General features: G+C 40.7%; 59 protein-coding genes. 39 read left to right on the plus strand and 20 right to left on the minus strand.

From position 1 onward, the window contains the following. On the minus strand, positions 1–905 hold a 905-nt coding region (locus tag CL181_RS14375; RefSeq protein WP_141398926.1), incomplete at its 3' end, for a hypothetical protein. A 102-nt stretch (positions 906–1007) separates the two neighbouring features. Between CL181_RS14375 and CL181_RS14380 the strand changes: the two genes are divergently transcribed. From CL181_RS14380 to CL181_RS14400, 5 genes are all read left to right on the plus strand, one after another. Next, positions 1008–1961, plus strand: coding sequence for a tRNA-dihydrouridine synthase (locus tag CL181_RS14380; protein ID WP_097300013.1), 954 nt, complete (start codon positions 1008–1010; stop codon positions 1959–1961). A 107-nt stretch (positions 1962–2068) separates the two neighbouring features. Continuing rightward, on the plus strand, positions 2069–2857 hold the full coding sequence (gene minD, locus CL181_RS14385) for a cell division ATPase MinD (RefSeq protein WP_097300014.1): 789 nt from the start codon (positions 2069–2071) through the stop codon (positions 2855–2857). A 1-nt stretch (position 2858) separates the two neighbouring features. Next, positions 2859–3047, plus strand: coding sequence for a hypothetical protein (locus tag CL181_RS14390; protein ID WP_217993181.1), 189 nt, complete (start codon positions 2859–2861; stop codon positions 3045–3047). Between the two features lie 64 nt (positions 3048–3111). After that, on the plus strand, positions 3112–5499 hold the full coding sequence (locus CL181_RS14395; protein WP_255251589.1) for an ATPase, T2SS/T4P/T4SS family: 2388 nt from the start codon (positions 3112–3114) through the stop codon (positions 5497–5499). Between the two features lie 5 nt (positions 5500–5504). Further along, positions 5505–7463 carry a type II secretion system F family protein gene (locus CL181_RS14400; protein ID WP_176505240.1) on the plus strand — a complete coding sequence of 653 codons (1959 nt, stop codon included), beginning with the start codon at positions 5505–5507 and terminating at the stop codon, positions 7461–7463. Here the strand turns inward: CL181_RS14400 and CL181_RS14405 are convergent. The 4 genes from CL181_RS14405 to CL181_RS14420 form a co-directional block, all read right to left on the minus strand. Further along, complete coding sequence (locus tag CL181_RS14405; protein ID WP_097300017.1) at positions 7449–8774, minus strand: AIR synthase-related protein; 1326 nt, start codon at positions 8772–8774, stop codon at positions 7449–7451. The two genes, CL181_RS14400 and CL181_RS14405, sit on opposite strands and share 15 nt — an antisense overlap. After that, a complete protein-coding gene (gene hisH, locus CL181_RS14410; RefSeq protein ID WP_097300018.1) occupies positions 8764–9375 on the minus strand; it encodes an imidazole glycerol phosphate synthase subunit HisH in 612 nt (203 codons plus the stop codon). Before hisH ends, CL181_RS14405 begins: the two co-directional genes overlap by 11 nt. A 256-nt stretch (positions 9376–9631) precedes the next feature. Next, on the minus strand, positions 9632–10327 hold the full coding sequence (locus CL181_RS14415; RefSeq protein WP_097300019.1) for a CDGSH iron-sulfur domain-containing protein: 696 nt from the start codon (positions 10325–10327) through the stop codon (positions 9632–9634). Between the two features lies 1 nt (position 10328). Continuing rightward, positions 10329–11474 carry a pyridoxal phosphate-dependent aminotransferase gene (locus CL181_RS14420; protein ID WP_097300020.1) on the minus strand — a complete coding sequence of 382 codons (1146 nt, stop codon included), beginning with the start codon at positions 11472–11474 and terminating at the stop codon, positions 10329–10331. A 147-nt stretch (positions 11475–11621) separates the two neighbouring features. Here CL181_RS14420 and CL181_RS14425 point away from each other — a divergent pair, with 147 nt between their 5' ends. The 8 genes from CL181_RS14425 (at position 11622) to CL181_RS14460 (ending at position 18751) form a co-directional block, all read left to right on the plus strand. Continuing rightward, complete coding sequence (locus tag CL181_RS14425) at positions 11622–11795, plus strand: 4Fe-4S binding protein (protein WP_097300021.1); 174 nt, start codon at positions 11622–11624, stop codon at positions 11793–11795. 1 nt (position 11796) lies between these two features. Then, positions 11797–12825 carry an aspartate-semialdehyde dehydrogenase gene (gene asd / locus CL181_RS14430; protein WP_097300022.1) on the plus strand — a complete coding sequence of 343 codons (1029 nt, stop codon included), beginning with the start codon at positions 11797–11799 and terminating at the stop codon, positions 12823–12825. A gap of 124 nt (positions 12826–12949) precedes the next feature. Beyond that, positions 12950–13930 (plus strand): cytochrome c3 family protein, encoded by a 981-nt coding sequence (locus CL181_RS14435; protein WP_141398927.1) that lies wholly within the window; start codon positions 12950–12952, stop codon positions 13928–13930. A gap of 54 nt (positions 13931–13984) precedes the next feature. Beyond that, entirely contained in the window at positions 13985–14434 is a 450-nt protein-coding gene (locus CL181_RS14440) for a cytochrome c3 family protein (RefSeq protein ID WP_097300024.1), read from the plus strand. Positions 14435–14447: 13 nt separating this feature from the next. Further along, positions 14448–15239, plus strand: coding sequence for a 4Fe-4S dicluster domain-containing protein (locus CL181_RS14445; protein ID WP_097300025.1), 792 nt, complete (start codon positions 14448–14450; stop codon positions 15237–15239). Beyond that, positions 15239–16417 carry an NrfD/PsrC family molybdoenzyme membrane anchor subunit gene (nrfD, locus tag CL181_RS14450; RefSeq protein WP_097300026.1) on the plus strand — a complete coding sequence of 393 codons (1179 nt, stop codon included), beginning with the start codon at positions 15239–15241 and terminating at the stop codon, positions 16415–16417. Before CL181_RS14445 ends, nrfD begins: the two co-directional genes overlap by 1 nt. A gap of 254 nt (positions 16418–16671) precedes the next feature. Next, positions 16672–17646, plus strand: a complete 975-nt coding sequence (locus CL181_RS14455; protein WP_097300027.1) for a cytochrome c3 family protein — start codon at positions 16672–16674, stop codon at positions 17644–17646. A 10-nt stretch (positions 17647–17656) separates the two neighbouring features. Then, on the plus strand, positions 17657–18751 hold the full coding sequence (locus CL181_RS14460) for a cytochrome c3 family protein (RefSeq protein WP_097300028.1): 1095 nt from the start codon (positions 17657–17659) through the stop codon (positions 18749–18751). 57 nt (positions 18752–18808) lie between these two features. On the opposite strand, the gene CL181_RS14465 is transcribed toward CL181_RS14460, so the two are convergent. Continuing rightward, entirely contained in the window at positions 18809–20053 is a 1245-nt protein-coding gene (locus tag CL181_RS14465) for an S-layer protein domain-containing protein (RefSeq protein WP_097300029.1), read from the minus strand. A 188-nt stretch (positions 20054–20241) separates the two neighbouring features. Continuing rightward, positions 20242–20460, minus strand: coding sequence for a sulfurtransferase TusA family protein (locus CL181_RS14470; protein ID WP_097300030.1), 219 nt, complete (start codon positions 20458–20460; stop codon positions 20242–20244). Positions 20461–20715: 255 nt separating this feature from the next. Between CL181_RS14470 and CL181_RS14475 the strand changes: the two genes are divergently transcribed. Together CL181_RS14475 and CL181_RS14480 are read left to right on the plus strand one after the other, a co-directional pair. Then, positions 20716–21843, plus strand: a complete 1128-nt coding sequence (locus tag CL181_RS14475) for a poly(R)-hydroxyalkanoic acid synthase subunit PhaE (protein WP_097300031.1) — start codon at positions 20716–20718, stop codon at positions 21841–21843. 392 nt (positions 21844–22235) lie between these two features. After that, positions 22236–22451 carry a hypothetical protein gene (locus CL181_RS14480; RefSeq protein ID WP_097300032.1) on the plus strand — a complete coding sequence of 72 codons (216 nt, stop codon included), beginning with the start codon at positions 22236–22238 and terminating at the stop codon, positions 22449–22451. A gap of 134 nt (positions 22452–22585) precedes the next feature. Here the strand turns inward: CL181_RS14480 and CL181_RS14485 are convergent, their stop codons facing one another. The 6 genes from CL181_RS14485 to bioB all read right to left on the minus strand — a co-directional run bounded on the left by CL181_RS14485 (position 22586) and on the right by bioB (position 28057). Further along, positions 22586–23347: a GTPase gene (locus CL181_RS14485; protein WP_097300033.1), complete on the minus strand. Its 762-nt coding sequence runs from the start codon at positions 23345–23347 to the stop codon at positions 22586–22588. Between the two features lie 63 nt (positions 23348–23410). Next, complete coding sequence (gene bioD / locus CL181_RS14490; protein ID WP_097300034.1) at positions 23411–24121, minus strand: dethiobiotin synthase; 711 nt, start codon at positions 24119–24121, stop codon at positions 23411–23413. A 7-nt stretch (positions 24122–24128) separates the two neighbouring features. Continuing rightward, a complete protein-coding gene (bioF, locus tag CL181_RS14495) occupies positions 24129–25283 on the minus strand; it encodes an 8-amino-7-oxononanoate synthase (protein WP_217993182.1) in 1155 nt (384 codons plus the stop codon). Next, on the minus strand, positions 25280–26284 hold the full coding sequence (locus CL181_RS14500) for a saccharopine dehydrogenase-like oxidoreductase (protein ID WP_141398928.1): 1005 nt from the start codon (positions 26282–26284) through the stop codon (positions 25280–25282). Before CL181_RS14500 ends, bioF begins: the two co-directional genes overlap by 4 nt. A gap of 29 nt (positions 26285–26313) precedes the next feature. Continuing rightward, on the minus strand, positions 26314–27090 hold the full coding sequence (locus CL181_RS14505; RefSeq protein ID WP_097300035.1) for a 6-carboxyhexanoate--CoA ligase: 777 nt from the start codon (positions 27088–27090) through the stop codon (positions 26314–26316). Beyond that, complete coding sequence (bioB, locus tag CL181_RS14510) at positions 27083–28057, minus strand: biotin synthase BioB (protein ID WP_176505242.1); 975 nt, start codon at positions 28055–28057, stop codon at positions 27083–27085. Before bioB ends, CL181_RS14505 begins: the two co-directional genes overlap by 8 nt. A gap of 129 nt (positions 28058–28186) precedes the next feature. On the opposite strand from bioB, the gene CL181_RS14515 reads away from it, so the two are divergent. The 5 genes from CL181_RS14515 to CL181_RS14535 all read left to right on the plus strand — a co-directional run bounded on the left by CL181_RS14515 (position 28187) and on the right by CL181_RS14535 (position 32913). Next, entirely contained in the window at positions 28187–29077 is an 891-nt protein-coding gene (locus tag CL181_RS14515; protein ID WP_097300037.1) for a M28 family metallopeptidase, read from the plus strand. A 51-nt stretch (positions 29078–29128) separates the two neighbouring features. Next, positions 29129–29593: an NOB1 family endonuclease gene (locus CL181_RS14520; RefSeq protein WP_097300038.1), complete on the plus strand. Its 465-nt coding sequence runs from the start codon at positions 29129–29131 to the stop codon at positions 29591–29593. A gap of 69 nt (positions 29594–29662) precedes the next feature. Continuing rightward, positions 29663–30691, plus strand: a complete 1029-nt coding sequence (locus tag CL181_RS14525) for a DUF362 domain-containing protein (protein WP_176505243.1) — start codon at positions 29663–29665, stop codon at positions 30689–30691. Between the two features lie 173 nt (positions 30692–30864). Next, on the plus strand, positions 30865–32094 hold the full coding sequence (locus CL181_RS14530) for a HEAT repeat domain-containing protein (RefSeq protein ID WP_097300039.1): 1230 nt from the start codon (positions 30865–30867) through the stop codon (positions 32092–32094). Positions 32095–32250: 156 nt separating this feature from the next. Beyond that, on the plus strand, positions 32251–32913 hold the full coding sequence (locus CL181_RS14535; RefSeq protein ID WP_097300040.1) for a response regulator: 663 nt from the start codon (positions 32251–32253) through the stop codon (positions 32911–32913). 51 nt (positions 32914–32964) lie between these two features. On the opposite strand, the gene CL181_RS14540 is transcribed toward CL181_RS14535, so the two are convergent. The 3 genes from CL181_RS14540 to pyrB are packed head-to-tail and all read right to left on the minus strand — an operon-like array spanning position 32965 to position 34654. Next, positions 32965–33204 carry a hypothetical protein gene (locus tag CL181_RS14540; RefSeq protein ID WP_097300041.1) on the minus strand — a complete coding sequence of 80 codons (240 nt, stop codon included), beginning with the start codon at positions 33202–33204 and terminating at the stop codon, positions 32965–32967. Between the two features lie 38 nt (positions 33205–33242). After that, positions 33243–33743, minus strand: a complete 501-nt coding sequence (gene pyrI, locus CL181_RS14545) for an aspartate carbamoyltransferase regulatory subunit (protein ID WP_097300042.1) — start codon at positions 33741–33743, stop codon at positions 33243–33245. Next, on the minus strand, positions 33740–34654 hold the full coding sequence (gene pyrB, locus CL181_RS14550; protein WP_255251590.1) for an aspartate carbamoyltransferase: 915 nt from the start codon (positions 34652–34654) through the stop codon (positions 33740–33742). The genes pyrI and pyrB overlap by 4 nt, the downstream gene beginning before the upstream one ends. Positions 34655–34724: 70 nt before the next feature. Here pyrB and CL181_RS14555 point away from each other — a divergent pair, with 70 nt between their 5' ends. From CL181_RS14555 to CL181_RS14565, 3 genes are all read left to right on the plus strand, one after another. Next, on the plus strand, positions 34725–35438 hold the full coding sequence (locus CL181_RS14555; protein ID WP_097300043.1) for a hypothetical protein: 714 nt from the start codon (positions 34725–34727) through the stop codon (positions 35436–35438). Positions 35439–35537: 99 nt separating this feature from the next. Then, positions 35538–36014, plus strand: a complete 477-nt coding sequence (locus CL181_RS14560; protein WP_097300044.1) for a hypothetical protein — start codon at positions 35538–35540, stop codon at positions 36012–36014. A gap of 42 nt (positions 36015–36056) precedes the next feature. Further along, positions 36057–36473, plus strand: coding sequence for a hypothetical protein (locus CL181_RS14565; protein ID WP_097300045.1), 417 nt, complete (start codon positions 36057–36059; stop codon positions 36471–36473). A gap of 6 nt (positions 36474–36479) precedes the next feature. Here the strand turns inward: CL181_RS14565 and CL181_RS14570 are convergent, their stop codons facing one another. Further along, positions 36480–37022, minus strand: coding sequence for a hypothetical protein (locus CL181_RS14570; RefSeq protein ID WP_097300046.1), 543 nt, complete (start codon positions 37020–37022; stop codon positions 36480–36482). Positions 37023–37176: 154 nt separating this feature from the next. Between CL181_RS14570 and CL181_RS14575 the strand changes: the two genes are divergently transcribed. The 3 genes from CL181_RS14575 (at position 37177) to CL181_RS14585 (ending at position 39617) form a co-directional block, all read left to right on the plus strand. Beyond that, on the plus strand, positions 37177–38439 hold the full coding sequence (locus tag CL181_RS14575) for an Ig-like domain-containing protein (protein WP_097300047.1): 1263 nt from the start codon (positions 37177–37179) through the stop codon (positions 38437–38439). A gap of 53 nt (positions 38440–38492) precedes the next feature. Next, positions 38493–39278: a sugar phosphate isomerase/epimerase gene (locus CL181_RS14580; RefSeq protein WP_097300048.1), complete on the plus strand. Its 786-nt coding sequence runs from the start codon at positions 38493–38495 to the stop codon at positions 39276–39278. A gap of 84 nt (positions 39279–39362) precedes the next feature. Continuing rightward, positions 39363–39617, plus strand: coding sequence for a hypothetical protein (locus CL181_RS14585; protein WP_097300049.1), 255 nt, complete (start codon positions 39363–39365; stop codon positions 39615–39617). Between the two features lie 564 nt (positions 39618–40181). Here CL181_RS14585 and CL181_RS20535 read toward each other — a convergent pair. Next, entirely contained in the window at positions 40182–40346 is a 165-nt protein-coding gene (locus tag CL181_RS20535; protein ID WP_176505244.1) for a hypothetical protein, read from the minus strand. Between the two features lie 217 nt (positions 40347–40563). Between CL181_RS20535 and CL181_RS14590 the strand changes: the two genes are divergently transcribed. After that, on the plus strand, positions 40564–40782 hold the full coding sequence (locus CL181_RS14590) for a hypothetical protein (RefSeq protein ID WP_097300050.1): 219 nt from the start codon (positions 40564–40566) through the stop codon (positions 40780–40782). Between the two features lie 56 nt (positions 40783–40838). Here the strand turns inward: CL181_RS14590 and CL181_RS14595 are convergent, their stop codons facing one another. Beyond that, entirely contained in the window at positions 40839–41477 is a 639-nt protein-coding gene (locus CL181_RS14595; RefSeq protein ID WP_097300051.1) for an HAD family phosphatase, read from the minus strand. A gap of 225 nt (positions 41478–41702) precedes the next feature. On the opposite strand from CL181_RS14595, the gene CL181_RS14600 reads away from it, so the two are divergent. From CL181_RS14600 to CL181_RS14655, 12 genes are all read left to right on the plus strand, one after another. Then, the gene (locus CL181_RS14600) at positions 41703–42515 is read left to right on the plus strand and encodes an electron transfer flavoprotein subunit beta/FixA family protein (protein ID WP_097300052.1); all 813 of its coding nucleotides are present in this window, start codon (positions 41703–41705) and stop codon (positions 42513–42515) included. A 35-nt stretch (positions 42516–42550) separates the two neighbouring features. Further along, a complete protein-coding gene (locus tag CL181_RS14605) occupies positions 42551–43912 on the plus strand; it encodes an electron transfer flavoprotein subunit alpha (RefSeq protein WP_097300053.1) in 1362 nt (453 codons plus the stop codon). Between the two features lie 3 nt (positions 43913–43915). Then, positions 43916–45904, plus strand: coding sequence for a heterodisulfide reductase-related iron-sulfur binding cluster (locus tag CL181_RS14610; RefSeq protein ID WP_097300054.1), 1989 nt, complete (start codon positions 43916–43918; stop codon positions 45902–45904). Between the two features lie 25 nt (positions 45905–45929). Continuing rightward, positions 45930–47306 (plus strand): F0F1 ATP synthase subunit beta, encoded by a 1377-nt coding sequence (atpD, locus tag CL181_RS14615; RefSeq protein ID WP_097300055.1) that lies wholly within the window; start codon positions 45930–45932, stop codon positions 47304–47306. Continuing rightward, entirely contained in the window at positions 47303–47680 is a 378-nt protein-coding gene (locus CL181_RS14620; RefSeq protein ID WP_097300056.1) for a F0F1 ATP synthase subunit epsilon, read from the plus strand. Before atpD ends, CL181_RS14620 begins: the two co-directional genes overlap by 4 nt. 1 nt (position 47681) lies before the next feature. Next, positions 47682–48017, plus strand: coding sequence for an AtpZ/AtpI family protein (locus CL181_RS14625; protein WP_097300057.1), 336 nt, complete (start codon positions 47682–47684; stop codon positions 48015–48017). Further along, positions 48010–48309: an ATP synthase subunit I gene (locus CL181_RS14630; RefSeq protein ID WP_097300058.1), complete on the plus strand. Its 300-nt coding sequence runs from the start codon at positions 48010–48012 to the stop codon at positions 48307–48309. The genes CL181_RS14625 and CL181_RS14630 overlap by 8 nt, the downstream gene beginning before the upstream one ends. Before the next feature lie 2 nt (positions 48310–48311). Further along, on the plus strand, positions 48312–49004 hold the full coding sequence (locus CL181_RS14635) for a F0F1 ATP synthase subunit A (RefSeq protein WP_217993183.1): 693 nt from the start codon (positions 48312–48314) through the stop codon (positions 49002–49004). A gap of 89 nt (positions 49005–49093) precedes the next feature. Then, on the plus strand, positions 49094–49369 hold the full coding sequence (locus CL181_RS14640; protein ID WP_097300060.1) for a F0F1 ATP synthase subunit C: 276 nt from the start codon (positions 49094–49096) through the stop codon (positions 49367–49369). 5 nt (positions 49370–49374) lie between these two features. Beyond that, positions 49375–50151, plus strand: a complete 777-nt coding sequence (locus tag CL181_RS14645; RefSeq protein ID WP_176505245.1) for a F0F1 ATP synthase subunit B — start codon at positions 49375–49377, stop codon at positions 50149–50151. Next, positions 50148–51674, plus strand: coding sequence for an alternate F1F0 ATPase, F1 subunit alpha (locus tag CL181_RS14650; RefSeq protein WP_097300062.1), 1527 nt, complete (start codon positions 50148–50150; stop codon positions 51672–51674). The genes CL181_RS14645 and CL181_RS14650 overlap by 4 nt, the downstream gene beginning before the upstream one ends. 14 nt (positions 51675–51688) lie before the next feature. Continuing rightward, complete coding sequence (locus CL181_RS14655) at positions 51689–52585, plus strand: F0F1 ATP synthase subunit gamma (RefSeq protein ID WP_097300063.1); 897 nt, start codon at positions 51689–51691, stop codon at positions 52583–52585. On the opposite strand, the gene CL181_RS14660 is transcribed toward CL181_RS14655, so the two are convergent. Next, positions 52572–52908 (minus strand): zinc ribbon domain-containing protein (locus CL181_RS14660; RefSeq protein WP_141398929.1); only part of this gene is annotated, 337 nt, incomplete at its 5' end. The genes CL181_RS14655 and CL181_RS14660 overlap by 14 nt on opposite strands.

The raw sequence follows: 52908 nt of genomic DNA on the forward strand, positions 1-52908 counted from the left end.
GCAAGTAGTATTGAACCTTCAGGTAGAAAAGGAATGATATCAACTATTTTATTTGAATGGTAGTTTACACATCTTATTGTATTTGTAAAAATTCTAATAGTAGCCTGATACTCAAAATAATCTCTCATAAGTCTTACTTTAGTTAACACTTCACGTTCCACCAAAATTTCTCCAGTTAATGCTGAACCATCTATTACAAAAATATCCAATGGTTCATTAAATTTGGAAAGTTCCTCGGTAGATAATTCATCAAGTCTCAACAATGCTGCATCTAACCATTCTTTGGGTATTTTCTGAAAGAAGGTATGTAGTTCCGACGAACATGGATATTCCTTGCTGCCACAGACTGTCATATCATATTGTATATTCTCTAAATCTGTGGGAAGATCGGCGAATGATCCCATTCCTTTAACCAGTAACGCCGCAGCCAGTTTCACCCTATCATATACTGGCGGTCTGCCTCTGTTTGATATCTCAATAGGTGAACCTAACTCACTGGCCACCTTTTCTGCCAACTCTATGCTTTTTCTGAAAGTTATCTGGACCTTGTCGATTTTACCCCTGACTGGCCTTCTCGTTTTTATTGACCATGGCCGCTTTTTCTCACTCCTTGGCGAGTATCTTTCTTCTCTGACTATTTCTTGTATCAAAGAATCTGTTACTTTTTCAACAATTAATTCGGCAGCATCTTTGATCGATAGATCTTCTTTTATAGCAGCTATTATATTTCCAGGTATGAGCGTAGCCGGAATTGTAATACCCATCAACGGGAGCCATTCCTTCACTGATAATGGCTTTTTTACTTGAAATAATGGGAATTTCTTCGGTTCAACAAAAGTTATGCTTTTATACTCTGCAAGATTATATATCTGTGGGGTTTTACCCCACCCCACCTCGGTTGTCATAAATAAGAGGATGGGGTTTATAATTATGATTTATTGGATGGGCTCGAATTATGATAGGTATGTATTTATGTGGAAATTCCTGTATGATGGATTGAAAAACGCATGAGCTCTTTGACTATTGGAAAATTGAAACTTGATGGAAATCTTGTTCTTGCGCCGATGTCTGGTGTTACAAACCTCCCATCCAGGCTCCTTTGCAGGAAGTATGGTGCATCTCTTGTGTATTCCGAGATGACCTCTTCTGAGGCAGTAGTGCGGCAAAGCCTGAAAAGCATAGAAAGGGGTTTTACCTGCAAAGACGAAAGACCGATGGGAATACAATTAATGGGTTCTGTCCCAGAAAACCTTGCTGAATCTGCAATATTTTTGCAGGAAAAATTCAGACCTGAACTCATTGATATAAATTTTGGCTGTCCTGCACAGGGTGTTATAAAAAATGGGTGCGGATCAGAACTATTAAAAAAACCCGGACTTATAGGGGAGATCATAAGAATGCTTTCGGATTCCCTGGATATACCGCTCACAGCTAAAATAAGAATATCAGATAACTTTGATGAAACATTAAAAATAGCGGAAATTATTGAAAAATCAGGCGCTGATGCGATCACAATCCACGGAAGAACGCAAAAACAGGGTTATTCAGGGAAATCTGATCTTGATTTCATAAAAGGCATTAAAAGTAAGCTTACTATCCCTGTTATAGCTAACGGTGATATCTTTGATGAAAAAACCTCACAGAACGTGCTTGAATATACCCGGTGCGATGGGCTTATGATAGGGCGTGCCGCGATTGGCAATCCGTTTATTTTTAAGAAGATCTCTTATTTTCTAAAAACCGGGGAAATATTGCCATCCCGGAATACGGAAGAAAGATTGGGTGATTTTTTCGATTACGTAAAACTATGCCGCAATTATGACATGCTTACGTTTAATGATCTGAAGCGCAATGCCCAGTGGTTTACAAAAGGCATGGAAAACGTGAAACAGGTTCGTATGAAAATAAACAAGACCCATGATATTGATTCAATTATGGCGATCATGAATGGGTTAGTCTAAATAATCATGTATTTTTTAATAAATCTAGGTTAGGTTTATTAACCCCTTATGAGCATTATAATCTACATCATACAAATGGTCATATTATTACTATAGAAGGAATCATCATGACAGCACACGTATATACGATAGCTTCAGGAAAAGGTGGTACAGGCAAAACCACTACCACACTCAATCTTGGAACGGCTCTGGCTCTTTTGGGCAAGAAGACAGTGGTTCTCGATGCAGATATCGGTATGGCAAACCTGGGTCTTTTGATCGGTCTTGAAAGAAGCAAAATAACGCTGCATGAAGTAATGAGCGGCAGCGCTAATATAAAAGAGGCCATTTACGATGGTCCTGGCGGCCTTAAAGTAGTACCCAGCGGCTTATCATTGAAAGGATTCCAGAAATCAAATCCTGATATATTGAAAGATGTTATGTCCACTCTTGTTGATGGAATGGATTTTCTATTAATAGACGCTCCTGCCGGCATTAGCAGGGACGGGGTTATTCCACTCGCTGTTGCCGACGAGGTTATTCTGGTTGTGAATCCCGAACTTGCATCAATGGCAGATGCATTGAAAACCAAAGCACTGACTGAAATGCTGGGGAGGACTGTGGAAGGTGCTATTTTGAATCGTGCAACTCTTGAGAAAACGGAAATAAACCGCAATAAAGTATCCGAACTTCTGGGTGTAAAGATACTTGAAATGATACCAGAGGATTCAAATGTGAGGCTCTCAGCAGCGTTCAAGACGCCAATAGTCGTGAAATACCCGAATTCTCATGCGTCCGTAGCCTACAAGAGGCTTGCTGCCCAGCTTGCAGGAGAGAAATACATAGAACCAAAAGTGGAAAAAGATAAAGAAGGTTTCGTTGATCGTCTTGTAAAATCTGTTTTTGGAGGAAAATAGAATGGAAATTCTAAACATAATTTTAATTGTTATACTTTTTTTTGCATTTGTTTTTATTTATTTGATGTCTGTCAGGATGAGACAATTGGAAAATGAACTTCGTGAAGTGAAGAGCAGGATTTCCATTACGGATGAAGAGCTTACGCGCTTATCAAAAGATATAGAGGACTTCAAGAAGATAAATATATAATAATACATAAATTATTAAATAAGCTCATAAAGTTGAAAAAAAAATCTGAAAAGGCAATGTAAAAATGGTTCAAATGGAAAATACATCGAAATCAGAAGAAAATGTGAAGTTAAGCGGAGAGCTATCAGGATCCAGAAAGAGAAGAAAGCGAAAGGGAATTAGAAAAGATAAGGTATTATCCGATAAAAACCAAACTTCAGGAATTGTTTTAAAACCTGATAAACCGATTGAAAGGCCGGAACATGATGAGAATAAAAATAAAATAAATGCTGCCGAAAAAGAATCTTCCAGGGAAAAACATCAGGATCTGAAATCGGATAAAGAACCCAAAGAAGAGCTTAAAGAAGAACCTAAAGAAGAGCTTAAAGAAGAACCTAAAGAAGAGCTTAAAGAAGAGTCTATAAAAAGATCGGATGAAACAACTATTGAAAAAGAAACAAAACCTCCCACAGGAAGTCCAGATATTGGGAATCCGAAAGAATTGCCGGGTGTGGATGAACCTGAGACCGAAATAAAAAATATATCTGAACCAGATAAAGTATCAGGACAAGATATAGAAAAAAAATCTTCATCAATTGACAGAAAGGTTATAGAAGAGAAAAAACCCGAAAAACCTTCCGAAAATAAAACCGGAAATAAAAAGCCTGAAAGAGGGAAAAAACAGGGTAAATCAGCACGTGAAGAAAAACGGCCTTCTGAAGAAGCGGACGCCATTATGCAGCGCCTTGGTGTTGATAAAACAAGAAATCTCATAGAAGAGAAGATGACCCCTGAGAAGCAGGCTGTTTATGAGATTCTGGAAGATAAATTAGTTTCAGATATCGAGACCCGGGTAAAGAAACTAACGGAAATGCAATCCCTGGATAATGTGGAAAAACCTAAAACCCTGGTGGGAAAAATTAAACTATTACTGGCAAAGGAAGAAAGTGATAAGGAATTATATGATCCTTCTGTCCATGGGCCGCTTGTAATGTATGAGGGTATTAGCGGGTACAATGAACTGGAACGTTACTGGGTTAATGAACCATATGCTTTAGTGGTAATTTTGTTTAATCCTGAAAAGAATTCAAACCTGTATTACGTAGTTGAACCAAAACTTTCTGATTTTGAGGAGCTATTCCTCAAGGAAATAAAAGACAGGTTAAAAGATGTCCTTCTTTTTGAAGATATTAAAAATGATGAAGATAAAAATAAAACCCTTACTGATAAAGTTAAAAAGCTAGTTAAAGAATATTCAATAGATGTAAGCCCTTTAACAACTGAAAAAATATTATATTATACGCGCAGGGATTTTATAAAATTTGGTAAAATCGATCCTCTCATGCATGATGACAGGATTGAAGATGTTTCAGCGAATGGTTTTGGTGTTCCTATTTATTTATATCATAAGAAATACACCAATCTGGCGACAAACGTAGTTTACAGGGAAGACGAATTGGATTCTTATGTTATACGGCTTGCCCAGCGATGCGGAAAGCATATTTCAGTCGCAGAACCGATGATCGACGCAACTATGCCTGACGGCTCACGCATCCAGATGACACTCGGAAAAAATATAACAACTCATGGAGCTACTTTTACTATCCGAAAGTTCAGTGAAGTCCCGATAACACCAGTCGACCTGATAAACTGGAATACATTCTCAGCCGAGGAAATGGCCTATCTGTGGCTTTGCATCGAAAACAATAAGAGTCTTATTTATGCTGGCGGTACAGCTTCAGGAAAGACTTCTTCTCTGAATGCGGTTTCATTATTCATCCCATGGCAGGCCAAGATCATCACGCTTGAGGATACACGGGAATTAAAGCTGCCCCATCCTAACTGGATACCCGGAGTAACAAGAGATTCCTTTACTGCTGATGGAAAAGGAACTATCGATATGTACGACCTGCTAAAAGCTGCACTCAGGCAGAGGCCGGAATTCCTTCTGGTGGGTGAAGTCAGGGGTAAGGAAGCACTGACACTTTTCCAGGCAATGAGTACAGGTCATACAACATTTTCAACTATGCACGCAGATTCGGTTTCAAGCGCCATTCACAGGCTTGAGAATCCGCCTATCAGTGTTCCCAGGACAATGATACAGGCACTCAATATCATTAGCATTCAGTCGCAGACATTCGTAAAAGGAAAAAGGGCGCGGCGAAATATGAAACTTGTTGAGATCACTGATATTGACCCGACAACCAGAAACATCAGGACAAATGATATCTTTGCATGGGATGCGCTGACTGATAAATTCAACCGGGTTGGGGAATCAAAAGCACTCAACGAGATAATGATCAGAAGAGGCTGGAATATTGCAGATTTGAAAAAAGAATTAATGAACAGACAAAAAATTCTCGAGTTCATGGTAAATAATAAAATATCTGATTTTAATGCGATAGCCACTATTATTCATGATTACCAGGTCACTCCAGACAAGGTGCTTAAGAAATTATTGATATCCGGATGAAGACAATGGAAAATATTAATAGATCTGCTGAATTGATTTTCTCAAAAATAAAGAAACTGCCATTTGTCTTGCTTGGCGACAAGATAAAAGCGAAAAAAGAGCAGTTCCGGGATATGCGAATGTCATTAAGGCAGGCGCGCATCCCTATTTCGTATGAAATGTATTTATCAAACGCAGTATTTTATTCGGTAGTGACGGGTATTTTCGGAGCTATCCTGGGTTTGATAATCGCATATGTTATTGTAGCCATTGTGGGTCTCCCCGACAGGATCACGCATCTGACATTCTCTCAGGAAACAGCATGGATGTTGAAATATAAAACAATATCGATATCAATTTTTATCGTTCTATTCATGGGCGGGTTGTTTGGGATGATCACATATTTGCTCTTTCTTGTGTATCCGGGTTTCAGGGCCGGAGAACGAAAGGGAGATATTGACAAAAACCTGCCTTATGCTGTTACTTATTTGTATGCATTAAGCAGGGGAGGGATGAATTTAATAGAAATATTTCGTTCCCTGAGCAGGTGCGCAAGCACATATGGTGAGGTATCAAAGGAAATGGATGTCATTATCCGGGATATGGATTATTTTGGAAATGACCTGCGAACCGCTCTCCAGAACATTTGTGACGCCACGCCATCGTCAAATTTCAGGGATCTTATGCATAATCTTCTGACAGTTATTGACAGTGGCGGAGATATTCCTACTTATTTCAGGGATAAATCGGAACAGTACCTGGTTAAGGCAAAGGTTGATCAGAAGGGATTCCTTGAAACCCTGGGATTGGTAGCTGAATCCTATGTAACAGCTTTTGTTGCAGGACCTTTATTTATGATCATTCTTGGCGTCATGATGTCGGTCATGGGTTCTGGCAGCGATATGATGATCTATGCGATAATATACGCAGTAATACCCGTAGGTTCGATGATATTTGTGGTAATGGTCAATATTATTACTCCAGGCTCTACAGGTGAGGCGCCCCTTCTTCCTACCCAGAGTAATGTTGGTGAAATAATCGTTCCTGATACTGAAGAAAAGCCGACATATCTTGGATTTATCAAGTCAAGAAATTCCCTGAAATTTAATGAAATGATCCGCGATCCGCTGAAACCACTGAGGGAAAAACCGATATATGCTTTGGTCGTGAGTTTTCCAATTACATTTATATATTTAATTATTAACATATATTATGGGATGAGATCACCCAACTTTATGGATTATATTGATGATAAAATCGTTTTCTCAATTTATATTCTTATTATCCCGTTGATGTTATTCCATGAATATAAGAAAAGAAAGGAAGATAAGATACAGGAACAAATTCCTGATTTCTTAAAAAAACTGGCAAGTACGAATGAGACGGGTATGACCCTTCGTGATTCAATAAAATTAATGACGCGTTCTGACATTGGATTAAGTAAAGAGATAAAGAAGATCAATAATGATGTCGAATGGGGACTTTCTGTTAATGAATCGCTCATCCGGTTCGCCAACCGTTTCAGGACTCATTTCATATCCCGGTCTGTCAATTTATTGACAAAAGCAAATGAGTCAAGCGGAGATATCGGGGAAGTATTGAATGTGGCTGCAAGAGACGTTGCAGCAGAACAGGATTTGAAGACTGAACGTAAAACCAATATGTTCATTTATGTTGTAATTATTTATATATCGTTCATGGTTTTCGTAGGTATCATTTATATTATTTCTACAACTTTCCTTACCGAGATGGTAAAAGCAGGAGAAAAGATGGCAACCGGAGGCAGCGGGGCTGTCCCTCTTAGCCTTAACCGTGAGAAGCTGAATATGTACAACCGTATTTTCTTCCATGGCGCTCTTATCCAGGGTCTTTCATCAGGTTTGATTGCAGGTGTCATGGGCGAAGGAAATGCCCTTTCAGGCTTGAAGCATTCGGTCATTATGATGACTATTGGTTATCTGCTGTTCACATTATTCGTGATGTAGCTGACCCAATATTTCCACTACACGCTTCTTCTTCGCAATGGCCTGCGCCGCGGCCCTGTCGACTGCTGTTTTCATCACATCAAAATTCTTCGGGGTCTTCTCACCCACAAGCTTCTTTATTGGCGTATATGCAGATTCCCGGAAGCGCGGTGTAAAATCCCGGATTTTACCATTTACTATCAATTCTGCGCCTTTGCCATCAACCACTTTTCCGACAATATCAACAGCAACACCTTTTCTTCGCACACATTCCAGGATATCATCAGCATACTCAGGCGGCGCTATTATTAAAAGCGCATCAAGCGAAACCCCGAGATAATCTATCTCAAGCTTATCAAGCATCGTAAGGACTTTTTTATTCACAAGTGCACGCAATTTCTCTTCTTCAAAAACAAGTTTAACCTGTGCTGTTCTTGCTATTTCCTTTGCATCCCCGCGCACTCCGCCGTTTGTCACATCAGTCATTGCATGTATTTTTTCAACCAATCCTGCATCAAAAAGCGCCTCGCAGGCATCTATGAACTTCAGGTTTATGGTCTCGTCCACAAGCTCATGCATCCCGTAATAAAGCGCAGTCGTAGAAACTGTGCCCCCTCCCGCTCCTTCGGTCATGATTATGACATCTGTGGGCTTTGCCTGAATGCGTGCGGTGAGGTTCTCTGCTGTACCAACCGCGCCAACGCCCCCGGTCATCCGTTCACCGATCACCATGTCCCCTCCTATCCGCAGAGTGCTGCCTGTAATAAGTGGAATGCCTGTCAGGTCTGAAACAGTAGTAATTCCGGCGATATGGTCGAAGATCTTTGCCACGTCCCCGTCATCTGCCACATGTATGTCTGAAAGCATCGCCACAGGCCGCGCGCCCATAACATATACATCACGAAGCGCCGCACGGGCGACATGGAATCCTGCGAGGAAAGGAAAATCCGAAAGGCGCGAATGCATCCCGTCGATCGTAACCACAAGATACTGCCCCCCGGCCCTCACAACCCCGGAATCATCAAGATGCGATGAATCCACAACAGCCGAGGTCTTTCCTATCACTTCGGCTATCTTCTCATGGGTATAGAAATCCCCCATGCCGCGTGAGCCCACGCCAAAATCTCCCATTGTTACACCGGAGCATATGGGTTTCAGGATTTCAGATTTGGGGTCAAGTGTAGCTCTGGCCTCGACGATAACTGCACTTGCAATTTTCTCGGCATGCTTTTGTGAGATATTTTTTATTTCAAGGATCCTTTGTGCAAGCTTCTCTTTTAACGACTTATCTCCACGTACAAGACCGCGTTTTGCATATCCTTCAATGTCCATAATTCTCCACAAAATTACGAAGCATCCGAAGTCCTGTTAAACCGCTTTTTTCCGGGTGGAACTGGGTTCCGATCACATTTCCTGCTTCATTGGCAATAATTGCCGGAAATTGAAGCCCATAGTCACACATGGCAACTTCATACTTTGTATCAGTACTCACATGGAAGGAATGCACAAAATAAACAAATGAACCATTTTCTATTCCTTTTAACAGGGGGATGTCCTTCTTTTTAATAAGAGAATTCCACCCCATGTGCGGGACCTTTAATTCAGAAGCGGGAAAGCGAGTTACGCGCCCGGGGATTATATCAATGCCCTTATGCAAGCCACCCTCCTCACTTTCCGATGCCAGCATCTGCATTCCCAGGCAAATCCCAAGAAGCGGTTTTCCCTCATCAACTGCATCTTTTACCACGCGTTCAAGCGTTGAAAAATGCATCATAGCATCACGAAATGCCCCCACACCGGGGAGTATAAGCGCATCGGCTGTATCTATTACGTGTGCTTCTTTTGATATTTCAACCTCTGCGCCAACGTATTGAAGGGCTTTCTCGATGCTTCGAAGGTTACCAAGTCCGTAATCGATGATAATGGTTTTCATTGTATTAAATAGATAAGTTGAGTAATTTTTATATCCTTAAATGGATAAACGCACGGGGATATCTACATGATTTATCATGCAGACACGATTTATTCTAATATACCCCTCTGTTTAAAAGTATTGCGTTTAGTTCGGTTCAACCTTCAGTAAGTTCCTTGAGTTGTTCTTTGTTCAGACCAATTCCTGGCTGCGCATCAAGCCGTTTATGCACTTTCCCTTTCCTGAACAAAATCATTGAGGTTTTTTTTAGCATTTCTCATTTTAATGATTCATCGCCGTCATCAAAGCCTGCCTCTATGTGGGAACCGTCGCAAAAGGGCTTGTTTTCGGATTTGCCGCATCGGCACAATGTGACGCGATTGCGAACTTCATAAGTCTTGCCATCAGACGATTCGATAGGTATCTCGCCCTTTAGCCATATCGGACCGCTCACCCTGTTCTGGGGGTCCTCGATAAGGCTTATTGACTTTTCAAACTCTTTTTCTATCACCTTTCCGGTCTTCTTGTCATACTCAACTAATCTTCCTGAAGGGCAGTTGCAGGCTTCTTCAATGGCTAATTCTCTGGCCTCCTGGTTATCAGAATGATGGGTAAGTTCCCATGTTCCCCCACCTCTGTGGCAAAATCTTGCAGCAGCACACAACGGAGTTACGTCTTTTAGCTTCAATGTCGGCCCATCCATAACCTGTGCCTGTTTATCAAATGACTCTCTGCTTGCGGTTTCCATACCATCGAAGCCGATTTTTGCATGCGTGCCATCGCAAAAAGGTTTGTTCTTAGATTCACCGCAACGACACAGTGAGCATTGACCATCAGATATTTTTTCACCTTTAATCCACTTTTCAGGTTCATCATCCTTTCCTATTCCAATTATCTGCTTGTCGATAGGCAAGCCTCCCAGAACCAGAATAGGTCCGTCTTTAGTGATCATTATCTTGGTTTCTTTCTTCATATTAAATTCTCAACTTCTCAAGCCTCTCTGCCGCTTCCATGAGCGTCTCATCCTTTTTGGAAAAAGTAAAGCGCAGTTTATGTTTTCCTGCTTCGCTCTTGTAGAAACTGCTTCCGGGAACTGCAGCTACACCAATTTCACTTACCATATGTTTTGCAAATTCCATGTCATCCATATTTACGCCTTCGGGGATGTCAGCTAATATGTAATATGCACCTTCGGGCATATTGCACTTGAATCCTGCTTTTATTAAAGCGCTATGGAGGAACTTTCGTTTTTCGTCATACATACTTGCAAGCTCCTTATAATAAGAACCGGGATATCTCAATGCTGTTACGCATGCATGCTGGAGCGGTGCAGGCGCGCCGACTGTGAGGAAATCATGCACCTTTCTTATTGCAGATGTCAGGTTCTTTTCCGCAAGGGCATAGCCGATACGCCATCCTGTGACGCTGTAGGTTTTTGAGAATCCGCTTATTGTTATTGTCCTGTCTTTCATATCATCAAGGGAAGCGATACTGATATGCTTTCTATTGTCGTACAGGATGTATTCATATATTTCATCAGTAACCGCAATGACATCATTGTCAACACAAAGGTCAGCGATCATTTTCAGTTCGCCTTTTGTGAAAACCTTTCCGCATGGATTGTTGGGCGTATTGAGGATTATAACACGTGTTTTTCTATTGAATGCAGATTCAAGGGCATCTTCATCTATGCTGTTATCGTCATTAAGGGGGACAAATCTTGGAACAGCCCCCGAAACAGCGGCATCCGGCCCATAGTTCTCGTAGAATGGCTCAAATATTATAGCTTCGTCACCTTCATTTATCAGGGCAAGCATGGATGCCATCATCGCTTCGGTCGAGCCGCAAGTCATGGTGATCTCACTTTCAGGATCCGCTTCGATATGATTATATTCCCGTGCTTTTTGTGATATCTCATCCCTCAGGTCTTTTGCACCCCAGGTGATAGAATACTGGTTGTAATCTCCCATGATTGCAGCGGCTGCTGCTTGCTTTAGCGTAAGCGGTGCAGGAAAGTCAGGAAACCCCTGCGCAAGATTAATTGCATTATGTTTTAATGAAAGGCGTGTCATATCTCGAATGACAGACTCTACAAAATAACCTGTTCTACGGGCTAACATAAATCTCTTAAAAAGACTTTGGTGTATATTTAACTTTCATTTTGGTCAAATATCTGAAAACTGTTATAAAAGTAAACCCTATCAAATTTGAGTCAAACCGTTATGTTTATATTTCACGTATTCAATGGTAGGCAAAAGGTGATATAAATGGCAGCAAAAGTAAACAATGAAGAATGTACCGGTTGTGGAATATGCGTTGATGAATGCCCTGCAACTGCGATAGAATTGAAAAATGATAAGGCAAAAGTAGATCCGGAAGAGTGCACTGAATGCGGCACCTGTGTTGATGCCTGCCCGAATAGCGCTATTTCAATGGAATGATATGCAAAAAATAAAAGCAGGGGTTTTAGGAGCTACAGGCAATGTAGGCCAGCGATTTATAGAACTGTTGAGCAAACATCCATGGTTTGAGTTAACATCTCTGGCAGCCTCCGACAAAAGCGCTGGAAAAAAATATGGTGACGCCGCCAGCTGGAGGCTTGAAAGTAAAATCCCCGAAAATGTCGGCGATATGACGGTTGTGCCTGTTGATCCGAAGAAGGTTGATGCAGATATTGTTTTTTCTGCTCTTCCCACTGACCTTGCCAAAACTGTTGAACCTGAATTTGCAAAAGCGGGTTTTGTTGTTGCAAGTAATGCAAGCGCTTTACGTATGGTGAAAGATATTCCTCTTGTCATTCCGGAAGTTAATCCGGAACATCTTGGCCTGATAGATATTCAGCAGGATAAGCGCAAATGGGACGGATATGTTGTCACAAATCCCAATTGTACGACTATAATGATGGCCGTTACGCTGAAGCCGCTTGCGAAATTCAATATTGAAAAAATATATCTTGCATCCATGCAGGCGATCTCGGGCGCAGGTTATGATGGAGTTCCATCAATGGCAATCCTTGATAATGTTATTCCTTATATCGGCCAGGAAGAAGAAAAGGTCGAAACTGAAACAAAGAAACTACTGGGGGAATTTAACGGCAGCGAAATAATTGATGCACCTTTCAAGGTAAGCGCAAGTTGCAATCGTGTTATGGTTATAGATGGCCATACTGAGGCTGTATGGGTGGAAATGGCAGATGACCCTTCAATTGATGAAGTTAAACAGGCTTTCCTTGATTTTGATCCCGGCTTATCAGAATTGCCAACAGAACCCACACCAGTGATCGAAGTGAAGGAAGAAAAAGACAGGCCACAGCCGCGCATGGACAGGAATATCGGAGGGGGCATGACAGTTTCTGTTGGACGCATACGGCCAGGTATACGATATATCTGTATGGGCCATAATACCATAAGAGGTGCAGCGGGTGCCAGTGTCTTGAATGCTGAGCTTCTCAGGAAGAAAGGAAAACTTTAAAAATTTATCGGATTTGGCAGAAAGTTAAAATCAAAAGATATAAATATCGAAATAACTGGTTAGTTGAAATTAGAAAAACGATAGATAGATTTAAAAAGATCTAAACGTATAAATTAAAAACAACTTGAAAACGGAAGGTACGAAAAAAATGCGAATGGTATTATTTAATAAAATCTTAATTGTATTACTAATTTTAGCAGGAACTTCGGTATTTCTCTCTGGAGCAAATGCATCTGAAAATTCATGTATCGATTGTCATAAAACCTTAACTCCTTTTATCGAAGAGCAAAAGCGCTTCAACCAGATAAGGATCCAGCATCTTGAACGGGATGCCTCATGTTCCCTTGAGTGCCATGAAGACAGGATCAGGCAGCTTGCGACCGCTAATTACCAGCAATGGCAGGAATCGCTTCATGCTGTAAAAGGAGTTACATGTGAAGCATGTCACGGAGGAGATCCAAAACAGGCTACCAAAGAAAAAGCACACGTTAATTTCAAGAACAATACAGATCCGCAAAGCCCTGTTTATTATACCAATGTTCCGAAGACCTGTGGTAAATGCCATCCAAAAGAACTGGATAATTTTGAAAATAGTACACATTTCAAGAAGCTTGAATCATTGGAGCTTGCCCCGACATGCACAACATGCCATCATCCACATACTTTCACGGTACTTAACCCTGAAGATTTCAGGAACTCCTGTGGTAACTGTCATTCCGTTTATAAGAAAGTAGCACCTTACGACATACCGCTCAAGGCAGAAGATATGCTAAGAAAAGTAAACAAGTTAAAATTCAATATAGAAAATGCGAGGGAGGATATTTTCTGGGCAAAGAAGAACGGAACAGATGTAGGACAGGCAGAAAAATATACTGATAATGCCCTGAAAACATACCAGGATCTTGCTCCAATGTGGCATGAATTCAATCTCACGCATTTCGAGGATGTAATAGATTCAGCCAATGCGGAAATAAAAAAGGCTGAAGATATAGTGAAACCCAAACCTTTGCCAACCAGAACTGAATCAGCCCAGGTGCCTGGATTCATAGGTTTGACTGGATTAATTTCGTTGATAGCTGTATTCTATATTCTGAGAAAAAAATAAAGGCCAAAAAACGATGAAACAATATAATATTCAGTTATAGAAAGGTGATAAGTAATGCAGCCACATTTAAAAAGAGCTTTCACATTATTAGCTCTTGTAATAATTGCTTTTATTCTTGTAAGGTCTGTGCTTGTCCCTGAATCATTTGGACAATACGGATGGTACAGGGGAGATTCTGTAGATGAAATCAGGAACCTTAATGTAAATTATGCAGGTTCGACAAGTTGCGGTGAAGAGGATTGTCATAAAATAATATATTCGGTCTGGGTAAAGGACAGGCATAAAACCGTAAATTGTGAAACATGTCATGGGCCAGCGGAAAAGCATGTTCTTAATGCCAGGGAACCATTGGAAAAAGCGGATGAGTCAAGAGAATATTGCGGTAAATGCCACTTTAAGGGAATAGCAAGACCAGAAGAGTTCCCGCAGGTCGATCCGGAGACACACGGCGAGGATCTAAGATGCGTATATTGTCATAATCCGCATAAGCCGTGGTTTGTATAAAAGGAGGCATAATATGGATATATCAAGGCGGGAATTTACTAAGATCGGATGCAAGATTATTATAGGCGCAACTGCCGGGACTACGATTGTAGAGTCCCTTATTACAAATAGCATTGCAGCTGAAAACTCACCTGTAAAAGGTGGGTATAATTGGGAGGAGCACTTCTGGGGCTATGTCGTGGACACACGCAAATGTATCGGCTGTGGAAGGTGCGCCAACGCATGTAAATTGGAAAATCATGTACCATTTGATGAAGAAGTGTACAGGACATGGATTGAAAGATACAGGGTGAAAAAAACATCATTGGAAACAAGAGAAGAAGAAGTTGTAATCGATTCGCCAGACGGGGGAATAGAAGGATTCGTAGACGACATACCAGCGGAAGAAATCAAAAAAGCTTTTTTTGTACCAAAGATATGCAATCACTGCGACAACCCACCATGCGTCCAGGTTTGTCCTGTGGGTGCAACATATACAACAAAAGATGGTGTTGTTCTTGTGGATTACGAGTATTGTATCGGGTGCAGATATTGTATACAGGGATGTCCTTATGGCGCAAGGTACTTTAATACCGAGAAGGGGACTGCTGACAAATGCACATGGTGTTATCACAGGATAACCAAAGGTTTATTACCGGCATGTGTCCAGGCCTGTCCTACAGGGGCACGAAAATTCGGAGATATGTTGGATAAAGATAGTGAAGTGAATAAAATAATCGACGAAGAAAGGATCAATCTTCTTAAACCCGATCTTGGTACAAAACCCAAGGTGTTCTATATCGGTTTAGACCGGGAAGTGAAATAATGTTAGATAATCTGATATGGGGTTATGTTTATCCCAATGAATCTGAAATACAATGGAGTATATTGATCGTCTTGTATCCTTATATTACAGGTCTTGTAGCCGGTGCTTTCATTGCTTCATCATTATACCATGTTTTTGGAAAGAACGAGATCAAGCCTGTTGCAAGATTCGCCCTTCTTACGGCATTGTCATTCCTGCTTGTCGCAATGTTGCCTTTACTTGTTCATCTTGGACGTCCTGAGCGTGGTATTGAGATCATGTTCACTCCACATCTTACATCTGCGATGTCGGGCTTTGGTTACATATTTTCATTCTATCTGATCATAGTAGTCCTTGAGATATGGCTTTCTTTCAGGGAAGATATCGTTAAAAAGGCTCTAAGTTCACATGGATGGAAAGAATTGTTATATTCAAGTCTTGCACTGTTTTCATTTGATATTTCTGAAAAAGCATTGCATGATGATGAGAAATTTGCGAGGAAACTTGCAATAATCGGTATTCCGTCAGCAGCGTTCCTGCACGGGTATGTTGGCTTTATATTTGGTGGTATCAAGGCAAACCCATGGTGGTCAACTCCACTTATGCCAATCATATTTCTTATGTCAGCTATAGTATCAGGGATAGCCCTGTTGATCTTACTCTATATTGCCGCAATGAAAATAAGGAAACATGCTATTGACCATAAATGTCTCCAATCACTTGCACATTACCTGTGGATTTTCCTGATCCTTGATGTAACACTGGAATTGCTTGAGATAATAAGCATGAAATACGCATCGCGTGAAGATATCGATATTATTAACAGGCTCCTTTCGGATAAAATTGGCTTTACTTTCTGGGGTGTGCAGCTGACACTTGGCATATTAATACCATTTATTCTATTGCTCATGGTCAACTTCATCAAGAAACGAGATACGCTGAAAATGATAATGATTTCTATTTCATGCATTTTTGTCGTAATAGGCGTATTTGCCATGAGATGGAATGTAGTGATCGGAGGGCAGGAAATATCAAAGAGCCTTGTAGGAACGCTTACTTATGTTCCTGTATTCTTTAGCCAGGAAGGAGTTTTACCTGCAATAATAATATTTATGCTTCCATTCATTATACTGCGGGTTGTAACGGCTATCCTGCCGCCATGGAAAGATATGGAAGAAGAAACACAAAAGCTTAAATAATATATCAAAGCCCTGGAACATTAACATTGACACAGAGATTCGAAAAAGGACTCTGTGCCCTTTTTTCATAAAATATTGTTAAAAAATCTATTTCTTATACAGTTGCATTAGTGAATAATTAGTGAATATTATCGCAAACTTTTTATTGTAGGGAATCATCACATCATTAACAGATAAACAGAATAAAAAAACGGGTACATAGTTCTGGCATTAAAAATAGGATAGTGAATCATAAATAACGGTGAAAAGGAAAAATGTCTTCAAAATTTAAAAGCCCAAATTCTTACGTGTATAGTTTTAGATTTGCTTGTTTAATATTAATCGTCTTTATTTTCTTGATTGCTCCTGCCGGAGCAGTACATTTAGAGGCCTTTAATAATTCGTGTATAGATTGTCATAAGAGTTTATCACCCTTTACGGATGAGCAAATAAGATTTAACGATATCAGATCCAATCATACCGACAGAAACATATCCTGCTCGCTTGAATGCCACGAAGATATAATAAGGAAAAAAGCTTCAGACAATTTCCAGCAGTGGTCTGATTCGGGTCATTCAAGTTATTTTGTGACCTGTGATACATGCCATGGAGGCAATCCGGATGTAAATACTGAAATAGAAGCTCATTCTCCCATGAAGAATATTACTGATCCGGAAAGTCCGATTTATTATAAAAATATTCCTGAAACATGTGGAAAATGCCATTCAACGGAATTAGAGCATTTTAAAAATACTATGCATTATCAAAGATTAAGCGCGGAAAAACGTGCTCCATCTTGTGTTAATTGCCATCAGCCTCATAGCTTTAAAGTATTGAAAGCATCTGAAATTACTACACTTTGCAGTGTTTGTCACAATCAAAAAGACCAGATTGCATCTGCGAATGTTCCCGGTGATGCAAAATTTGCGCTTGAAAAAGCGGATGAATTAAAAGAAGATATTCGTTTGGCAGAAAATTCCATATATGAAGCAAAGGCACAAGGAAAAGATATAACATCAGCTCGAAATGATCTTGATAAAGCAAAATCTGTGTTGAATGATGTTCCATCATTATGGCATAGTTTTGATCTTAAAGATTTCGACAATCAAATTCAAATAGGGATAGATTCGGCCGACAGAGCGCAAGGTAAATTAGGTGATATTGAACAAACTGTTCCTTCTGTTCCTGGAATAGGAATAGTGCTTGTCATGGGAATATTCACAGTATTGTATCTTATCAGGAAACGGTGAAGGGATATCAATGGATAAAATATCACTTATAGATGTTATTAAGCATAGGATTTCAAAATATAAACTTCCTATAATAATTGTGTTGATCGTTTTACTTTCATTCACATTGGTAATTTCAGTGAAAATGCTGGAGATCACTGAAAATCCGGCTTTCTGCGGTAAGAATTGCCATATAATGAGACCATATTACGACTCATGGAGAACCTCATCCCACACTACAGTAAAATGTGTGGAATGTCATTATGAACCGGGCGTAATAGGCCATGTAAAAGGTAAAATAAACGGGCTGATGCAATTCTATAGCTATGAGACCACGGTGGAAGAATACAATGGCAATTTATATGCTAAAGTAATGGATAAAAACTGTCTCATATGTCATCAAGATCGTATTTTTTCAACTGATGTTCCATTCACAGGAGTTAACTTCAGTCATAAGAACCATTTGTTAAAACAAAATAGAGGTATAGGATTAACATGTACAAGTTGCCATTCCATGCTTGTTATCGGAATGAAAGAACACCAATCGGTATCAGATCCATCATGTGCCCAATGTCATCCAAATATGGAACAGAAAGAAAAAGGGCACATAGTGGTAACAACATCTACATGTTTTACCTGCCACTTCAGAGATGTTCCAGGCAATAATTCGATATCTGGCTGTCCATCATGCCACGGTCCTCCAAAAGGTACGCCCAGGAATTATACAAACTTTGATCACACAAGCCATTTGAGCCGGGGGGCTGATTGCCTGACATGCCATACTGGTATATCAAAGGGCGCAAATGACATTGTTTCCAAGGACAAATGCAATTCGTGCCATTATAGTTCGGAAAGGTTAGAAAAATATGATGATTTTAATTTTGTACATAAGAATCATGTAACAAATAATAAGATCGCCTGTTACAACTGTCATTCTGAAGTACAACATGTACCAGGGATAAAGGAAAACCTATGTGCCACCTGTCATAAGAGCGAGCATCCAGCCAATTGGTTGAATACTCATAAGTCACAGGTATTAATAGGTAAAGTTTGCAGCGATTGCCACCAACCAAAGTTCTGTTCGGATTGCCACGCCACAGGAAAGGCTGTCAAAACGGCAAAATAATTAGAACCAGAGTCATATTATAGAAAAAATAATTCTATGGTATGGCTTTCTCATTTTTTAACCCTTCCTCAGAACCAGATATCCTGTCGCTACAAGACCTGCCGCAGCAAAAAATATCCAGTTCCATTGCCGGGATTTGGCCGTAACAGGTTTTGTTACTGGCGAACTGACCTGGGCTGCGCCGGCTTCCTGTGACGATGTGGATGGGGTTGTTGCTGCCGATGATAAGGTGGACGCAGTGGATGTGGTAGTTGTAGTGGTTGCATTGGCTATTGTAGCTTTAAAATCTACTTTTGGGCTGTCCTTTATAACCTGTTCAAAATATGGATAAAATCGCAGTGCAGTTGAACTATCAGCTACCTTGAACTTTAACTCTCCATACAACGGCTGCACTGAATTCTGGCCAAGTTTTATGGGATTATCCTTATTGTGAAGAAGCACATAATTTTCATTTGCTTCCTTTGCCTCAAATACACCGAATTTATCGCCTGCTTTTATTTCGAGCACATTTTGGGATATCAGCCATGTGTACCTGAGCTGGACAAAGGTGGACATGCCTTCTGCACCTGTAAATATACTATCCACATAAGTCACGAATACGGGCACATCAGACTCACCGTTTACGTTTTTCTCAATATAAGTATATACTTCTCCTTCGTTCACAACTCTCTGGTCAAGATTTTTGCCGTCCTTATTGAAAGAAAGCCATGCCTGTCTTGGATTTGTTTCTGTATCAAGAGATTCAACTGTAAGATTGTAACCTTCCCCAAGGTTCCATGAGGTTCCCAATTTCAATGTCTGCTTTTCCTCTGCCTTCTGTTCTTTTATCAGCTTAGCTAACTTATTTGCTTTCCCGTTCACAGCAACATAAAGATCACCGAACCAGCCAAGCCGTGCATAATAACCACCTGTGGCGTTCAGTTTGAAGGTTTTAGTGCTACTGTTATACTCAAGACCATTCTCTACCTTCTTGCTTTTCTCACTGAATACCTTGAATTTCTGGTCTGAGCGTAATGTATTGTACTGAAGATTTTCTTTCTCGATAACCCTGTTGTTAGCTGTTAAACTTGATGCAGGCTGGTTAATGATCTTGAGAGTCTCACTTGATTTTCCCGGGCCAAGGGCATACCAGAAACCAGGGAATTTCACAGCATCCCACTGCAAAGTAGTGTTATATGTACTTGAACCGGAATCAAAAACTATTCCGCGAATCTCTACTGTTGTCACATTAGCGGCTGTTACCGGAGCTGCTAATAATAGCATAATTGCAAACACGATTAATATTTTTACCATTTTTATCATTTTATCACATCATGTACCTGACAATTTTCAAAGTTATATAACTATAGAGAAATCAGCAACAATTAACCCAATTATCCCAAAAAACGAATAATTAAGGCAAAAAAATCAAACAGTTCAAAGTATGACGAAGGACGCAAAGTACAAGTAATTATATTCAAGTATTAAGATAATAAAAATAATAAAAAAAATCAGTGTTTTCTGATAGTTATTTTTAAATCAATGCCTGAATCCTCAATCCTGACAATTTCATGTCCATGTTCTTTTATCCATTGAGGAATTGCATTTCTTGCAGTAATGTCATCTGTTAACACTTCAAATTCTTCCCCGATTTTTAACCCGTCGATCTGTTTCTTGGTATAGAACAATGGCAGCGGGCATACTTTACCTCTTGCATCTATTTTGTGCATGGGTGTTAGTATGGGTCATGGTATATTTTAGGTTTGTATAAAGGCAAAAAATCAGCAATAATTGATAGGGTTGATCCGAGATTGTAAGGATAGCGGCAAAATTATATAGCAAAACAACGCAATTAATATAGTGGAGGAAATTTGCAAATATTTCAGTCAATGGGGAAAAATAATTGCAAATTTATCTTATATTTTTATAATTAAATTCTAATTATAAAATATCAATGAAATGAATTAAACCTGGAGAAGATAATAATGGTCAAGAAAAGTAATGTTATGGAAGAAGAGAGCGAAGAAAAGAGAGAAGAAAAGCAAAATATTTTCAATACATGGGCTAACAGTTATACAGAAATTTCCAAAACGTGGGTAGATTCATACGAAAAACTATACAGGCCATGGCTTGAAGCCACTAAAGAAATGATTGATAAAACAGTTCTTCTTTCAAAAGAAGCGACGCCACAGAAATACATGGAATTTTATGATGAATGGATCAAAACATATCAGAATACCTTCGGTATATTTTATCCGATCCCTGCGCCACAACCCAATAAAGAGATACTTGAGAAGTTCATATCAAGAGCCGATGAATCAAATAAACTATTCAGTTCCTGGATTGCCGAGCTTGAAAAAAATTCCCGGATGACAAAAGAAATACTTCAAGGAGAACAGGACCCTGCAAAATATAAGGAATATTATGATGTGTGGACGAAGTCTTATGAAAAAATATTCGATAAGATCCTTTCACTACCCTCTGAAGAAAGTACAAAGGAGTTATTTGGGGAATATGGCGGCATGCCTGATTTCTATCTGGAAGGCTTTTTGCAGATGTCAAAATTATGGAGGAGATCATATACGCAGATCTGCGGGCCGATGAATGAATCCATGATGAAACTTTCTAAGAAAATGGCAGAAATCTCACGGGGAAAGGCAAGTCCTGAAAGCTATAAGGAATTTTATACCTTATGGGTGGATACATATAAAGAAATATATGAAAAATATGGAAAGTCCACCGAGCTTTCCAGGGAAATGTTTGGGAATTTTATAAAGGCCACCGAAATTTACCTGAGTATGTATAAGTCATGGATAACAGCACTGGAAGAAATGTCAGAGAAAGCGCAGGAGTTGTCAAAACAATCTGATCCGGAAACATATAATAAATTTTATAATCTCTGGGTTAAAACCTATGAAAAGGCTTTTGAGAGCTTTTTTGAGGATATGCCAGCAGTAGGGTCTATGAAAGAGATCATGGAGCCTTTAAAGATCATGACCAGGATGTATACGGATACATTTACAAGGATGTCAAATATGTGGTTGAAACCGAGAGTTCGTTCAGCACCAGCATATCCCGGAAAGAATAAAAAAAGAGGGATTCAGACGGCTTAAGCCGGAAAATCCCTCTTTTTTTATCAAAAATGTTATTTTTGATAATAACATTTTTGATATACTAACCCCCCACTTCCCCAACCTGCCTTATTCTAACCCCGACTCTGCAATTTAAGTAAAACAAATTATCGTTTTACTCTATTACTATCAGGGTAGTAGCACTGATATATAGTATAGTGTGAATATAGTAGTACTATCATTTTTGCACTGGAAATAAAGGGATACAATCTGTATTTCAAACTTTATCAAGTAAATTATTTTGGAGAGTGATAATTATTGTAGTAAAAGAATAGCACTAATTCTTAAAAACAGCAAAACGTTTTTATAATCCTATGAAGTATTAGACGTTGTGGATCAGAAAATTTCCACATATGAATTGGAGGAGTGAATATATGAATTACACAGCGGAGATAATTACAGATCCAAACATGAATCATGTAAAAAAAAGACTGGTTGATACTAAAGGCGGCAAACGTTATAAATGCCCTAATTGCAAAAATACAATACCACTAAGAACTGCGGATTTTATCAAGGGAATTGCTATGGTATCATGCATGGACTGCGGCAGGGATGCTTTTGCTATTGAGGAAACCCTATTGGGGTTATGAAATGAAAACTGATACAGAAGAAACACTCCGGGATCTGGAAATAGATGAAGAAGAAGATCTCCAGAGATTCATCCGTGGTGGATTTGGGGCAAAGTAAATAGTAAGATTATTAATTGTAAATACATTATAAGGTACTAAACCAAAAGCCCTTTTTGCCAGTCATTGATTATTTTCATAGCCGCTCTTTCTTCATCGATTTCACCTTTCTTCTTCAGGAAGTTGCATTCTTTTCCTATGAGGAGGATTGCATCATAAGAATCCTGTCCTTCTATTGTGACATGGTATAAGGATTCCAGGACAGTTTTATTCTCCGCGCATAACTTCCCTATAATCCTCATAGCTACTCCGATTTTATCCTGCAGGTGTGTTGCATCCTTTACTCCAAGAAGGCCCTGGATATACTCGTCGTTCTCACCAAATGGTATCACACCCGGTGTATCGATGAACATGATCCGTGAACCTGCATCCACAAGCTGAACCCCTCTTGTATAACCTGATATCGGGGACGTCCTTGCTGAATGCCTTCCAGACACGCCATTTATCACAGATGATTTACCCGTATTGGGATAACCAATGGAACCCACCAGTATTTCACGCCCTTTTATGCCTGCGATTTCAAGGATTTTGTGTCTTAACAGGGTTGTTCCGAACTTTTCCTTATTGGACACAAAGATCGTGGGTGCGATCTTTGATAATCGGGATTTGGTTTTCTCAAGTGTTTCCTTTGATACAAGATCGCATTTGTTGATGACTATTATGAAAGGCTTATTTGCACGCGTTATGTCTCTTTCAACCTCGCTGTTCCGTGTTTCGTCCGGAAACCTGGCATCAATTACTTCAAGAAGGACATCAGCTTTTTTTATAACATCCTTTACCATCAACTTGTAGCTTGCCATGTATGTGCTATTAGGCAGGATGATATAAGGATGTATTGTGGATAAGAAATCCGGAAAAAAGACCTAATAAGGGAAACTAATAATTCTATCCAGATCAACATTTTTCTCAATAAGGGATACAATATTCCCAGGTATTCCTCTTTCCGAGCATATAGAAGGATCATTGGGAATAACTCCTGATATGGGGATCCCGGTAAGTTCATTTATGATTCCAGGATTTTTGTCTTCAACGCTACCGCCCCTGTAATTGTTTATTATTACCCCTATTATTTTAATCCCTGATCTCTTTGCATATTCTATTGTGAGAACTGTATGGTTTATAGTTCCAAGACCTGCTCTGGCAACGATTATGGCAGGAATATCCATATATTTTATTAAATCAGAAATCAGGAACTTTTTCTTTACAGGAACAGCAATACCCCCTGCTCCTTCAACAATTACAATATCATATCTTTTTTCAAGTTCCATGTAAATATTTTTAATAATATCAATGTCTATGCTTATTCCTTCAATTTCTGCAGCGGTCCCTGGCGCCATCGCTTCTTTCAGGAGATAAGGGCATGTCAACTTCTCGTCAGCCTTTATTTCGATCACCTTCATCATGAGCTCGGCATCCGGGGAATAAAGTTTACCGTTTCTTATTCCTGCGCCGCTCTGGACAGCTTTCATCACACCTATGCTATATCCTTTATTTTTAAGGGCCCCTGCAAGTCCTGCTGCTATCACTGTCTTTCCCACGTTTGTATCGGTTCCTGTAATGAATATCCCGGTCATATAATAATCATAGATTGAATTTTTCTTTTACAATTCTAATAGCAACAAGTGCATCGTTTATATCCTGCTTACTATGGGTTGCCATCAATGTAGTCCTTATCCTGCCTTTACCTTCCGGCACCGTGGGAGGCCTGATTCCCTGGACAAAAATACCCTGTTTTTCAAGCAAAAGAGCGGCTTTCATGGTCGTATCTGTATCTCCTGTTATTATGGGAACGATCTGAGTTTCACTTTGAATATTAAATCCCACATCAATAAGCCCTTTTTTATAGATCGCGACAATCCTCCGGAGTTTTGCTGTCGGATTTTCTTCCCGGATAATATCAATGGCAGCAGTAGCAGCAGCCACAGCCGGCGGTGGAAGTGCAGTTGAGAAAATAAATGAACGTGAAACATTTTGAAGATATTCTATAAGCTCGCTATTTCCGGCTATGTATCCTCCGGAGCTTGCAAGGGCTTTGCTAAGTGTTCCCATTGTAATATCAGCATCAACATTGAAATGATCTCCTGTACCTCCGGAATGTTTGCCAAGAACGCCAGTAGCATGGGCATCATCCACCATGACCATTGCATCGAACCTTTCTGCGATCTCTATGATCTCAGGAAGAGGCGCTATATCTCCATCCATACTGAAAACACCATCCGTTACAATGAGTTTTTTGCTGTTTTTCGATGCGCCAAGCTCTTTTTCAAGACAGGAAATATCTTTATGGGGATAGACTTTCACATCTGCGCGGCTAAGTCTGCAACCATCGATAATGCTTGCATGATTGAGTTCATCACTTAGTATCAGATCTCCGCTTTTCATCAAAGCGGATATAGTTCCGATATTTGCCATATATCCCGAGCTGAATACGATCGCATCTTCCGTACCCTTAAAATCCGCTATTTTTTCTTCCAGCTTATTGTAAATGTCAGTATTCCCGGTAGTCAGCCGGGATCCCCCCGCGCCTGATCCGTATATTTCTATTGCATCAGCCGCAGCTTTTTTCACTTTTGGGTGAGTGGCCAGGCCAAGGTAATTATTAGACGATAGAAGTATGTATTCCCTACCATCTTTTTTTATCCTTGGGGACTGGGCAGATCTGATAGTCCTGAGTTCCCGATATAATCCTTTACTTTTAATTTGTCCAAGCTCATCTGAGAGCCATTTCATTTTCATTTAACGAATCTTGGCATGAGTTCGGCTGACCCGAACACACCGTATATTCCACGTTTATGGAGCTCAAAACCGGCTTTCATCCATCCAAGAGCAGGCCCAACTACATTGGCCGCCATTGTGGTCTCATCACCCAGAATGAACCTGTGGCTTGAAAAAGCCCCATCAAATGTCTTTCCTGTAAGGGTCATCGTAGTGCTTACTGGTTTCCTGGGATTCCTGGTATCAACTACTCCGCTAACAGTTACTTTTTCGCGGGATACGATACCAGCTCTCTCAAGAAGCACATCATCTGCATGTTCCATATTGTATAATTGGAGAATACCTCTTCTCTTATCGAGTTCATTTTTTATCTGGGCACATGTCATATTTGCCGCTTTTTCAAGGTTAAAGCCCTCAAGATGCGCTATATCTTCCCGTATGGTTGCACGATACGATTCCCAGTTTGATACTCCTACTCCGAAATTTATATCCACATTCGTTACTTCCATAAAAGAATTTGCCGCAATAGCGGCAGCACAGGTAAGTAATCCAGGTGTAGCGCCTGCTCCTGTAATATATGTAATACTGGCATTTTTTATCATATCATCCATTCCAAAGATCATCTCAACAGCCTGTGACCGTTTCATGGCATCCACCATCACACCCTTAAAACCTGCTTTGGCAAACATCGATACAACCTCAGGGATAAAGTTGTTCGTGAGGTTGGGAAGAGCCAGGAAAATACCATCAAATTCCCGGCAATTTTCAACAATGCAGGTTATGGCATCATCAGTTCTTATGCCAATATCACCTGGCTTTTTGTTTTCAAGAAGCTCAGGATCTATCCCATTATGATCGATAATATAGCCGGTCTTGTCAGCAATTGCTGCAAGTCTCATTTCCTTTTTCTGCCCAAGTATTTTTGCGGCTGCCATCCCAAGACCTCCTGCACCAAGAACAGCGATGTTTGCGGCTTCGTTCCTATCTGGTTTTTTTAATTTCATTACCTGTATTTGTTCCATAATCATTCCTCAAATTTTTATCTTTTTTTTTATTTTTTTCCAAAAAGCTCTATAATTCCCCTAAATTTAGTGACAAGAACCGGAGTCTGCTCCATCTCAGTAATATATTTTCCATGGTCAATATTATTCACAAAAAAAACGCGCCCTCCGAATGGGTCACCCTTTTTTTTCAAATGCGGTATCCTTATGTATCCCATTTTTTGGGAGGCCACATAACCTGCCGTATATGATGGATCATCAGACCAGCAAAGTTCCGCAATTGTGCCTTTGACCGATTCTACTTTTGTTGCAAGTATAAGCGCTTCGCTTATATTTGTAAAATACGATGACAATCCTGAAACAGAAAGCGCATTAAAAAGTTCATTTGCAGCTTCTTCTGTTATATCCATACGGGATACACGGATACCGCGAACCTTATCGGTTTCAAGCCTGTTACCTTTTAAATCCATGATTATCGCACCCCGCATATTTTCACCAATAGCAGGGCCTTTTTCCAGAAGAGATATACTTTTTTCAATGCAAAGTGCCGGTATCCCGAGTTCAAGTAGCAACTTTCTGGCAAGTTTTTTCCCTTCAGTCTCATTTTCAACATTCATCAGAATGAGCGGGAGGGAAGTTACTTTTTTAATTGGAATTTTTAATGTTTCAACGGTTATATTAATAAGGTCAGGTTCACCTTTTTCATGAGATAGAGCCCGATCTACAAGCCCTGAAACAATTGTTTGAATTTTTGTCTTCTCAACGAGATTCTCAGCTCCAGATATGTGTTTTTTGTTTTTTTCTGCTCTCATCCGAACACTAAACATGAACACCTCCGGGGACCAGACCAAGATCAATTATCATCTGAATATCATCACGCGGCGTTCTGCCCGCCGTTGTCAGGTAATTGCCAAGGATAAGCCCGTTTGCCCCTGCAAGAAGACATAAGCTTTGTAAATCCCGGAGATTTTTCTCCCGTCCACCTGCTATTCGGATATTTTTTCCAGGGAGAATGAGACGAAAAACAGCTATTGTTTTCAGGATTTCAAGGGGATCTATCGGTTTTTCAATGCCAATAGGTGTTCCTTTGATGGGATTCAATATATTTATGGGGATAGAATCAACATCCATATCCCTCAGCGTGAATGCAAGTTCCAGACGGTCACTTACCGACTCCCCCATTCCGATTATGCCCCCGCAGCAGACTTCAAGGCCCGCATTTTTCGCAACATATATGGTTTTTATTTTTTCATCATAGGTGTGGGTTGTGCATATTTTGTTAAAAAAGTTCCTTGAGGTCTCAAGGTTATGATGTATTCGTGTAGCACCTGCACTTTTCAGGGCAAACGCACGTTCATCTGTAAGCACACCTGAAGAAATGCAAACAGATAAACCTGTTTCCTTTCTTATTCTTCGTAAGGAACTTAATATATTCTCAAAATCTTCGCCATTTACTTCTTTTCCGCTTGTAACAATGCAAAATCTTGCCGCACCTTCTTCTTCCATCATCTGCGCCATGTTGAGTATCTCTTCTTCATCCATCAGGGGATAGGGCGTAATTTCAGTATCGTTATGGGCAGATTGTGCACAGAATTTGCAGTCTTCAGAGCATAAACCGCATTTTGCATTTATTATGGAACAAAGATCAACCCGGTTACCTAGTTTAGAACGGACATGGTTTGCAAGCAAGAATAGCTCCATACATTCATATCCTTTGAAATCCATAAGTTCCATGGCTTCTGTGAAGTCTATGCTTTTACCGTTTTCAATCTTAGTTCGTAGTTTTTTTAACATAATGTAAATGGATTGTTAACTTTTATGGTGTAGATGTTGACAATCAATTAATAATCTTATGGTCGTGGTTTATAAATGAAAGTTCGATAGGGTAATCTACATTATCGAGTATTACCAGTAGAAAAAGATATGATTCAAAATAAAAATATTCCGGCTATTGTAAAAGAGGTCTCCCTGACTGATATCAAATCCAATATCCGGCACCTGACCGACTATTCCACCCGCTTTACATTCTCAGATAAAGCGATCCTGGCCAGGGAGTGGATATATGATCAATTCAGTAAGCTGGGATATTCTGATGTGACATATCAGGATTTTATCCTTTGTGACTCATTACAGAAAAATATCGTCTGTACAAAGCAAGGGAAAGGGGAATCGGATAAGATCCTGATCCTTTGCGCACATTATGATTCTATAGTGAAATCAACAGTAGGGTGGGACTGGCAAACATGTCCTGCCCCTGGCGCAAATGATAATGCAAGCGGTGTGGCGGCCATGATTGAGACCGCACGTATCCTTAAGAATATAGATATGAATTATACCATCCGTTTCATTGCTTTTACAGGCGAGGAACAGAACCTGTGGGGTTCAAGAGCATATGCAGATCACGCCCTCTCGAATAATATGAATATCGTTCTGGTCATCAATCTTGATGAAATAGGATATCCTGATGTAAAGCCTGAATGGAAAGTTATTATCGGGGAGGATCAGGGTAATCAGGACCCACCCGGAAATACTGACACCAAAAAATTTGTGGAAGTGATTAAACAGGCTGCTTCCGCGTATACTAATCTTACTATTAAATTGTTGGATCTCTGGAGAAGCGATCATATGCCTTTTAACTCAGCAGGTTTTACAGCCATTGGAGTGTGCCAGGCGGGCAAGTATCCCCACACCCATGAGGTAACCGATACATATGACAATATAGACATTGACTACGTAGTAGAAGTGACCAGAATGACAGCGGCGACTATAATAAAAGTAGCCGGAATTACACAAAAAAAGTATGACCCGGTATAACTTACAAATTCTTATGTTCAATAAATTAATCTTTAACCCGGAGATATCAAAATGATCCATATCGCTGATTCCTCCCTTTTCATTATCGGGAAAAGGATCGAAGGAAATATAATAACCGTCCCCTCAGTTGTAGATGAGATCAGGGATGAGATGTCTCGTACAATTCTGGAATTAATGAATGTGAGGATCGAGCCTCCGCTTCAAATTTTTATCAGGGAAGTAACAACGAAAGCCAGGGCAACCAGGGATAGTGAAGAACTCTCAAAAACCGATATAGACCTGCTGGCAAAGGCTCTTGAATATACCCGGAATGAAGATACTATCCTTATCACAGATGATTATGCAGTCCAGAACACTGCAATCCAGCTGGGAATAAAGGTCATGCCCGCAGGACAGAAAAAGATAAAGGACGTTCTTCTATGGGAAAAATTCTGTATCGGATGCAAGCGGCGGTTCCCGCAGGGAGATGACTGCCCTGTGTGCGGTACGCCTCTTAAGAAAATGAGGATGAAATGATTTTTTAGGCACAAACTTCGTCGTCCTCATGGTCAGGGATAAATACAGGAAAAAACCATAATCTATTGTATGATAAGAAGAAGGGAGTTCATAGTATGGTTAGCGACTGCATTTTCATTTATTATGTCCGGTTGCATTTACAGGAAGGAATCCGTAAATGAAATATCCAATGGGGAGGGAACGCGCATGAAAAAAGGGGTCATTTCAAAAGTATATATAATAAAGACAAACGAAAGAAGTTCGGGAATAAAAGAGCTGTTGAAGTATTTCGATACAGACAAATATTCTGGCAAAAAAGTTTCGCTCAAAGCGAACTTCAATAGCCCGGATCCATTCCCGGCATCCACACATCCTGATACTATATCAGCGATGGTTGATTCCTTCAGGGAAAAGGGAGCAAGTATCGTAATTGCTGAAAGAAGCGGTATGGGAGATACCGGAAAAACGCTGGAAGATCTGGGGATCATGGCACTTTCAAAAAAGCATGGATTTGATGCCGTTATCCTTGATGATCTGGAAAGAAGCGAGTGGATACAAGAAAAACCTGCGAATAGCCACTGGAAAAGAGGCTTCCTTTTTCCAAGATTATTCAGGGAAGCCGACTTCATAATCCAGACCTGCTGCCTGAAAGCCCACAGATTTGGTGGTCATTTCACCCTGTCCCTTAAAAATAGTGTGGGCATGGTTGCCAAATATGACCCTGAAGATAACTATAATTACATGTCTGAACTTCATTCTTCAAAATACCAGAGACAGATGATAGCTGAAATAAACACAGCTTACGACCCGGATATCATAATCATGGATGGGATATCAGGATTTTCAAAAGGCGGGCCGGATGAAGGAACATTGATCGAACCTGGAATTATGATCGCAAGCAATGACAGGATCGCCCTTGATGCTGTGGGTGTGGCTACCTTGCGTATTTATGGCACGACAGGAGAGGTTGAAAGAGGCAATATTTTTGAGCAGGAACAAATTGCAAGAGCCGTGGAATTGGGTCTTGGAGCATCAGGGCCTGATGAGATCGAGATCGTCGCTATAAATAACGAAGCAAAGGAAATATGCGATAACATCAGGAAAAAACTTTTTACATAATATCAAAGATGTGTTAGGTTCTTTTTCTGATTTTACTTTTGTTTCATTAAAATTGTTATCTCCTGATCGGTACTGCTCTTGCCAAAGTTTTGATATAGGTATAATAACAGTATAGGATTTTTATATAGGTATATAACAGTATAGCATAATAATTATCTGAAAATTAGGAGTTATTGGCAAAATGGAAAAGAAAAGGAGGTATTTTAAAGTTGTTTCTTAGTGAAAAAGAACATATAGTTGATATGATTGAAAAAAAAGATTGGAAAAAGCTTATCCGAATAGGAAAACCAGCGGTAGAACCTCTTATAAAAACTCTTGAAGATGACAATTCGTCCATCAGGTATGAAGTAGCAAAGGTTTTAGAAAAGATCGGATGGAAACCGTCAGACGAAAAAGAGCAAATAGCCTATCTTATTGCAAAAAGCGATTGGAAAAAGCTTGTCCAGGTAGGGAAACCAGCGGTAGAACCTCTTATAAAAATTCTAGGCGATGAAGATGTGTGGGATAGGCATGGAGCAGCAGAGGCTTTAGGTAAAATAGGAGATGCAAAAGCGGTAGAACCTCTTATAAGAGTTCTTGGTGATGATGATCGGGAGGTTGGGGAAGCGGCAGCGGAGGCTTTAGAAAAGATTAGACGGAAACTAACTCAAGATGAAGAGCTAAAAATATGCAGCGGAAGAGAATCAGAAGATGCAGTTCTCATAAAACCTTCAATAGAAATAGAGAGTAAGTGGACAGATCTAGTATCAGTTATTCCCCTCAAATCAGAGGGGGCTGGCCGAACTCTTATAGCTCTTCTATGGGTTGAATTTGGTTTATCTATAATACCATTTTTATTTATATTATCTGCATTTCTCTCTCCCATTGCAGTAACAGAACCAGCTATCTATTCCACTCAATTAGTATTTTTTTTTGAACTTCAAGCTTTGCTGAGTATAGCACTTTACTATATTATACTTATTATTTTTTTGCAGTGGATGTACCGTTTGCATTCCGATCTACCCATACTCTTTAGCAGGTATCCGATTTCACCGATGGGAGCGCTTGGAAGACTTATCATACCATTTTATAGTACATGGGGTATTTGGAACACTTTTGGGACCCTTGCAGATCGTTTAAAGTTGGAAGCAGGAGATATGGCTCGATGGGGATCATCATTGCGGTCGTGGTTGCCATGGCTTTATATAACAATATTTGCATCGAGCATTTTGAACAGACTGACGTATAGCAGCAACGAAAAGGTTTCTCCAGGCTTATTACTTCTTACAGCGATTGTAGATATCTGCTTATTTTTTGTTTGGCTTCAGATGGCAATAACTATTAGAAATGCTGTAAATTATAGAGCAAATAAACCCTCTTTATTTTTGAACAGTTTTCTTTCTCTTCTACATTTTAAAAATTGACCTCACGAACCTTTACAGCGATGGGGATATGAGTGAGATAAAAAGAAAACATTATCACAAATGTGAGATTTATCCCGGTATATCTCACTTAATTGGTAATGTTGTGAATTTCAATCATACTTAACCTTATATTTGTGTGTCTTCACATAAAATTATATGAGTAATGAAAAATCAAAATCAATATTGGTCGTCAATAGTGATCCGGATATTGCTGACCTGTTTGCCGAAATGCTTCTATCGGATGAAAATAACTACATTGTTACTACAACATTTACGGGCAAAGGGTGTCTGTGGGGAATTAATAAAAGTAAACCCGATATGGTTTTGATGGATATCGAACTACCTGATATGAATGGATGGAATTTAACCGAAAAAATAAAAGCGAATAATCCGGATATGCCAATTGTCGTGATAACATCAAAAATACCCGGGATCAAAGATATGCTTCGACTATCCCATGTTTCTGATTATCTCATGAAACCTGTTACACTGGATGGCCTGCAAATGGCTGTGAAGGATGCTTTTGAAATCCCTTCTCTTCTTGACCAGTGCTATAAAACAGTTATAGATTACAAAGAAAATGAGAATATGATGTATTTATTCTATTTATTTAAACAGAACATCATAGATCGTAAACGATTTATCCTGATGCGGCAGCTTTATTCTACTAAAAAACTTGTAAATGACCCCGAAAGCAAGAAGATCCTGGATAATTTAAAAGAAAAGATCAATGCATCAGAAAATGAAATAAAACATTTCAAAAACAAGCCACCGATCATATCCCTATTTTCGAATTTTGAAATCGGGAAAGTGAATTGACCAGACCTTACCAAAAGGATAGAACATAGATTTGCTTTGCGATATTTTTACTTACTTTCTTTTCTTCCCTTCATGCATCTTTTTGATCTCGTCTTCAGCAGCCTGCAATTTTACCCTATTATCCTCATATATTTTTGAAACATTCTCTGAAGCCCGCTCAAGCCTTTTCTTCAGGACAAGCAGTTCTTGTGTGGAAAGGTTATAATTAGGGGTATTTTCGATCCACAACTGCTCTATATCAATGAGAGCATTAATTGCAGCTTTTGTCCTGTTTATCGTATTCTCGTCCATGGACTCAAATTGAACTTTTTCTTAGATTAAAGTTTGCATCAAATCAAGTGCTCTGCAATCCCCTCGGAAATCACATGGTCACAGTAAATACACCGAAGTTCCACCGGCTTTTTATTTACGGTAAATTTTGAAATAACAGGCTCAACGGTGTTGGAAATGCAGTTGGGGTTGTCGCATTTCATCACGCCTTCAAGATTCTCAGGAAGCTCAACCCTGTGTTTACCAATTACCTCGAAATCCCGGATGATATTGATAGTGGCATCCGGCGCAATAAGTGAAACCTTGTCAACTTCTTCCTCTTTAAGTTCCCTGTCCTCGATCTTCACAATATCCTTTTTTTCCAGAACCCCGCTTGGAACATTCATTGCAACGCTGACAACAGCGGTCGTTGTTCCTGATATTCCGAGTATTTTCAGAACATTGAGCGCCTGGCCTGCTGTAATGTGGTCGATAACAGTCCCATGCTTGATAGGGCGCACACGCATCCCTTTCTTCAATGAACAGTCTGAAGTTTTGTTTTCAGTTTCATTTCGTTTCATGCAACCTCCATCGCCATTGCAAGAAGCGCCATCCTGACCGGGACGCCATAAAATGATTGTTCAAAATAACGCGCGTATTTTGTCCTGTCAACAGCAGGATCGATCTCATCAAGACGCGGAAGAGGATGCATTATTATGAGATTATCAAGAGCCTTTTCAAGCAATTCCGCAGTCACCCTGTATATACCTGCTACTTTCTGGTATTCTGCCGGGTCAGGAAAGCGTTCTTTCTGGATCCTTGTAACATATAATACATCAATATCCCCCAATACATCCTCCATATTTGTTGTTTCGGTGATGCTTGCACCCTGCTTTTTCAGGTCTTTCTTGATCACATCGGGCATCTGGAGCTGTTTTGGTGAGATAAGTGTCATATCGGCATGATACATTGATAAAGCATAAGCAAGTGAATGAACTGTTCTTCCGTACTTGAGGTCCCCGACAAGTGCAATGCGCAGGTTTGAGAGGCTGCTCTCACGCATTATCGTGTAAAGGTCAAGAAGCGTCTGGGTCGGGTGGTGCCCTGCCCCATCCCCGGCATTTAATATCGGGACATTTGAAAATTGCGCAGCCATTCGGGCTGAGCCTTCCCTGGGATGCCTCAATACGATAGCATCGGCATAATTTCCTATTACCCTGATAGTATCTGCAAGAGTTTCTCCTTTTGCAACAGAGCTTTTTTCAACAGAGCCCAGGTCAATTACCTCTCCGCCAAGCCGTTTCATTGCAGTTTCAAAAGACAAACGCGTGCGAGTGCTGGGTTCATAAAAAAGCGTTGCAAGAATTTTACCGGATAGAAGAGATGATTTTTTGCCCCTCGCTATTGGTTCAAAATCCTTTGCCCTTTTCAGGATAATATCAATCTCATCATGCGAAAAATCCTTCATTGAGATGATATGTCGTAACATCATACCTAATAAGCCTCATTGAAATTTAAATATATTGATAATAGTTAAATGCAAGGAAATCCAATTTACATGTATGGATAAGGTCCAAAAGGGGCAGGATTTTTCGATATATCGTAAGGGTGCGGTCCACATAAGGAGTATGCGCAGCATCCACACAAGCAATACTGAAATAATTCACATAATTATTTCATGGCTTGCCATTTCCTACGCATTCGCGATCCTGCTGCTATGGTCAAGATCCGGTACCAGGCCTTCGAGTGATGAACTTTTTAACGGTATTTTCAATCCTCTTGTTATTTCTTTATTTACAGTCGGGATTTCATTCATCATCCATGAGATGAGCCATAAGATCGTGGCGCAAAGGTTTGGTTCATGGGCCGAGTTCAGGATGAGTCCGATAATGCTCTTGCTGATGCTTGTCCTTGTATACCAGTTAGGGATATTATTTGCGGCTCCGGGCGCTGTAATGATATACGGCGGGAACGTTGGCCGCAGGGAAAACGGGCGCATATCGCTTGCAGGGCCGCTTTCAAATCTTATTCTTGGAATGGCTTTTTTCCTCCTGTTATCTGAGCAGGGGATTCTCTATGAGATCGGAAGATACGGGGTGATCGTTAATATCACACTCGCGCTTTTTAATATGATCCCGTTCGGAATATTTGACGGCAGAAAAGTATGGGACTGGAATAAACCTGTGTATATTCTGGTCGTAACAGCTACTCTTTTGTTACTCTATTTCTTTGTTGCGCCGCAGCTGGTCGCTCCGATCGATAAAATGCCGTTTTGATAGTTCAATAAAATGTATATTATTATTGTACTCATGCAAATATTTTAGTTAAGATAATATTAAATATTGTCATGCTGTGTTTGTGCAAAAAGTGGTGTTATGACATTAAAAAACTTTAAAAAAGATGAACGTGCAATCGAGTTGCCTATAAATATAGTCGTTATGCTTGTTGTCGGCATGGTCGCGCTGGCTGCGCTGTTATCCATAATTCCTAAATCCAAGGAGAATTTAAGCGTGGATATTATTAATATTAAAATTGACGACGGGGCAGTACAGGAAGGAAGCATTGCTACCCTGAGTGGTGACGGGACATACGAGGTAAAGGTCAATGTCAAAGTTTATGACAAGAATAATAATCCTGTCGAAAAGGCAAGTGTTACCCTGACCGGAGGCGGAGGATTTGCCGTAGACCAGACAAACAGCCGCGGCGAGGGTATTCTAACAATGGGAACGGCAAATAACTCAAAAGTTATCATGAGGCCGAACCAAAAGAGTGTTGAGTTGAAACTTGTTGCCAAGGCTAATGGTTTTTATGACTATGAAGATGAAAAAGCAATTCAGTTATATCAAAAATAGGTTTGCCTTTAAATTTTATATTTCTCTGTACTGAAGGAAAAAATGGCCATAGGAATTCCTGTAAAAATAGTGGTTCTTACAATAGTGGGAATGGCTGGATTGGCAGCCATGCTTACAATAATAGATAATGGTGAGGATGCAATACCAAAACCCATACATGCGGATCTGAAAAGCACCAACCTGATCGTATTATCTGCTTTTAATGATACGGATGACATTAACATGGCAGTTGAAGTTATTGATTCAACAGATGGCACATCTGTTAAGAGAGCAAGCGTGGTCCTTTCAGGTCATGGTGCTGCTGCGGTAAACATGACAAACAATGACGGATATGCGATCTTAAGATCCAAAAAAACCGATTTTGATTTGAAAACAGGAGAAGGCTATCTTAGACTTGATGTCAAAGCGTATGGTTTTCAGGATTATGCCAACGAATTTGCGGTCAAAATAGTGAAGTAAAATGACCTATTTCCTGTTTGTAATTATGAACTTCCCTATTACGACCGCCCCGAATAATATTCCAACCAATATCGGATAATATGATGACCGGATAATATTCCAGTGGTTGCTGTATATAAGATATCCTGTTGCGAACATTACTATTGTGGCTGCAAGGCCTGAAAACTCAATCGGGACTTTTATTTTACCGATAGTTATTTCATTATGTTTCTCAAGTTTTGAGATCCTGTTCTCAATATATGAAAGCTGCGATTTGATAGAATCAATATCGATAACATGGGTTTCATGAGTTGTTTTTTCAAGATTGGTTAATTTGCGATCTATTTCCTGTAATTTTTCTGTGATTTCATTTTGCGAGATATTATCAACACTTCTCTCTTTTTCAGGAGATGATATATCAGCATCAGGTACGAATGTTTTGATTGAAAGACGCTTTTCAACAGCACGCATGCGGTTATCGACGCTTCTCAAACTCTGGTCAATATATTCAATACGGCCATTGATATCCGAATTGATTTTCTCGTTATTTTTTTCATCGATTTTTTTCACTATTTATGTCACCCTGGAGTCTCCGAAACAATCCAAGTTATTTAAGGTTTTCTGAACAATGCATATAATTTTTGTATTAATATATTCAGGATAATGCATCAGGAATTTCCAATGAAACAATTTATGAACCCGAACTGTATTAGAACCGAAAAATATGGTTTCTTTTTTCAATGACGATAGCGCTTCTATTGATATACCCATAAGACTTGTGGTATATATTATCCTGACAGCAGCGATCATAGCCGTTACTGCCATCGGGCTTTCTCACATCTGGCCCGGGATGACCGCAAATATCATGGAAAAGCAGATCGGAGAAATAAAAGCTTCATTGAGCACTATGCAAAGCGGAGGTGCACGGAATTTGATCGACCCTGATTCACCATCCGGAAATATCCGTACTCTAATGGTTACAATCCCGGAAGATGTAGATTATCTTGCTTTTGGGGTGGACCCTGACCCTGATAATGATCTTAATATAACAAACACACCCGATGGAATGATTACCGATAGGGGAAATGTTATTTATTACAGTGGAGCAAATGGGAAAATCAGGATACCACTTGATGATTTTATTGAACTGCGCGAAGGACTTCTTGAAGAGGACAGATGGACAATTAATGATATCGGGGGATTACAAAATGGCGCTGTTCTTTCCGAAAAAGGAAATTATGAACTGACATTCGAACTGGTTTATGACCCGATCTGGAAAGAAAAATATACGCTGGTTCATATGACTGATAATTTGAACGCATATATAAATCCTTATGATCCGGCAGTCCTGCCTAATAACCTCCGGGTTTCCTTGAATCCTGATTCAATACCCGCAGATGGGGTTACCAGTGCAGAAATCCTTGTCAAGTTAAAAGATAAAAAAGGAAGGGATGCACAGGGTGATGGAATAAAAATAAACCTGTCAGCATCACTTGGAAATCTCTCTGAATCGAATCTGACAACAGTGAAAGGAAAAGCCAGTGCGACCATCAGTTCGGATTTATTTGGGACATCGTTGATAACTGCAACTTCGCCTGGATTAAATCCGGGTTCAAGTCATTTGACAATAACGCAAAAACCAATAATCCTGGAATTCAACCAGTGGATATCTAATGAAAGTTATAAACTCTCCGGACAATTTTCCACAAACCAGCACTTAAAATACGATATTTCATTTACAGGATATGGAACTAAATTTTCAGTGCCATTGGTAGGGACCTGGTGGCCCAATGCAAGCATCGAGATAGATGGGATACAAATCGATGAAGAAAGAATTGACAGCAGGTCAACGCTCTCAAAGACATTCACGTGGGTCACAATACCCGCAGGCGATCATTATTTGAATATAAGCCTGAAAAATGATAAATATCTTCCATTGCTGGGAGACATGAATCTTTATGTTGAAAAAGTAGTGCTTTCGGGGTAAAAATCACATAATTTTAGAATTATAAATTAATGCCAAACTTCCTTATATCATGAATGCAAATAAGCTGCTTCATGCAAATTAGTTTCTCTTCCCTTGCTCTTGTAAATAACCCGTTTGACTGGGCTTATGGCCTTGAAGAACTGGGGTTCACTGGCTGGGAAGTGGTAAGTGAAGGAAAACAGCAATTAAATGACACGACGCTTTCGCAGATAAAAAACATTATCGAAACAACAGATCTTGTTCTTTCGCTTCATCTTCCGTTCTCAGACCTTAACCTTGGAAGCCTCAACCACCCTATCTGGAATGAGAGCATAAGGCAGATGACAAAATGTCTTGAAAGGGCATCTGATTTCATTGAGCTTGCAGTGGTTCATCCCGGTCATCTTTCGCCTCTGGGGATGCAGCTTCCTGACATGGCCTGGCAGCAGAATCTTGAAGGCTTAAGGGCGATTTGTGATTTTGCGGATGATTTCGGAATTAAGATAGGAGTGGAGAATATGCCCAACATGCAGCAGATTTTCGGCAGGCAGCCTGGTGAGATACTGGGTATGATAGAATCCCTGGATCGTGAGAATGCGGGGTTGACGCTTGACATGGGGCATGCCAATACTAACGGCCTTGTTATTGATTTCCTGGCAGATCTGGGAAAGGTGATACATGTTCACCTGCATGATAATAAAGGAAGAAGCGATGAACACCTTGAGCTTGGGAAAGGGACTATTAAATGGAAAGATGTCATGCCGAAATTCAAAGGGTATAATGGAAGGTTCGTTACAGAGGCAAGAACAGTTGAAGAAGGAACTGCAAGTTTAAAATTCCTGAAAAGTATCATTTCCTGACCGTAAACTACATAAACAAAGGATATCATTCAAATAATTGGATAAGGATAATATAATTTATACGGATAAGGATAGGAGCGATAAATGTCGATAAATGAAATAATGTTAGCAGTATTTTTAATTAACCTTCCATTCGGGTATATCCGGGGAAATGCTGCAAGGTTCTCCAGGAAATGGATAATGGCCATACATATTCCTGTGCCATTCATATTTCTAATAAGAATATTTTCAGGACTTAACTGGACTATAATTCCCTTGCTGGTTCTATCAGATATTGCAGGACAAATAGCTGGCGAAAAGTTGAGAAAATATAATTTCCAGCGGCCAAATAACAAATAAGGCAATTGAATAAATATCATAAATTTAATATTTTTTATGAAATATACGGAACCACAATTTTTTATTAAGTCGTTTTTTCAATAAAGATATTTTATAATTATATATAAAAAAATAGAATTCTCTATATAAATCTAATATCGAACCTAATAGTTTAAAACCAGAAAAAGATACCCTCAATTGGATTCCGTTTTTTGGGACTGTGATTTATATGAATTCATGCACCCCAATGTACAGAACATCTTTTCTTTGACATGGTTATTTTGTATATATATTTCCGTGTGGCAATTTTTGCATCTGACTTTAATTATTTCCATATTGGATCCTCTTTTTGTTTAATGATCGGATGAGGCTATTATGATCTGTAGTACATATATTAATTTCTGTTAAATTATTAAAATAATGCTTACAATTGTTATTATAATCACCAATTTTAGCTTAAAACCTGTCGTAAAAACAACAATATAATAAATCCCTCAACGCCAATCTAATAAAAACCTCAAAAATCCTCGACAATCATCGAAGCATATATAAACTCATCCGCCAAAAATAATCCATCATGCTCGATCAATCCATCCGTTCATGGAATCCATGGTGGGCGCAAAAGATGCCTCCGTCCCTCACAGGCATCAGGAGGGACATCACAGAAGACATCATCAAAAACCTCGGCACTCCCCACATAAGGACGTAATAGGTGTAAGGCGCTGCGGCAAGACCACAATTCTCTATCATTTGAAGAACTCCAGAAAGAGATTTTTAAAATAAATCCTGATATATCCCACATATTCCTGATGAGATACAGCAGAAAAACAGATGGGTGCGATGGGTCAGGACGCTTTACGACACAAAAAATTCCTCAGGCTCATCTGCAAGCCTCCTTTCAGCGCTATAAGATGTTATACAATGCTATAGTAACTTATAAATATATTCAAAAAAAAGAATTACTACCATGGTCACAACGATCCAGATAAAAGAAGAAATAAAATCAACATTAACACAAATGAAACTGTTTGAACGGGAGACTTATAACGATGTCCTGGAGAGACTCATCGAAGACGTTCAAGAACTCAATGAGGAAACGAAAAAAGAGATAGAATCCGCAATAAAAGAGATCAAAAGCGGTAAATACGTGACACATGAAAAGCTTGCCAGAGAAATGGGATTCTGATGAAATTTCAGATGATATGGTCAGAATCGGCAGCAGGCGAACTTAAAAAATGAATGTCAAAATTTCGATATATATTCTTTTAACCCTGCATGATCTGGAAGTACAATATCTGCATTCTTCAATAATTCCGGTTCCACATATGTTGGGATCGCTATACAGTACAAGCCCGCCCTTTTTGCAGATTCAACACCCAGGGGCGCATTTTCGATAACGATACATTCATCTTTCCGGACTTTTAGCATTTCAACAGCTTTTAAATAAGACACAGGGGAGGGCTTTCCTTCTTTAACATCACTTCCAGTCACCATTACAGAAAATGTATCTGGAAAAAACCGCCCGATTAAATCTTTGACAACTGCTTTATCAGAACCGGATACGACCGCGAGAGCATATTTATTTTTTAGTATGTCGATCAATTCATATATTCCTTCAAAAACAGTTGCCTTATTGATTTTTGAAAATATCTCCTTTTTTTCCTCTGCAAGTTTATGAAAGTCCTCAGGTTCAGGTATCCTGCCTGCTTTTTCAAATACCAGCCTGATTATTCCAATATGATTTGAACCCTCGATCTTATAGACATCATCTCTCTGGATCTTGATCCCCACATTGGCAAAAACAGCTTTCCATGCATCTGCATGATAGGGCATAGAATCAATAAGCACACCATCCATATCAAAAATTACTGCTTTTAACATTATTCCTTAATATCCCGTGTTCAATGATAACAATTGACGTCCCGCTTTGTATACACCTCGATCAGCCTTAAATTTTTCCTTCGCCAGAAATCCCGCAAGAGCACCAAACCGCTAAGGTAGAAGTGGGTGGGAAAAAATTAGAGGAGGGAATTTAATATTAAGGATTATGCAATAATTTTTATAGTTGTATGAAGAATATAAGTTCAAGTCGAGGGATAATTTAAAATGTTAATTGTTACATGTGTAAAACAGGTACCGGATACTACCCAGGTAAAAGTTGACCCGGTCACCGGTACCTTGATAAGAGAAGGTGTACCGTTCATAATAAATCCGTTTGATACCTATGCCCTGGAAGAAAGTCTCAGGCTTAAAGAAAAATACGGGTTTCGCGTAGCAGTTATTTCCATGGGGCCCCCTAATACTGAAGTTACACTGCGAAAAGCCCTTTCCCTGGGAGCTGATGAGGTAATACTTTTAAGCGACAGGGCTTTTGGCGGAGCAGATACCCTTGCAACCAGTATGGTTCTTGCCGAAGCCATCAAGAAGCTTGGTAAGAAGGACGAAGTGGCAATGGTAATTTGCGGCAGGCAGACCATTGATGGGGACACAGCACAGGTTGGGCCTGGTATTGCAACCCGATTAGGTTATTCACAATTGACCCTGGTAGACCATATCGAGAATGTGGATTTGAATGCAAAAAAAATAAGAGTCAGGCGCAGGCTGGAAGGCAGACACGAACTGGTTGAGGCCCCGCTTCCTGCAATGATCGCGGTGCTCAGGGAAATAAACCGTCCGCGTTATCCAACAGTACCTATGCGCATTTTTGCACAGGATGCTCCTGTGATATTATGGAATAACAAAGAAATGGGATTAAGGGAAGATACTATCGGCCTTAAGGGTTCTGCTACACAGGTGCGAAAGATCTTTTCACCCCATAGAGAGAAAGGAGAGATAATCGGAGATGGGGTCAAAGATCCACAAGCTTCTGCCAGATTATTGGTTGAAAGGCTTAAAGAAAAGAATATCCTGATTTTATAGGAAATATGAGTTAAACACCGTAGAGGCACAAGTTTATGGAAGAAGAGAAAAAGATACGCAAACCACGCGGCATAGCTAAACTTATTCCGGGAAAATGCATCGCTTGCGGAGCGCGTTGCCAGAGCGCCTGCCCCGAAGACGCTATAGAAATGAACGATAAGGGCGAGCCTGTCATCAATCTGGAAAAGTGCATTGGCTGCCGCAGATGTATCAAGGTTTGCCCTGCAGAAGCCCTTGAGATCTTTTATACCCCGGAGGAACAGAAAATCCTTGAGCAAATAGCTGCATCTACGTCTGCAAAAGGAACTGGCACTAAAGAAGTAAGTATCGAAGAAGCAGCAGCAACAGCCCATATCAAAGAATACAGGGGGGTATGGGTCTTTGTGGAACATACCGAAGGTGAGCCTGCTACTGTTTCATGGGAGTTGCTGGGAGCTGGCGCGAAGCTGGCTAAAACCCTGGGCGTTGAACTTTGCTCTATAGTAATCGGCGACAAAGTGGAACATCTCTGCCAGGAATCTTTTGAGTATGGCGCTTCCCGTGTTTATTTACTGGATGCTCCTGTATTTCATTATTACCGGACAGAGACTTATAATAAGGCCATCTGTTACCTGGTGAAAAAGTACAAACCTGAAATATTACTTATGGGCGCAACAGGTCTTGGAAGAGACCTCGCAGGCGCAGTTGCAACAAAACTAAATACAGGCCTGACAGCGGATTGTACGGGTCTTGATGTCGATGAAAAAGGTTTTTTGCTGCAAACACGTCCGGCCTTTGGCGGCAATATAATGGCAACGATCTTTACTGAACGAACAAGGCCGCAAATGTCTACGGTACGACCACATGTGATGCTGTTACCCTGTAAGGATACATCGCACAAGGGTGAGATAGTCCGCGAATTTTTTGCGATCAAAGAAGATGAGGTTGCTGTCAAGGTACTGGAGATTATCAAAGGCCAGAGAGCAGAATGTGACCTGACAGCAGCAGACGTTATAGTTTCAGGAGGCAGAGGCATGCAGGGAAAAGAGAATTTCGAGATGTTACAGCAGCTTGCTGATGAGCTTGGCGGCGCAGTTGGTTGTTCGCGCGCTGTAGTGGAAGCGGGCTGGATGCCGGCAGAACGCCAGGTTGGGCAAACAGGCAAAACCGTAAGACCCAAAATCTATATCGCATGCGGCATCAGCGGCGCTATCCAGCACCTGGTCGGGATGCAAAATTCGGATGTCATAATCGCCATTAACCTGGATAAAAACGCCCCGATATTTGAGGTTGCTACATATGGTATCGTGGGTGATGTATTCCAGGTAGTTCCGGCCATTATCGATTATATCAGAGAATTACGAACGGGCGAGATATGTTCCATATCAGAATCAAAAAATAGTATCGGGAAGGAGTAAGTTATGTTGATTTACATCAGTACAATTATTTTTGCAGCCGCTATAGCGCTTTTTTTCTGGAGCTGCTACAGGCGGTTCCGCCTTCTTACTCTTGGCAGGCCAGAGCCAAAAAACCGTTTCAACGATATCGGTAAGCGTATAGGGGGTGTTCTGTATTACGCCTTTGGGCAAAGGTGTACTGTTTCCCACGGATACCGTTTTGGCTGGAACCATCTTGTTCTTTTCTGGTCTTTCATGATATTATTGATAGCCAATACAGAATTCCTGCTTGAGGGACTGTTCCCTGATTCCATAAGTTTCTCATTGCTTCCTCCCGGCGTGTATCATCCACTGGCTGTTTTGATCGAGATTGCATCAGTCCTTGCCCTGCTGGCAGTTTGTATCGCGGTCATCCGCCGCCTGGCATTCCCCCCTTCTTATATGGAAGCCAGAAGCGTGGACGCTTTTATAATTCTCAGCCTGATCGCTTTACTTATGCTCGCCTTTTTCGGTTTGCATGCCAGCGAGATAGCACAGGGTACTGAAAAAGCAGCAAATTTTATGCCTGTATCTAATTTTGTAGCTTCCGCTTTTTTCTCGGATGTTCCGGCAGGAAGCCTGAATGGATATATCGATGCTTTCTGGTGGCTCCATGCCATTGTGCTGCTTGTTTTCCTGAATTATCTGCCTTACAGCAAGCACATGCATATCCTGACAGGCATCCCAAATGTATATTTAAGAAGCCTCACTAAGGTCAACACCCAGCCCGGGGAAGATTTCAAAAAGGGAAATGAATTTGGTGTCGGAAGAATTGACCAATTTACCTGGAAAAATTTAACTGATTCATATTCCTGTACCGAGTGCGGCCGCTGCTCTGATAATTGCCCGGCTACAATTACGGGTAAGATGTTAAATCCCAGGCTTGTTATTCATAATATGAAAATCAATCTGCTGGTAAATGGCCCAGGGATCATGAAAAATAAAGAAACTGTATTACCTTTGATCAAAGGCGGGATAGAAGGTAGTGTTGCAGAACAGGTTCTCTGGGACTGTACAACCTGTGGGGCATGCATGGAAGTTTGTCCGGTGTTTATTGAGCATGTTGTAGAAATCGTTGATATGCGCCGAAATCTTGTAGAGATGAAAGCAAAAGTACCTGAAGAATTAATTGCACTTTTTGAGAATATAGAACAGCGCAGTAATCCATGGGGCATTGCACCTGGAGATCGTACAAAATGGACAGCAGATCTGGATGTTAAGCCTTTTGAGACTGGTAAGACCGAATATTTATTTTATGTTGGATGTTTTGGCTCATTCGATGCACGCAGCAAAAAAGTATCCCAGGCAATATCAAAAATCCTGAATGCCAGCGGCATTTCATGGGGTATCCTGGGAAAAGAAGAGTTGTGCTGCGGCGACAGCATGCGCCGTCTTGGTAATGAATTTGTTTTTGATCGCATGACCCTGGAAAATATCCGGATGTTTAAAGAGAAGGGCATAAAGAAGGTCATTACCCAGTGCCCGCACTGCTATAATACCTTCAAGAACGATTATCGGCAGTATGGCGTGGAACTGGAAGTTGTTCATCATACTGATTTGATATATGATATGATAAAATCGGGTAAGCTGAACCTGGATGTGAATGATGCAAAGGATTTCGGAAATCTTGTGTTCCATGATTCATGTTATCTGGGACGCTATAACGGCATATATGAAGCGCCGCGAAATGTTATTGCTTCTGTAACCGGCCGGGCGCCGATCGAGATGGAACGCCGCAAGGACAGGTCTTTTTGCTGCGGCGCCGGAGGTGGACGAATGTGGATGGAGGAGGACACTGGGAATCTGATCAATGTTGAGCGGGTTAAGGAGGCTATGAAAAAGGATCCAAAGACGATTTGCGTATGTTGCCCATACTGCATGACCATGTTTGAAGACGGGATAAAAGGCATCAAAGCCGATGATAAAGTGCAGGTGCTGGACCTGGCCGAGATCGTAAGCAGAGCATTGAAGTAAACGATAATATGTAAAAGGATGGGAAATGGTGATCAGGACTGCTCAAGTAAATACAGGAACAGTTGTTTCAATAAGAGGCAGCGTAATAGATATAAGGTTCCAGGATAAGCTTCCGGAAATCCATAACCAGTTAACAGCAGGCCCGATAGATATAGAGGTCTTAATTCACATCACTCCTGAAGTTGTGCGCGGGATAGCACTTGTCCCGACACAGGGATTAGCCCGTGGGGCGACAGTGATCGATACCGGTCATCCGCTCATGGTACCGGTTGGAGAGCAATTATTGGGAAGGGTACTCAATATATTCGGCTCCACCATTGACAATAAGGGAGAAATAAAAGCAAGACAATGGCGCTCGATCCATCAGAAATCCGTCCCTTTATCCGCACATACTACAACTTCAGAGATCTTTAATACAGGAATAAAAGCAATTGATGTTCTTGCCCCACTTGAAAGAGGAGGAAAGGCAGGGCTTTTCGGTGGTGCAGGTGTGGGAAAGACAGTCCTGATCATGGAGATGATCCATAACGTAGTTGGGCGATATGGGGGTGTTAGTATTTTCTGTGGAATAGGCGAACGCGTTCGTGAAGGTGAAGAACTATATCGTGAATTGAAAGATGCCGGGGTTCTGGATAAAGCTGTCATGATCTTCGGGCAGATGAATGAACAGCCAGGCGCCAGGTTTCGTGTTGGACATGCTGCGCTTACCATGGCTGAATATTTTCGTGATAATGCCAGGCAGGATGTTTTGCTCCTGATCGATAATATTTTCCGTTTTGTCCAGGCCGGAGCAGAGGTCTCAGGACTTCTGGGACAGCTCCCTTCCCGGGTTGGATATCAACCAACTCTTGCAACTGAACTGGCCGAACTTGAAGAAAGGATATGCAGTACAAAGAATGGCGCTATTACTTCGGTACAGGCCGTATACGTGCCTGCCGATGATTTTACAGATCCGGCAGCTGTCCATACATTCGGTCACCTGTCTGCCGCCATTGTCCTTTCCCGCAAAATGGCATCTGAGGGCCTGTATCCGGCAATTGATCCGCTGCAGTCACAATCCAGTATGCTGACACCCAATATTGTTGGAAAGAGGCATTACCATTTAGCGCAGGAGATACGTAAAACCCTGGCTGAATACGAAGAACTCAAAGATATTATTGCCATGCTGGGTCTGGAGGAACTCTCTTCAGACAACCAGAAGGTCGTGCATAGGGCACGGAGGTTGGAACGTTTCCTCACCCAGCCGTTTTTTACAACCGAACAATTCACAGGGCATAAAGGAAAAATGGTTGAACTTGAAGATGCGCTTGATGGTTGCGAACGGATACTCAAAGATGAATTCATGGACTATCCTGAGAAATCGCTCTACATGATAGGGACTATCCAGGATGTGAAAAAATGAGATTAAAAATAATGCTGCCCACAAAAGTACTCATTGACCAGGATGTGACAAAAGTGGTTGCTGAAGCCGAAAACGGTTCTTTTGGCATATTGCCAAAACATATTGATTTTGTTACAGCGCTTGTTTCGGGTATTCTTTCTTTTGAATATGATAATAAAGAAGAATTTCTCGCAGTAGATGAAGGAATCCTGGTCAAATGGGGGTCAGATGTTTTTGTTTCCACTCGAAATGCAGTACGAAGTAAAGATCTTGGCAGGTTAAAGCAAACTGTGAAAGAAGAGTTCTATATTCTGGATGAAAGAGAGAAGAAGAGCCGTTCAGTCATTGCCAGACTTGAGGCGGATTTTGCAAAGCGGATATTAGAACTGGAGTAAAATGAATGTGAATGATCCGGAAAAAGATAAAAAGGCCATAAGAATACATAAATTTATTGATAAAGTTGGTGAAAAAGAAGCCCATAAGATCAAAGCGAGGGATGAAAAAAAGAGGATCATCTGGTTTGGTCTGGGTATGATGGGTACAATCGGATGGTCAGTGGCAATTCCAACTTTATTAGGAATAGCTCTGGGCATATGGCTTGATTCAAAATGGCCAGGACGTATTTCCTGGACGCTCACTTTTTTTTTCGCGGGGCTTTTCCTGGGTTGTATAAATGCCTGGTACTGGGTAAGGATGGAACAAAAAAAAATGGAGGAAAATAATAATGATTGATTTTATGATAATTATATTGAGCCTGGCAATTGGCGCTGGATTGGGGATCTTTTATTTCGGAGGTCTCTGGTTGACATTAAAAAAGCTTCCTTCATCAGGAAATCCATATTTCCTGACACTGGGAAGTTTTTTTGGCAGAACAGTACTATCTCTTTCTGGATTCTACCTGGTCGCAAGAGGTGGTCAATGGGAACGATTACTTATCTGTCTTTTCGGTTTCATATTGATGAAGGTCTTTTTGGTTTTCCGCCTGCGGCCTCATAAAGAAGCTATAATTCCAGGGGTGAAGTGAATTTGGTAGATATCAGCCCTGATACCATTATTTTATTGGAATCGGGATTTGTCACTCTTAATGCCACGGTCGTTTTTACATGGCTTGTGATGGCATTGATAGTTTTCATAGCCTGGCTGGTAACGCGAAAGCTTTCGGTTGAACCTCCATTATCGCGATCCCAGAACCTTCTTGAAACCATAGTTGACTACATGAGGAGCCAGATACGGGAAATTACTCAGGATGATTCGGATACTTACCTTGTGTTTTCAGGAACTTTGTTCCTTTTCATCGCAGTCTCCAATTTACTCACCATTGTGCCGGGATACCATCCACCCACAGGTTCTCTTTATACAACTGCTGCTCTTGCAATATGTGTATTTTTTGCAGTTCCGATATACGGGATATCAAAAATGGGGACGGTCGCTTATTTTAAACGATATATGCAGCCTACGGTTTTCATGCTGCCATTTAATATTATTGGCGAACTATCACGTACCCTTGCCCTTGCTGTTCGATTATTCGGAAATATCATGAGCGGAACAATGATAGTCGCCATGCTGCTTGCAGTCGTCCCTTTTTTCCTTCCGGTCATTATGCAGGTCCTGGGGCTTATAATCGGATTTATCCAGGCATATATTTTTGCAGTTCTTGCTACTGTTTATATTGCATCTGCAACCCGGGTGCATCAAGTGAAACCACAGGAGATAAGATAACAGGATGAATTTGAAATATGTAATGATAGATGTAATATTAGAGATATGTAACGATAGATGTATATTAGAGGAAAAAGGAGGGAAATGAAATGGATAGCAGTATGGAAATAATTGCAGCAGTTTCGATCTTTACAGCAGGAATGACCATAGCTATAGGCTCAATAGGTCCGGCCATCGGGGAAGCCTGGGCCCTGGCGCGTGCACTGGGCGCTATTGCTCAACAGCCCGATGAGGCAAATACCATCACACGCACTTTATTCGTAGGTCTTGCTATGGTAGAATCAACAGCAATTTATTGCTTTGTCATTTCGATCATACTGATCTTTGCTAACCCGTTCTGGAATTATGCAGTGGCAGGAGGATAGGACAATTGGTACAGATCGACTATTTCACTTTTTTTGCCCAGATAGTTAATTTCCTGGTACTTATCCTGTTATTGAAATTCTTTCTGTACGGCCAAATCATCAAAGCAATGGATGAAAGGGAAAAAAGAATTATCCTGAGATTACAGGAAGCAAAAGACTTAAATGACGAAGCGGAAAACGAAATTGGAACATACCAAAAAAATATCCGGGAATTGTCCGAAAAGAGAGAATCGATGTTAATGGAGGCCAGGAAAGAGGCGCAAACGGTCAGTGAAGAACTGATAAAAAAAGCCCGGTCTGAGGTCAAAGAAAGCAAAGATAAATGGTTTGAAGAGGTCGAGCGCCAGAAAAAAATATTTCTTACAGATCTTCGAAGGCGCTCAGGTGAAAAGATATATTCTATCACCCGCCGGGTTTTAAAGGATCTTGCAAATGATGAACTGGAGATCCATATTATCAATACATTCATCAAGCGTCTTGAGACTATGGGGGAAAAAGAAAAGGAAGCCATCAAAGAATTTATCCGGAACCCTCAGGAAAAAATCAATATAAAAAGCTCATTTACGATCCCGGGAACTTTGCCCCAAAGGATAAAGGAAGCTGTCCGGGATCAAATTGGTAATGAAGCGAAGTTTCAATTCGAAATTGAACCTGGCCTGTTATGTGGAATTGAACTGTATACCCGCGATAAACAAATTTCATGGAGTCTTGGCAGTTATCTGGATACCCTGGAAGAGGATATTTCAAGATCTTTCGACCGGAGGGGGATGGAAGAAAAATGAAAGACACAGGATTGCTTACAGTTCTTGATGAGACGTTTGAAATCCTTGATCAACTGATGGAAAAGGATAGGACATTGATCCATTCCAGGGAGGTCGGAAAAATTACGTTCATAGGGAAAGGTATTGCCCGGATCACAGGATTAACCAATGTAAAATTCGAGGAACTCATTAGATTTCCGGGCAATAAATTGGGAATTGCGTTCAACCTGGATCCTGATGAGGTTGCAGTAGTAATGCTCGGTGACAGTAAAGATATAAAAGCCGGCCAGGAAGTATATCGCACGGGCAGGGTAATGGAAGTTCCTGTAGGAGAGTCACTCCTTGGTCGGGTTGTCGATCCAATGGGAAGGCCGCTTGATGAACAGGGTCCGATCAACTCACAGGAAAACCGATCTATTGAGCATGAGGCCCCAGGAATTATGGAACGTGCTCCTGTGAATGTTCCGTTGCAAACAGGTATTCAGGTTGTGGATGCACTTATTCCAATTGGCCGGGGACAACGTGAATTGATACTTGGCGACCGCCAGACAGGTAAGACCGCTATTGCCCTTGATACTATCATCAACCAGAAAGATAAAGATGTCATGTGCATCTACTGCGCTATCGGGCAGCAAAGTTCAGCTGTTGCAAGGGTGATCGCTGATTTACGAATTCATGGGGCAATGAAGAATTGTATTGTAGTTGTGGTTTCAGGTGATGATCCACCAGGATTGAACTTTATTGCTCCTTATGCTGCCACCACAATAGCAGAGTATTTCATGGAAAAGAGACGAGATGTACTGATCATATACGACGATCTTACCCGTCATGCCCGTTCTTACAGGGAATTATCCCTCTTGCTCCGGCGTCCGCCTGCCAGGGAAGCTTATCCTGGGGATATTTTCTATATCCATTCCCGGTTACTTGAGCGGTCCACACACCTTCGGGAAGGCGGATCTCTTACAGCTTTGCCTGTTGTTGAAACAGAGGCACAGAATATCGCAGCATACATCCCCACAAACCTTATCTCTATTACCGATGGCCAGATTTACCTCTCCCCGCGCCTATTCCATGAGGGGATCTTACCCTCTGTGGATGTAGGGAAATCTGTTTCCCGTGTGGGCGGGAAGACACAGTTGCCTGCGTATCGCGAGGTTGCAGGAGATCTGCGTCTTTCTTATTCACAGTTCGAGGAACTTGAGATATTTGCGCGTTTTGGCACACATCTTGACGAGGGGACAAGGAATACACTGGAGCGCGGGCGCCGCGTCCGCGAAGTGTTAAAACAGGCGCAATACGAACCCATGCCTGTCCCTGAACAGATAGCTGTTCTTCTGGCTGTGACCAATGGTGTCTTTGATGAACTTCCAATTCAAGACATCACTGATGCCAAAGTAAAAGTTCAGAAAGCAGTAGTTGAAAAACTGCCTGACCTGTGTCTTCGTATTCTTTCAGGAGAAAAATTAAAGAAAGAAGATCGTGAAGCTCTTCTGGATGTGGCCAGAGATGCTGTGAATTCAAAAAAAGGAGAAAAAATAAAATAAAAGGAAACAAATAAATGGAACTCCTTGAAACGCTAAAAAGAAAGATCAATAGCGCAGAAGAATTGCAATCCCTGGTAAAGACCATGAAAGCGCTTGCAGCAGTGAGTATAAGGGAGCATGAACAGGCCGTAGAATCATTAAAAGAGTATCACAAAACCATTGAAATGGGATTTCATATTCTTCTGCAGAATCGACCGGATGAGGAAGTGGGTGAAGCCGGATATGTTGAGAAAAACCGTCTTTGTGCGATTGTTTTCGGCTCTGAAAGAGGTATGTGCGGCCAGTTCAACGAGAAAATTTCAATTTTTGCATTAGACAGGATGAATGAACTTGAGATAAAACCTCAGGACAGGACAGTATTTGCCCTGGGCGACCGTGTTATCGCGCGACTTGAGGAAGCAGGACAACCCATAGACAAGCGTTTTTCAATATCAGGATCAAATATCGGATTCACCCTGCAGGAAGTTTTGATCAATATCGAGGAATTTCGATTGAAAAAAGATATAGACCGGATCGTGCTTTTTTATAATAGACCTGCAGCAGGAACATCTTTTCAGCCGTTTATGGTATATCTTCTACCTTTTGATCCTGAATGGATCAGTAACTTATCAGGGAAAAAGTGGCCATCGCGGAATCTGCCAACATTCACTATGGACTGGAGCAGCCTTTTTTCTTCATTAACCCGCCAGTATCTGTTTTTTTCATTGTACCGCGCTTTTGTAGAATCAATTGCAAGCGAGAATGCCAGCAGGCTTGCATCAATGCAAGTAGCAGAAAAGAATATAGAAGAACGTTTGAGGGATATGAATACCGGATTCAACCTCCAGCGCCAGACTTCGATAACATCGGAATTATTGGATATTATGACAGGATTTGAAGCGCTTATGGGGAAGTCAATTACCCCCGAATAGAATTCAGGGGCATGTTTGATGCTCCTGAAAGAGGTTTATAACTATGTTCCATCTCAATTCCAATATTGGCTTTGACTTCATCACATGCTATAACAGGCTGATTGACAGCAGCCCTTGCAGCAATATTGATAGCTGCAATGTGGTCAGCATGACCAGAGAAATCACACTTAACACACCTGAACGTATCCCGGTTTGGTCTATTTCGTCTTTCATTATGTCCACAGACAGGACAGGTATGAGAAGTTCCTCTGGGATTGACAAGAATAACGGACACACCCGAAAGAGTTGCCTTATACTCGATGAAACTTCTCATTTGCCTGAAT

It is taken from the genome of Candidatus Methanoperedens sp. BLZ2, assembly GCF_002487355.1.
Classification (GTDB): domain Archaea; phylum Halobacteriota; class Methanosarcinia; order Methanosarcinales; family Methanoperedenaceae; genus Methanoperedens.

Excerpts from the sequence above, each read along its gene's own strand:
- CL181_RS14380 (WP_097300013.1), top strand. The coding sequence starts at position 1,008 with ATGAGCTCTTTGACTATTGGAAAATTGAAACTTGATGGAAATCTTGTT.
- minD (WP_097300014.1), top strand. The coding sequence starts at position 2,069 with ATGACAGCACACGTATATACGATAGCTTCAGGAAAAGGTGGTACAGGC.
- CL181_RS14390 (WP_217993181.1), top strand. The coding sequence starts at position 2,859 with ATGGAAATTCTAAACATAATTTTAATTGTTATACTTTTTTTTGCATTT.
- CL181_RS14395 (WP_255251589.1), top strand. The coding sequence starts at position 3,112 with ATGGTTCAAATGGAAAATACATCGAAATCAGAAGAAAATGTGAAGTTA.
- CL181_RS14400 (WP_176505240.1), top strand. The coding sequence starts at position 5,505 with ATGGAAAATATTAATAGATCTGCTGAATTGATTTTCTCAAAAATAAAG.
- CL181_RS14405 (WP_097300017.1), bottom strand. The coding sequence starts at position 8,774 with ATGGACATTGAAGGATATGCAAAACGCGGTCTTGTACGTGGAGATAAG.
- hisH (WP_097300018.1), bottom strand. The coding sequence starts at position 9,375 with ATGAAAACCATTATCATCGATTACGGACTTGGTAACCTTCGAAGCATC.
- CL181_RS14415 (WP_097300019.1), bottom strand. The coding sequence starts at position 10,327 with ATGAAGAAAGAAACCAAGATAATGATCACTAAAGACGGACCTATTCTG.
- CL181_RS14420 (WP_097300020.1), bottom strand. The coding sequence starts at position 11,474 with ATGTTAGCCCGTAGAACAGGTTATTTTGTAGAGTCTGTCATTCGAGAT.
- CL181_RS14425 (WP_097300021.1), top strand. The coding sequence starts at position 11,622 with ATGGCAGCAAAAGTAAACAATGAAGAATGTACCGGTTGTGGAATATGC.
- asd (WP_097300022.1), top strand. The coding sequence starts at position 11,797 with ATGCAAAAAATAAAAGCAGGGGTTTTAGGAGCTACAGGCAATGTAGGC.
- CL181_RS14440 (WP_097300024.1), top strand. The coding sequence starts at position 13,985 with ATGCAGCCACATTTAAAAAGAGCTTTCACATTATTAGCTCTTGTAATA.
- CL181_RS14445 (WP_097300025.1), top strand. The coding sequence starts at position 14,448 with ATGGATATATCAAGGCGGGAATTTACTAAGATCGGATGCAAGATTATT.
- nrfD (WP_097300026.1), top strand. The coding sequence starts at position 15,239 with ATGTTAGATAATCTGATATGGGGTTATGTTTATCCCAATGAATCTGAA.
- CL181_RS14455 (WP_097300027.1), top strand. The coding sequence starts at position 16,672 with ATGTCTTCAAAATTTAAAAGCCCAAATTCTTACGTGTATAGTTTTAGA.
- CL181_RS14460 (WP_097300028.1), top strand. The coding sequence starts at position 17,657 with ATGGATAAAATATCACTTATAGATGTTATTAAGCATAGGATTTCAAAA.
- CL181_RS14465 (WP_097300029.1), bottom strand. The coding sequence starts at position 20,053 with ATGATAAAAATGGTAAAAATATTAATCGTGTTTGCAATTATGCTATTA.
- CL181_RS14470 (WP_097300030.1), bottom strand. The coding sequence starts at position 20,460 with ATGCACAAAATAGATGCAAGAGGTAAAGTATGCCCGCTGCCATTGTTC.
- CL181_RS14475 (WP_097300031.1), top strand. The coding sequence starts at position 20,716 with ATGGTCAAGAAAAGTAATGTTATGGAAGAAGAGAGCGAAGAAAAGAGA.
- CL181_RS14480 (WP_097300032.1), top strand. The coding sequence starts at position 22,236 with ATGAATTACACAGCGGAGATAATTACAGATCCAAACATGAATCATGTA.
- CL181_RS14485 (WP_097300033.1), bottom strand. The coding sequence starts at position 23,347 with ATGGCAAGCTACAAGTTGATGGTAAAGGATGTTATAAAAAAAGCTGAT.
- bioD (WP_097300034.1), bottom strand. The coding sequence starts at position 24,121 with ATGACCGGGATATTCATTACAGGAACCGATACAAACGTGGGAAAGACA.
- bioF (WP_217993182.1), bottom strand. The coding sequence starts at position 25,283 with ATGAAAATGAAATGGCTCTCAGATGAGCTTGGACAAATTAAAAGTAAA.
- CL181_RS14500 (WP_141398928.1), bottom strand. The coding sequence starts at position 26,284 with ATGGAACAAATACAGGTAATGAAATTAAAAAAACCAGATAGGAACGAA.
- CL181_RS14505 (WP_097300035.1), bottom strand. The coding sequence starts at position 27,090 with ATGTTTAGTGTTCGGATGAGAGCAGAAAAAAACAAAAAACACATATCT.
- bioB (WP_176505242.1), bottom strand. The coding sequence starts at position 28,057 with ATGTTAAAAAAACTACGAACTAAGATTGAAAACGGTAAAAGCATAGAC.
- CL181_RS14515 (WP_097300037.1), top strand. The coding sequence starts at position 28,187 with ATGATTCAAAATAAAAATATTCCGGCTATTGTAAAAGAGGTCTCCCTG.
- CL181_RS14520 (WP_097300038.1), top strand. The coding sequence starts at position 29,129 with ATGATCCATATCGCTGATTCCTCCCTTTTCATTATCGGGAAAAGGATC.
- CL181_RS14525 (WP_176505243.1), top strand. The coding sequence starts at position 29,663 with ATGATAAGAAGAAGGGAGTTCATAGTATGGTTAGCGACTGCATTTTCA.
- CL181_RS14535 (WP_097300040.1), top strand. The coding sequence starts at position 32,251 with ATGAGTAATGAAAAATCAAAATCAATATTGGTCGTCAATAGTGATCCG.
- CL181_RS14540 (WP_097300041.1), bottom strand. The coding sequence starts at position 33,204 with ATGGACGAGAATACGATAAACAGGACAAAAGCTGCAATTAATGCTCTC.
- pyrI (WP_097300042.1), bottom strand. The coding sequence starts at position 33,743 with ATGAAACGAAATGAAACTGAAAACAAAACTTCAGACTGTTCATTGAAG.
- pyrB (WP_255251590.1), bottom strand. The coding sequence starts at position 34,654 with ATGATGTTACGACATATCATCTCAATGAAGGATTTTTCGCATGATGAG.
- CL181_RS14555 (WP_097300043.1), top strand. The coding sequence starts at position 34,725 with ATGGATAAGGTCCAAAAGGGGCAGGATTTTTCGATATATCGTAAGGGT.
- CL181_RS14560 (WP_097300044.1), top strand. The coding sequence starts at position 35,538 with ATGACATTAAAAAACTTTAAAAAAGATGAACGTGCAATCGAGTTGCCT.
- CL181_RS14565 (WP_097300045.1), top strand. The coding sequence starts at position 36,057 with ATGGCCATAGGAATTCCTGTAAAAATAGTGGTTCTTACAATAGTGGGA.
- CL181_RS14575 (WP_097300047.1), top strand. The coding sequence starts at position 37,177 with ATGGTTTCTTTTTTCAATGACGATAGCGCTTCTATTGATATACCCATA.
- CL181_RS14580 (WP_097300048.1), top strand. The coding sequence starts at position 38,493 with ATGCAAATAAGCTGCTTCATGCAAATTAGTTTCTCTTCCCTTGCTCTT.
- CL181_RS14585 (WP_097300049.1), top strand. The coding sequence starts at position 39,363 with ATGTCGATAAATGAAATAATGTTAGCAGTATTTTTAATTAACCTTCCA.
- CL181_RS20535 (WP_176505244.1), bottom strand. The coding sequence starts at position 40,346 with ATGATAGAGAATTGTGGTCTTGCCGCAGCGCCTTACACCTATTACGTC.
- CL181_RS14590 (WP_097300050.1), top strand. The coding sequence starts at position 40,564 with ATGGTCACAACGATCCAGATAAAAGAAGAAATAAAATCAACATTAACA.
- CL181_RS14595 (WP_097300051.1), bottom strand. The coding sequence starts at position 41,477 with ATGTTAAAAGCAGTAATTTTTGATATGGATGGTGTGCTTATTGATTCT.
- CL181_RS14600 (WP_097300052.1), top strand. The coding sequence starts at position 41,703 with ATGTTAATTGTTACATGTGTAAAACAGGTACCGGATACTACCCAGGTA.
- CL181_RS14605 (WP_097300053.1), top strand. The coding sequence starts at position 42,551 with ATGGAAGAAGAGAAAAAGATACGCAAACCACGCGGCATAGCTAAACTT.
- CL181_RS14610 (WP_097300054.1), top strand. The coding sequence starts at position 43,916 with ATGTTGATTTACATCAGTACAATTATTTTTGCAGCCGCTATAGCGCTT.
- atpD (WP_097300055.1), top strand. The coding sequence starts at position 45,930 with ATGGTGATCAGGACTGCTCAAGTAAATACAGGAACAGTTGTTTCAATA.
- CL181_RS14620 (WP_097300056.1), top strand. The coding sequence starts at position 47,303 with ATGAGATTAAAAATAATGCTGCCCACAAAAGTACTCATTGACCAGGAT.
- CL181_RS14625 (WP_097300057.1), top strand. The coding sequence starts at position 47,682 with ATGAATGTGAATGATCCGGAAAAAGATAAAAAGGCCATAAGAATACAT.
- CL181_RS14630 (WP_097300058.1), top strand. The coding sequence starts at position 48,010 with ATGATTGATTTTATGATAATTATATTGAGCCTGGCAATTGGCGCTGGA.
- CL181_RS14640 (WP_097300060.1), top strand. The coding sequence starts at position 49,094 with ATGGATAGCAGTATGGAAATAATTGCAGCAGTTTCGATCTTTACAGCA.
- CL181_RS14650 (WP_097300062.1), top strand. The coding sequence starts at position 50,148 with ATGAAAGACACAGGATTGCTTACAGTTCTTGATGAGACGTTTGAAATC.
- CL181_RS14655 (WP_097300063.1), top strand. The coding sequence starts at position 51,689 with ATGGAACTCCTTGAAACGCTAAAAAGAAAGATCAATAGCGCAGAAGAA.